43 protein-coding genes (1 of these 43 only partly in view) are annotated in these 56,001 nt (G+C 68.1%); 28 read left to right on the top strand and 15 right to left on the bottom strand.

The genetic code is table 11. The features are described from left to right. Positions 1–226 precede the first annotated feature (226 nt). The 4 genes from ACJMKX_RS04870 (at position 227) to ACJMKX_RS04855 (ending at position 6,983) form a co-directional block, all read left to right on the top strand. Positions 227–910 carry a zinc metallopeptidase gene (locus ACJMKX_RS04870; RefSeq protein WP_405221833.1) on the top strand — a complete coding sequence of 228 codons (684 nt, stop codon included), beginning with the start codon at positions 227–229 and terminating at the stop codon, positions 908–910. 553 nt (positions 911–1,463) lie between these two features. Further along, positions 1,464–4,199 carry a TonB-dependent receptor gene (locus ACJMKX_RS04865; RefSeq protein WP_405221830.1) on the top strand — a complete coding sequence of 912 codons (2,736 nt, stop codon included), beginning with the start codon at positions 1,464–1,466 and terminating at the stop codon, positions 4,197–4,199. Between the two features lie 82 nt (positions 4,200–4,281). Further along, on the top strand, positions 4,282–6,348 hold the full coding sequence (locus tag ACJMKX_RS04860) for a sulfotransferase (protein WP_405221827.1): 2,067 nt from the start codon (positions 4,282–4,284) through the stop codon (positions 6,346–6,348). Further along, positions 6,345–6,983, top strand: a complete 639-nt coding sequence (locus tag ACJMKX_RS04855; protein ID WP_405221825.1) for a sulfotransferase family 2 domain-containing protein — start codon at positions 6,345–6,347, stop codon at positions 6,981–6,983. The genes ACJMKX_RS04860 and ACJMKX_RS04855 overlap by 4 nt, the downstream gene beginning before the upstream one ends. Positions 6,984–7,021: 38 nt before the next feature. Here the strand turns inward: ACJMKX_RS04855 and ACJMKX_RS04850 are convergent, their stop codons facing one another. Continuing rightward, positions 7,022–8,839: an adenosylcobalamin-dependent ribonucleoside-diphosphate reductase gene (locus ACJMKX_RS04850; RefSeq protein WP_405221822.1), complete on the bottom strand. Its 1,818-nt coding sequence runs from the start codon at positions 8,837–8,839 to the stop codon at positions 7,022–7,024. Positions 8,840–9,038: 199 nt separating this feature from the next. On the opposite strand from ACJMKX_RS04850, the gene ACJMKX_RS04845 reads away from it, so the two are divergent. Both ACJMKX_RS04845 and ACJMKX_RS04840 read left to right on the top strand, forming a co-directional pair. Continuing rightward, the gene (locus ACJMKX_RS04845; protein ID WP_405221819.1) at positions 9,039–9,581 is read left to right on the top strand and encodes a flavodoxin domain-containing protein; all 543 of its coding nucleotides are present in this window, start codon (positions 9,039–9,041) and stop codon (positions 9,579–9,581) included. A gap of 11 nt (positions 9,582–9,592) precedes the next feature. Further along, positions 9,593–9,994 (top strand): GFA family protein, encoded by a 402-nt coding sequence (locus tag ACJMKX_RS04840; protein ID WP_405221816.1) that lies wholly within the window; start codon positions 9,593–9,595, stop codon positions 9,992–9,994. Here ACJMKX_RS04840 and ACJMKX_RS04835 read toward each other — a convergent pair. Next, on the bottom strand, positions 9,991–10,695 hold the full coding sequence (locus ACJMKX_RS04835; protein ID WP_405221813.1) for a glutathione S-transferase family protein: 705 nt from the start codon (positions 10,693–10,695) through the stop codon (positions 9,991–9,993). The genes ACJMKX_RS04840 and ACJMKX_RS04835 overlap by 4 nt on opposite strands. A 114-nt stretch (positions 10,696–10,809) precedes the next feature. Between ACJMKX_RS04835 and ACJMKX_RS04830 the strand changes: the two genes are divergently transcribed. Beyond that, positions 10,810–12,582: an ABC transporter transmembrane domain-containing protein gene (locus tag ACJMKX_RS04830; RefSeq protein ID WP_405221810.1), complete on the top strand. Its 1,773-nt coding sequence runs from the start codon at positions 10,810–10,812 to the stop codon at positions 12,580–12,582. A 49-nt stretch (positions 12,583–12,631) separates the two neighbouring features. Here ACJMKX_RS04830 and ACJMKX_RS04825 read toward each other — a convergent pair whose 3' ends face one another. Further along, positions 12,632–13,519, bottom strand: a complete 888-nt coding sequence (locus ACJMKX_RS04825) for an alpha/beta fold hydrolase (protein WP_405221807.1) — start codon at positions 13,517–13,519, stop codon at positions 12,632–12,634. A 128-nt stretch (positions 13,520–13,647) separates the two neighbouring features. Then, entirely contained in the window at positions 13,648–13,998 is a 351-nt protein-coding gene (locus tag ACJMKX_RS04820) for a helix-turn-helix transcriptional regulator (protein ID WP_405221804.1), read from the bottom strand. Between the two features lie 144 nt (positions 13,999–14,142). Between ACJMKX_RS04820 and ACJMKX_RS04815 the strand changes: the two genes are divergently transcribed. Beyond that, a complete protein-coding gene (locus tag ACJMKX_RS04815) occupies positions 14,143–14,808 on the top strand; it encodes a Bax inhibitor-1/YccA family protein (RefSeq protein WP_405221801.1) in 666 nt (221 codons plus the stop codon). Between the two features lie 50 nt (positions 14,809–14,858). On the opposite strand, the gene ACJMKX_RS04810 is transcribed toward ACJMKX_RS04815, so the two are convergent. Beyond that, positions 14,859–15,797, bottom strand: a complete 939-nt coding sequence (locus ACJMKX_RS04810) for a sodium:calcium antiporter (protein WP_405221799.1) — start codon at positions 15,795–15,797, stop codon at positions 14,859–14,861. A gap of 131 nt (positions 15,798–15,928) precedes the next feature. Here ACJMKX_RS04810 and ACJMKX_RS04805 point away from each other — a divergent pair, with 131 nt between their 5' ends. From ACJMKX_RS04805 to ACJMKX_RS04780, 6 genes are all read left to right on the top strand, one after another. After that, a complete protein-coding gene (locus tag ACJMKX_RS04805; RefSeq protein WP_405221796.1) occupies positions 15,929–18,391 on the top strand; it encodes a Lon protease family protein in 2,463 nt (820 codons plus the stop codon). Then, positions 18,369–19,166, top strand: coding sequence for a hypothetical protein (locus tag ACJMKX_RS04800; protein ID WP_405221793.1), 798 nt, complete (start codon positions 18,369–18,371; stop codon positions 19,164–19,166). The genes ACJMKX_RS04805 and ACJMKX_RS04800 overlap by 23 nt, the downstream gene beginning before the upstream one ends. A gap of 95 nt (positions 19,167–19,261) precedes the next feature. Continuing rightward, complete coding sequence (locus tag ACJMKX_RS04795) at positions 19,262–21,268, top strand: protein-L-isoaspartate(D-aspartate) O-methyltransferase (RefSeq protein WP_405221790.1); 2,007 nt, start codon at positions 19,262–19,264, stop codon at positions 21,266–21,268. A gap of 107 nt (positions 21,269–21,375) precedes the next feature. Continuing rightward, complete coding sequence (locus tag ACJMKX_RS04790; RefSeq protein ID WP_405221788.1) at positions 21,376–22,383, top strand: DnaJ C-terminal domain-containing protein; 1,008 nt, start codon at positions 21,376–21,378, stop codon at positions 22,381–22,383. Positions 22,384–22,401: 18 nt separating this feature from the next. Continuing rightward, a complete protein-coding gene (locus tag ACJMKX_RS04785) occupies positions 22,402–22,734 on the top strand; it encodes a chaperone modulator CbpM (RefSeq protein WP_405221785.1) in 333 nt (110 codons plus the stop codon). Between the two features lie 31 nt (positions 22,735–22,765). After that, positions 22,766–23,881 (top strand): c-type cytochrome, encoded by a 1,116-nt coding sequence (locus ACJMKX_RS04780; RefSeq protein WP_405221782.1) that lies wholly within the window; start codon positions 22,766–22,768, stop codon positions 23,879–23,881. A 6-nt stretch (positions 23,882–23,887) separates the two neighbouring features. Here the strand turns inward: ACJMKX_RS04780 and ACJMKX_RS04775 are convergent, their stop codons facing one another. After that, a complete protein-coding gene (locus ACJMKX_RS04775) occupies positions 23,888–24,544 on the bottom strand; it encodes an outer membrane beta-barrel protein (protein ID WP_405221779.1) in 657 nt (218 codons plus the stop codon). 29 nt (positions 24,545–24,573) lie between these two features. Here ACJMKX_RS04775 and ACJMKX_RS04770 point away from each other — a divergent pair, with 29 nt between their 5' ends. Together ACJMKX_RS04770 and ACJMKX_RS04765 are read left to right on the top strand one after the other, a co-directional pair. Further along, positions 24,574–25,524 (top strand): DMT family transporter, encoded by a 951-nt coding sequence (locus tag ACJMKX_RS04770; RefSeq protein ID WP_405221776.1) that lies wholly within the window; start codon positions 24,574–24,576, stop codon positions 25,522–25,524. A gap of 94 nt (positions 25,525–25,618) precedes the next feature. Then, on the top strand, positions 25,619–25,834 hold the full coding sequence (locus ACJMKX_RS04765; protein WP_405221773.1) for a hypothetical protein: 216 nt from the start codon (positions 25,619–25,621) through the stop codon (positions 25,832–25,834). A 55-nt stretch (positions 25,835–25,889) separates the two neighbouring features. Here the strand turns inward: ACJMKX_RS04765 and ACJMKX_RS04760 are convergent, their stop codons facing one another. From ACJMKX_RS04760 to ACJMKX_RS04750, 3 genes are read right to left on the bottom strand one after another with little or no spacing between them, the layout of a single operon-like run. Continuing rightward, a complete protein-coding gene (locus ACJMKX_RS04760) occupies positions 25,890–28,964 on the bottom strand; it encodes an efflux RND transporter permease subunit (RefSeq protein WP_405221770.1) in 3,075 nt (1,024 codons plus the stop codon). Beyond that, positions 28,964–30,082: an efflux RND transporter periplasmic adaptor subunit gene (locus ACJMKX_RS04755; RefSeq protein ID WP_405221767.1), complete on the bottom strand. Its 1,119-nt coding sequence runs from the start codon at positions 30,080–30,082 to the stop codon at positions 28,964–28,966. Before ACJMKX_RS04755 ends, ACJMKX_RS04760 begins: the two co-directional genes overlap by 1 nt. After that, complete coding sequence (locus ACJMKX_RS04750) at positions 30,069–32,453, bottom strand: TolC family protein (RefSeq protein ID WP_405221765.1); 2,385 nt, start codon at positions 32,451–32,453, stop codon at positions 30,069–30,071. The genes ACJMKX_RS04755 and ACJMKX_RS04750 overlap by 14 nt, the downstream gene beginning before the upstream one ends. Before the next feature lie 38 nt (positions 32,454–32,491). Here ACJMKX_RS04750 and ACJMKX_RS04745 point away from each other — a divergent pair, with 38 nt between their 5' ends. Continuing rightward, a complete protein-coding gene (locus tag ACJMKX_RS04745; protein ID WP_405221762.1) occupies positions 32,492–35,947 on the top strand; it encodes a mechanosensitive ion channel domain-containing protein in 3,456 nt (1,151 codons plus the stop codon). 15 nt (positions 35,948–35,962) lie between these two features. Here the strand turns inward: ACJMKX_RS04745 and ACJMKX_RS04740 are convergent, their stop codons facing one another. Further along, positions 35,963–36,532: a thioredoxin family protein gene (locus ACJMKX_RS04740; protein ID WP_405221759.1), complete on the bottom strand. Its 570-nt coding sequence runs from the start codon at positions 36,530–36,532 to the stop codon at positions 35,963–35,965. A 184-nt stretch (positions 36,533–36,716) separates the two neighbouring features. Here ACJMKX_RS04740 and ACJMKX_RS04735 point away from each other — a divergent pair, with 184 nt between their 5' ends. The 11 genes from ACJMKX_RS04735 (at position 36,717) to feoB (ending at position 51,787) form a co-directional block, all read left to right on the top strand. Next, positions 36,717–38,015 carry an NAD(P)/FAD-dependent oxidoreductase gene (locus ACJMKX_RS04735; RefSeq protein WP_405221756.1) on the top strand — a complete coding sequence of 433 codons (1,299 nt, stop codon included), beginning with the start codon at positions 36,717–36,719 and terminating at the stop codon, positions 38,013–38,015. Further along, on the top strand, positions 37,984–38,739 hold the full coding sequence (locus ACJMKX_RS04730; protein ID WP_405221753.1) for a DUF1365 domain-containing protein: 756 nt from the start codon (positions 37,984–37,986) through the stop codon (positions 38,737–38,739). Before ACJMKX_RS04735 ends, ACJMKX_RS04730 begins: the two co-directional genes overlap by 32 nt. A 42-nt stretch (positions 38,740–38,781) precedes the next feature. Continuing rightward, positions 38,782–40,059, top strand: coding sequence for a class I SAM-dependent methyltransferase (locus tag ACJMKX_RS04725; protein WP_405221750.1), 1,278 nt, complete (start codon positions 38,782–38,784; stop codon positions 40,057–40,059). A 31-nt stretch (positions 40,060–40,090) separates the two neighbouring features. Next, positions 40,091–41,341 carry an NAD(P)/FAD-dependent oxidoreductase gene (locus ACJMKX_RS04720; RefSeq protein ID WP_405221747.1) on the top strand — a complete coding sequence of 417 codons (1,251 nt, stop codon included), beginning with the start codon at positions 40,091–40,093 and terminating at the stop codon, positions 41,339–41,341. Between the two features lie 161 nt (positions 41,342–41,502). Next, positions 41,503–43,419 carry a DUF1302 domain-containing protein gene (locus ACJMKX_RS04715; protein WP_405221744.1) on the top strand — a complete coding sequence of 639 codons (1,917 nt, stop codon included), beginning with the start codon at positions 41,503–41,505 and terminating at the stop codon, positions 43,417–43,419. A gap of 33 nt (positions 43,420–43,452) precedes the next feature. Further along, complete coding sequence (locus ACJMKX_RS04710) at positions 43,453–44,808, top strand: DUF1329 domain-containing protein (protein WP_405221742.1); 1,356 nt, start codon at positions 43,453–43,455, stop codon at positions 44,806–44,808. Positions 44,809–44,876: 68 nt separating this feature from the next. Next, entirely contained in the window at positions 44,877–45,995 is a 1,119-nt protein-coding gene (locus tag ACJMKX_RS04705; protein ID WP_405221740.1) for a WD40/YVTN/BNR-like repeat-containing protein, read from the top strand. After that, entirely contained in the window at positions 45,992–48,421 is a 2,430-nt protein-coding gene (locus tag ACJMKX_RS04700; protein ID WP_405221738.1) for an efflux RND transporter permease subunit, read from the top strand. Before ACJMKX_RS04705 ends, ACJMKX_RS04700 begins: the two co-directional genes overlap by 4 nt. A gap of 126 nt (positions 48,422–48,547) precedes the next feature. After that, a complete protein-coding gene (locus ACJMKX_RS04695; protein WP_405221868.1) occupies positions 48,548–49,162 on the top strand; it encodes a hypothetical protein in 615 nt (204 codons plus the stop codon). A gap of 181 nt (positions 49,163–49,343) precedes the next feature. Then, positions 49,344–49,595, top strand: coding sequence for a FeoA family protein (locus tag ACJMKX_RS04690; protein WP_405221735.1), 252 nt, complete (start codon positions 49,344–49,346; stop codon positions 49,593–49,595). Further along, positions 49,592–51,787: a ferrous iron transport protein B gene (gene feoB, locus ACJMKX_RS04685; protein ID WP_405221732.1), complete on the top strand. Its 2,196-nt coding sequence runs from the start codon at positions 49,592–49,594 to the stop codon at positions 51,785–51,787. Before ACJMKX_RS04690 ends, feoB begins: the two co-directional genes overlap by 4 nt. A gap of 25 nt (positions 51,788–51,812) precedes the next feature. On the opposite strand, the gene ACJMKX_RS04680 is transcribed toward feoB, so the two are convergent. The 5 genes in view from ACJMKX_RS04680 to ppsR are tightly spaced (at most 13 nt apart) and all read right to left on the bottom strand, a layout consistent with a single transcriptional unit that may run on beyond the window. Continuing rightward, positions 51,813–52,289 carry a TspO/MBR family protein gene (locus ACJMKX_RS04680; protein WP_405221729.1) on the bottom strand — a complete coding sequence of 159 codons (477 nt, stop codon included), beginning with the start codon at positions 52,287–52,289 and terminating at the stop codon, positions 51,813–51,815. A 10-nt stretch (positions 52,290–52,299) separates the two neighbouring features. Then, positions 52,300–53,490 (bottom strand): geranylgeranyl diphosphate reductase, encoded by a 1,191-nt coding sequence (locus ACJMKX_RS04675; RefSeq protein ID WP_405221726.1) that lies wholly within the window; start codon positions 53,488–53,490, stop codon positions 52,300–52,302. 13 nt (positions 53,491–53,503) lie between these two features. Beyond that, positions 53,504–54,850 (bottom strand): BCD family MFS transporter, encoded by a 1,347-nt coding sequence (locus ACJMKX_RS04670; protein ID WP_405221723.1) that lies wholly within the window; start codon positions 54,848–54,850, stop codon positions 53,504–53,506. After that, entirely contained in the window at positions 54,847–55,761 is a 915-nt protein-coding gene (chlG, locus tag ACJMKX_RS04665; RefSeq protein ID WP_405221720.1) for a chlorophyll synthase ChlG, read from the bottom strand. Before chlG ends, ACJMKX_RS04670 begins: the two co-directional genes overlap by 4 nt. Before the next feature lie 3 nt (positions 55,762–55,764). Continuing rightward, positions 55,765–56,001 carry the 3' portion of a transcriptional regulator PpsR gene (ppsR, locus tag ACJMKX_RS04660; protein WP_405221717.1) on the bottom strand. Its footprint extends 1,230 nt past the window's final position, so only the last 237 of its 1,467 coding nucleotides appear in the window; its start codon lies off the right edge, out of view; the stop codon is at positions 55,765–55,767.

Here is a 56,001-nt window from a genome sequence, read left to right as displayed (position 1 = left end):
AGGCGTTTTTGGTGAGGGGATGGGGACGAGGTCTCCTACAGTCTGTACCGACAGGTCAGAAGGGCCTTGTGTCCCTCCCATCCCGGCGCCTTTCATCTTCCTGATTTCAGGCGCCGACTACCATACAAGGGCCTTCAGGCCCGATTTCTTCCCCGTCCAACCTCGCAAGGAAACCACGCCCCGCCGGCATTGTCTGACCGGGTACACGAAGGCCACTCCCCAACGCATGCACATCCTCCTCCTCATCGCCATTGGTATCGCCGTCCTGCTGGGACCCGGTCTCTGGGTAAAGCGCGTGATGCAACGCTACAGCCGGCCCGCCGACCGCTATCCGATGACCGGCGCCCGGCTGGCGCGGGACCTGCTGGACGGTGCCGGCCTCGAGCGGGTGGGCACCGAGAAGACCGAGCAGGGCGATCATTACGACCCCATCGAGAAGGTGGTGCGGCTCAGCCCGGACAATTACGACGGCCGCTCGCTCACCGCCATCACCGTGGCCGCCCACGAGGTCGGTCACGCGTTGCAGGACGCGGGCGGCTTCGGGCCGCTGCGCTGGCGCACGCAACTGGTACGCTGGATCTCGCCGATCGAGCGCGTCGGCGCCGGCCTCATGATGGCCTCGCCGGTGATGGTCGCCGTGACCCGGGCGCCGGTGGCCGGCCTGATGATGTTCCTGGGCGGCCTGCTCACGCTGGCCTCCGGCATCCTGGTGCATGCAACCACCCTGCCGACGGAGTTCGACGCCAGCTTCCGCCGGGCGCTGCCGCTGCTGGCGGAACGCCGGGTGCTGCGCGACGGCGACGAGCGCCATGCGCGGAAGATCCTGCGGGCCGCCGCCATGACCTACGTCTCCGCGTCGCTGATGAGCCTGCTGAACGTGGCGCGATGGTGGGCGATATTGCGGCGTTGATGCGACGCCGCAGGTAGGAGGGCCTTCAGGCCCGACTTCCCCGCGCATCGGGCCTGAAGGCCCTCCTGCGCTTCTGTGCGAGCGCCGCCGCGGGTGTGCGGGCGCGACCCGTTCGTCCGATCAGCGCAACGTAAAGCCCATTGACTGTCATTGGACCGGCGGGCCGACCGACCGCCGAAGTCATCGCATAATAGACTGATATAAAAAGGAAATAGATCGGCTGCCGACCTATCTTAAGTAGAGCGATTGGCATAAAAGCAACAATTTATTTCGAGCGGCTTTGCAATGCCGCACCAGTCTAGGCACACTAGTTGTTTAACGGACACAGCATTGCTGCTGCCGCGACGTGGCGTTGTCCTGCCGCGCCGAGCGATCCGTGAAGCGTCTGAGGGAGATTCGAGTCGGCATCCGGCAAGGGTGGCGTCATCCGGGCGCTGCGGTCATTCACAGGCTGCCGGCGCAAAGCCGCAGCGGACGAATAAGCAGAACCAAGAGGCCGGCAAGTGCGTCGGCCGCGACAAATTCGAAGCGACAAGACAAACAGGAAGAGGTTATGACACGGAACACGAAGATTCGCGCGGCTGTCGTATCGGCCCTGGCGGCCGGCGCCGGCTCGACGGCAGTCACGGCGGTCCAGGCGCAGGAAGCTCCCGCCACCCCGAACAAGCGTGGTATCGAGGAGATCGTGGTCACGGCGACCAAGCGCCAGGAATCCATGCAGGACGTCCCGGTCGCAGTATCGGCTCTCCAGGGCGACAACCTGGAGGAGCTGCGCATCAGCAGCTTCCAGGATTACGCGCTGTACCTTCCGAACGTGACCAGCCAGGGCACCGGTCCGGGCCAGCAGGAGATCTACATCCGCGGCGCTGCGACTTCGCAGACCATCCTCACGCTGTCTTCGGTCCAGGGACTGCAGCCGTCTGTCGCGCTGTATCTCGACGAGCAGCCCGTGGCTCTGCAGGGCCGCAACCTCGACGTCTATGCCACCGACCTCGCCCGCGTGGAGGTTCTGCCCGGGCCGCAGGGGACGCTGTTCGGTGCGAGTTCCCAGGCCGGCACGGTGCGCCTGATCACCAACAAGCCGGACCACTCGTCCTTCCAGGCCGGGTTCGATACCAGCATCTCGAACACATCCGGCGGCGAGATGAGCAACTCCGTCGAGGCATATTTCAATCTGCCCATCACGGATACGCTGGCGTTCCGTATGGCCGCCTATAACGACAACCAGGGCGGCTGGATCGACCACATCCTTAACGATCCGGACAACGGTGGCTGGAACGGCAGCACCGTCGTCATCGACCGCATCTCGGGCGGCCCGCTGCCGGATCCCGAGAATCAGGAAATCCCGATCCCGCGTAACGATCAGCTGGTCGAAGGTGATTTCAATGACGCCACCTACACCGGCGGACGCTTCGGCCTGTCCTGGCTGATCAACGACCGCTGGGACCTGCTGGTGCAGCACACACAGCAATCGCTGGATACCGAGGGCGTCTGGGCCTACGACCCGAACCTGGATGGCGAGAGTTCGGTCAATCGCTTCGCACCGGACTCGAACGAGGACGACTTCGGCCTCACCACCTGGACCCTGAACGGCCGGCTGGCGATGCTGGATGTCGTCTACACCGGCGGCTATCTGGACCGGCAGGTGAATTCCACCGTCGACTACACGTTCTATACGAACGGCGGCCTGTTCTCGGCCTACTACGTGTGCTCGGACTTCTCGGACACGACCGGCACCTACTACGACGAGTGCTTCAACCCGCAGAAGTTCTACAAGGAAGACACCGAGAACACGCGGATGACCCACGAGTTCCGCGTCAATACGCCGGACGCCAACCGCTGGCGCCTGACCGCGGGCGTGTTCTACGACGATCAGGAGCTGGCCAGCACGGGTTGGTTCAAGATTGCCTCCACGGACAGCCCGTTCTTCGAGAACGTGGGCGCGGCGCGCAGCATCCCGCAGGTCGAGGGCACCCGCTACGGCGGCCAGGACATCCCCGGCGAGGTGAGCTTCGTCAACGACGTGACGCGCACGACGGAGCAGATCGCCGTATTCGGTCAGGCGGAGTTCGACATCACCGACCGGCTGACGGCTGCTTTCGGCGCCCGCTGGTACGAGATTCAGGACGAGTACAAGGGCGCTACGACCACGGTGAACGTCACCGAGCGGCTGGGAGCGCTTGGCACGGGCACCGAGCAGGCTCTGGCCGACGCCGGCTTCACCGATGGTGACGGCAACGGCACCATCGACGTGCTGGAAGCTATCCAGAGCGGTCAGCTCGACGTCAGTGACCTCGACAGCGACGGCGTACTCACTCAGGACGACGTGATCCTGCGCTTCTCGCTCGACTGGCGCGTCACTGATCGCATCCTGCTGTTCGGCAACTACGCCGAGGGCTTCCGTCCGCCGGTCACGAACCGCGTCGGCGCCGGCCTGGCGAATGCCTCCGGCACCAATCCGGCGTTCGACGGGTTCCGCATCCCGGTCTACTCCCAGACGGATGACCTCCAGAACTACGAACTCGGCTTCAAGGGCGACTTCCTGGACGATACGCTGCGGCTGAATGCGACGGCGTTCTACTCGGAGATCACGGATCTGCAGACCTCGCGTTTCGATCCCACGAACATCAACTTCCTGTGGTTCGCGGACAACGTGGGCGATGCCGAGATCACCGGCCTGGACGCCGACTTCATCTGGCAGCCGATCGCGAATCTCACCATCGCCGGTGCGTTCAGCATCCTCGATACGGAGCTCACGCGCCTCAACGAGGAACTGCAGGGTATTTCGGCCCCGGTGGGCAGCGAGTTGCCGTTCTCGCCGGAGTTCTCCGGTAACATCCGGGCCCGCTACGGCTTCGACATGCCGGCCGTCGGCGACGTGGAGAATCTGCGTGGCTACGTGACCGGCGGCGTCGCCTACACTGGCGAAAGCAAGGTGGGCCTGAAGATGGATGCCTACGTGGTCGAGGACACGATGCGCCGTGTCTACCAGGTCTCGGGCTCCGGCCTGGAGATCGAGCGTGAAGCCGACGCATTCCTCGGCGCAGCCCCCGGCACCGAACTGATCGGCGAGACCGGCGTCCCCGGCGGCCGCTACGTGCAGGAGGCCTACACCATCGCCAACCTGGCGTTCGGTGTGGAGAAGGACACGTGGACCGCCGAGTTCTTCATCGACAACGTGTTCGACGAGAATGGGCAGGTGTACATCGACACCCAGCAGTTCACGCCGCACGTAGTGACGAATCGGCCGAGGACCTACGGCATCCGCCTGTCCTACGACTTCCTCTGAAGCATCAGGCAAGTCCGAACGAGGGCAGGCCCGCGTTGCGGGCTTGCCCTCTTTTCGTTCAGGGTTTAGAAGATGAGATCAGATGGTGACTGAAGCAGCGGCACAGGGCGGAAGGACGGCACACGAGCGTGCGCTCGCTGGCGCACGGCAGCTTATCCAGGCCGCGCGCTTCGAGGAGGCCGAGGCCGCCATGCTGGACGTGCTCGGCGAGTCGCCGGCGCCGCGGCTGGAGGCCGAGGCACGTTATACCCTCGCCGTCGCCCGGCGCTACGCAAAGAACTACGAAGGCGCACTGCAGGCGGCGGACGAACTGCTGGCCCTGCGCCCGGAGTATGGCCGGGCCTGGCAGGAGAAGGGCTATGCCTGGCTCGCCATGAACCGTCCGTCCGAGGCGGCCGCCGCCTTCGCGCAGGCCACCGAGCTGAACCCGGGGCTGACCGGCAGCTGGAAGGCGCTGGTCAATCTGTATCGCAACGCCGGCCGGGAGCAGAGAGCCCGGCATGCGCAGAACCAGGTGGAGTACCTGGCGTCGCTGCCGCAGGAGCTCCTCGCGGTGATCGACCTCATCCACGAGGGCAAGCTGTACAAGGGGGAGCAGCTCTGCCGCCGGTTCCTGCAACAGCACAAGCACCACGTCGAGGGGATGCGCCTGCTCGCCGATATCGGTGTGCGCCTGAAGGTACTCGACGACGCCGAGTTCCTGCTCGAGACCGCGGTGGAACTCGAGCCGGAGAACACCCGTGTCCGCATCGACTATCTCCGCGTCCTGAACCGCAAGGGCAAGTTCCGACAGGCGCGGGAACAGGCGCTGATCCTGCTGGAACGGGAGCCGGACAACCCGGTCTTCAAGCTCGCCTCGGCCAGCGCCCTGACCGGGCTGGGCCATTTCGAGGAAGGCCTGGAGCAATACCGGGAGTGCATCGGCAAGACCACCAACAAGGCGGGTATTCACGTCATGATGGGTCACGCCTTCAAGGCCATCGGCCGGCTTGACGACGCCATCGGTGCGTATCGGGAAGCCACCAAGCTGCGCCCGGACTACGGCGATGCCTACTGGAGTCTCGCCAACACGAAGACCTACCGGTTCGCCGAAGGGGAGATCGAGGAGATGCGCCGCCGCGAGGCAGAGGCGGGCGTTGCCGCCGACGACCGCATCCACCTCTGCTTCGCCCTCGGCAAGGCCCTGGAGGACCGGGACGAATACGAGGAGTCCTTCGGCTATTACCGCCGTGGCAATGCGCTGAAGAAGGAACGCTCCGGCTACGATGCGGACAAGACCGAGGCCATGATCCAGGCCCAGATCGACGTGTGCACGGAGCCCTTCTTCGAGCAACGGACAGACGTGGGCTGCGACAGGGCCGACCCGATATTCATCGTCGGTTTGCCACGCGCGGGCTCCACACTGCTGGAGCAGATCCTCGCCTCCCACTCCCGGGTGGACGGGACGATGGAACTCCACGATATCCTGGGCCTGGCTCAGCGGCTGCGCGGGCGCACCGCCGTCGACGAGGACCGCTACCCGCACATACTCACCGAGCTCGACGACGACTATTTCCGCCGCTTCGGCGAGAAGTTCATCGAGGACACCCGGGTCTACCGGGGCGAGGCGCCGTTCTTCACGGACAAGATGCCGAACAACTTCATGCACATCGGCCTCATCCGCCTGATCCTGCCGAACGCGAAGGTCATCGACGCCCGGCGCCACCCGATGGCCTGCTGCTTCAGCGGTTTCAAGCAGCTGTTCGGCGAAGGCCAGGACTTCACCTACGGTCTGGAGGAGATCGGGCGCTACTACCGCGACTACGTGCGGCTGATGGACCACTGGGATGCCGTCCTGCCCGGCTTCGTGCTGCGCGTGCACCACGAGGACGTGGTGGAAGACCTGGAGACCCAGGTGCGCCGCATACTGGATTTCTGTGGACTGCCCTTCGAGGAGGCGTGCCTGGAGTTCCACAAGACCGAGCGCAGCGTACGCACGCCCAGCTCGGAGCAGGTGCGCCAGCCCATCTACCGCAGCGGCCTCGAGCAGTGGCGCCACTACGAGCCCTGGCTCGATCCGCTGAAGCAGGCCCTGGGCCCCGAGGTACGGCGACGCTACGGCATCGGCGAGGACATTGACCCAAACATCGGCAAGGACCGCCCCGATTGATCATCTCCCACCGGCACCGTTTCATCTTCATCGCCGTGCCGAGAGTCGCCACCCGGGCCCTGCGCCAGGCCCTCACTATGCATCTCGATGCCATGGACTGGCAGCAGCAGAACCTTTTTGCCGAGTATCGGCTGCCGGTACCCGATCTCGCGGCGGAGGAGCACGGGCACCTGTCGGTGCGCGACATCCGGCCCCGGCTGCCGGACGACCTGTGGAATTCCTATCTCAAGTGCGCGTTCGTGCGCGACCCTTTCGAGCGGTTCGTCGATACCTTCCTTTCCCTCGACGAGGGGCAAACGCCGTCACCCGCGGAGGCGGCGCCCGGCATGAAGCGTGCGCTCGGGACGGAGCGTTTCCGGCACCGGCGCCTCACGCTGCCCCAGTCCCACTTCCTGGTCGACGAGGAGGGGGCGCTGGCCACGGACTTCATCGGCCGTTTCGAGACGCTGCAGTCGTGCTGGGAGGCGCTCTGCGGCCGCCTGGGCCTGGAGCCGGCGCCGCTGGAGCGCCGCCGCGTGCCGGAACGACGCGACTGGCTGCGCTATTACGACGACGAACTCGCGGGCATGGTGGCGGACTACTACCGGGACGACCTGGCGAATTTCGGCTATCCGGACCGGCCGGCGCCGCCCTGATCATCCGGTGCGGCGGCCCCGGTCGCCGCCGTCGCCTCCTAGTCCGCCTCCCGCTCGATATCGCAGCAGAGCACCCGGTCCGGCGGCCGGCCGGTTTCCGTGCTCAGCACGGCGCCGCGCACCGGGTTCGGACGGAACACCGTGCAGCCCTTCAGGCCCAGCTGCCAGGCGCGGCTGTAGATCTCCTCGAACTCCCCGCGGGAGCAGTCCTCCGGCACGTTGATGGTCTTGGAGATGGCGTTGTCCACCACTCCCTGCAGGGTTGCCTGCATGGCCAGGTGTTCCCGCGGCGCGATATCTCTGGAGCAGCGGAACGAGTCCGGTACGGACTGCGGCCTGCCGTGATGCTCGCGCCAGTGGGCATAGGCGTTGTCGGTCACGTCGAAGTTGCGGTAGTCGCCGGACTCGTCGAGCACCTGGCGGTGGCCCTCGAGCGCGAAGATGGGCTCGATGCCGCTGGAGACGTTGCCGGCCAGCAGGCTGATCGTGCCCGTGGGCGCAATGGCCAGCAGGTGGCTGTTGCGGATGCCGTGCTCTGCGACCGCGTCGCGGATGTCCGCGGGCAGGCGCTGGATATAGGGTCCGTCCAGATACGGCTCCCGCTCGTAGCAAGGGAAGGCGCCCTTCTCCCGCGCCAGTTCGACCGAGGCCCGGTAGGCGCTGTCGCGGATCACCGTGAGCCACTGGCGGGCCTGCTCGCGGCCGGCATCGCTGTCGTAGGCGATGCCGAGCATGGCGAGCGCGTCGCCGAGGCCGGTAACGCCCAGCCCGACGCGGCGGGTGGCGCGCGCCTGCTCTTCCTGGGCGGCCAGCGGGAAGCGGGATGCGTCGATCACATTGTCGAGGAAGCGCACGGCGACGGGCACGGCATCGCGCAGTGCGTCCACGTCCAGGCCGGCGTCGCGGCCGAACGCATCCTGCACGAAGCGTGTGAGGTTCAGCGAACCCAGGTTGCAGGCGCCGTAGGGCGGCAGCGGTATCTCGCCGCAGGGATTGGTGGCCGTGATGCGTTCCCGGTAGTGGAGATTGTTCTCCCGGTTGACCGCGTCGGTGAACAGCACACCGGGCTCGGCGGACTCCCAGGCGGCGTTCATGATGTGGCGCCAGAGCTCCCGGGCGGCGATCCGTCCCTGCACCCGGCAACGGACCGGATCGGTACCACCGCTCCAGACCCGCTGCACCGATTCCTCTCCGCCCTCCTCGGGGAAGCACAGCGGCCAGTCGTCGTCATGCTCCACGGCCAGCATGAACTCGTCCGGCACCTGCACCGAGACGTTGAAGTTGGTCAGCACGCCCGCCTCGCGCTTGGCATCCACGAAGGCGAGGATGTCGGGATGGTCGCAGCGCAGCGTTCCCATCATGGCACCCCGGCGCGCGCCGGTGGACAGCACGGTGGCGCACATGGCGTCCCAGACCCGCATGAACGACACCGGGCCGGACGCGATGCCGCCGACGTGGTCCGTGCGGTGGCCGGCCGGACGCAGCGTGGAGAAGTCGTAGCCGACGCCGCCGCCCCATTGCATGGTGATCGCGCCCTGCTTCACATGCTCGAAGATGCTGTCGAGGGAGTCTTCGATGACGCCCATCACGAAGCAGTTGAACAGTGTGCGGTGCCAGGCCGTACCGGCGCCGGCCAGGATGCGTCCCGCCGGCAGGAAGCGGAAGTCGTCCAGCAGCGCCTCGAACTCGCGGGCGCGAGCCTCGCGGTCCGCCTTCTCCGGTGCCGCCACGGCCGCCGCCACCCGCCGCCAGGTGTCGCCGATGGTCTTCTCGGCATGGCCCCCGGGCGGATGGTAGCGGTACTTCGAGCGCCAGATGTGCTCGGCGAGGCGTGTCTGGAAGTAGTGGCGGGTCATCGCCGGGGCCTCCGTCTCGGTCCTGCGTCCGTGCGCTGCGGCGGCACCGGCGGCACGGTCTCTCGCCGGCGCTCTGTCGTGTCATGCTAGGCCGGCCCCCGGCGAGCCTTGAATCAGAAGATATACCTAAGGCGCCGCGCCGGCCGACCAGTCCGGGACGGCTGGCATTGGCCGCCCACCGGCGCAAGAATAGCGGGTCATGAAACGCTTCCTCGTACTCTACGCCACCCGTGAGGGTCAGACGGCCAAGGTCGCCGAGCGTATCGCCGAGCATCTGCGTGCCGCCGGAGCCGAGGTGACCCTGGTCAACGCAGAGAACACCCTGACCGCGGATGCGCTCGAGCTCGCGCGCTTCGACCGGCTGATATTCGGCGCATCCATGCACGCCGGCGGCCTCGAGAGGGAGCTGGTGGGCTTCGTCAACGACCACGCGGACGGGATACGCGGCCAGGCCCGTTCCCTGTTCGTCGTGCTGCTCAGCGCGGCGGCGAAAGACCCCGTCCTGCGGGAGGAATGGCTCGGTGATGCGCGTGACAAGATCGAATCACAGCTCCGGGTGCCCTTCGAGCACGTCGAGATGATTGCGGGCGCGTTGCGCTATTCGAAGTACCCGCTGCCGCTCAGGTGGCTGATGCGGCGTATCGCCGGCAAGGCGGGCGGCGACACCGATACCAGCCGGGACTACGAGTACACCGACTGGGAGCAGGTGCGCCGCTACGCACAGGCGCTGGTCGAGGACTGAGGAAAGAAGCCTTGGCCGGGCAGCAAGGGGACTGGTTCGAGGGCGGCTGTCACTGCGGCCGCGTGCGGTTCCGCGTTCGCATCCGCGGGCGGCGGGCGATCGCCTGCAACTGCTCGATCTGCACAAAAAAGGGCATGATCAACCTGATCGCGCCGCCGGAGGACTTCGAGTTGCTGCAGGGCGAACAGGCCCTGACGACCTATCGCTTCAATACCGGTACCGCGGAGCACCGCTTCTGCACCGCCTGCGGCATCCATCCGTTCAGCCGGCCGCGCTCGCACCCCGGCAGCTACGACGTGAATGCGCGTTGCCTGGACGCGGGCTTCGACTTCCTGGATGTCACCCCGTTCGACGGCCGCAACTGGGAGGAGAACGTGGCCTCGATCCGGGGCGGGAGCCACGGCGAAAGCTAGCCGTTGAACTTGCCCGCGTTGCGTACCGGCGCCGGGACCTGCGGTTCGAACTCACGGGCGTCCGCGAAGGCCTTCGCGAAGGCGGGGCGTTTCGCCAGGCGGGAGAGATAGGCGCGGAAGATCTCGTCCCGGCACAGGCCGTAGCCCCGGGCCCAGGTGACGTTATGGCCGATCACGCAGTCGGCGGCGGTGAATGCGTCGCCGCAGACGAAGGGCTGTTCCGACAGTCTGGCTGCCAGGCGCGGCTCCACCTCGGCCCCGAACTTGCCGCGGTAGCGCTCGGCCGTCCGTGCATCCTGCTGGTCGTCCGCCAGCACGTGTTCGTGGATGCGGATCTGCCAGAGCATCATGTCCATCGATGAAGCGCCGAAGTGCAGCATCTGCAGATAGTCGGCGCGTTCCCGCGACAGAGCGTCCGCCGGCGGCGCCAGCCCTCGTTCCGGGAAGGCATCGGCCAGCCATGCCACCATCGCGCCGCTCTCCAGCATGTGCATCACCGAATCGTCGGCGAAGGTGACTTCCAGCATCGGCACGTTGTGGTGCGGGTTGCGCGAAAGGTAGTCGCGACGGTACTGGTCTCCCCGGTACAGATCGATGGTCTCGACCTCGAAATCGTCCTCCAGCACTTCGTGCAGCATCCATTTCACCCTGGCGCTGCGGGTGGCGGGGAAGTGGAAGAGCTTGAAGCGGACGGGTTTCATGGGGTCTCCTCGTGCGGGCGGCGCTGCGCTCCGGGCGTATGCGCGATCATAACCCGGCCGGCTTTCTCGGGTCCGGCCATTGACATCCGCCGGCGATGGGGCGGCAATACGCGCATGGATTCCGAGGAACGCCCGAAAGGCGGCTCGCTGCGGCCGCTGGCCACGCTGTGGCCGTTCATCCGCCCCTACTCCGCAACCCTGATCGCAGCTCTGGCGGCGCTGCTGGTGGCCGCCGTTGCGATGCTGGCGCTGCCCGTCGCGCTCCGTTATCTCATCGACCAGGGCTTCGCGCAGGGCGGCGACGTCGGCACCATCAACCGCTACTTCGGCTGGTTCATGGCGGCGGCGGGGATATACGGCGGTTTCGCGGCACTGCGCTTCTACCTGGTGACCTGGCTCGGCGAGCGCGTGGTCGCCGACATCCGCAGCACGGTCTACGACCGGGTCATCCGCATGGACCCCCTGTTCTTCGAGGTGACCCGCACCGGGGAGGTGCTGTCGCGGTTGACCACCGACACGACGCTCGTGCAGAGCATCTCCGGTGTGAGTCTGTCAATCGTGCTGCGCAGCAGCCTGACCCTGCTGGGCGCACTGGTCATGCTGATGCTCACGAGCTTTCAGCTGGCCGGCTACATCCTGCTGCTGATCCCGCTCGTGATCGTGCCGCTGATCGCGGTGGGCCGGCGCATCCGGCGATTGTCACGCACGGCACAGGATCGGGTGGCGGATACCAGCGGCCTCGCCGGCGAGACTCTGAACGCCATCCAGACGGTGCAGGCGTTCTCGCTGGAGGAACTGGCGTCCCGGCGATTCAGCGAGGCGGTCACCGACAGCTTCGATGCGGCCGTGCTTCGCACGCGGGCGCGCGCCGGTATCACCGCCATGGGCGTGATCCTGGTGTTCGGCGCCATCACCTTCGTGCTGTGGCTCGGCTCGCGGGCGGTTGTCGCAGGCGAGATGACGGGCGGCGAGCTGGGACAGTTCCTGCTGTATGCGGCCTTCGTGGCTTCGTCGGCGGCGGCGCTGAGTGAAGTCTGGGGCGAGATCCAGCGGGGCGCCGGTGCCATGGAGCGGCTGTCGGAGCTGCTGGACGCCCGGCCGGCCATCGCGCCGCCCGCCGACCCCCTGCACCTGCCCGGTCGGGCCAGCGGGCGCATCGCGTTCGAGGACGTGACCTTCCACTACCCGTCCCGGCCGGAGACCCCGGCGCTCTCGGAATTCTCGCTGGCCATCGAGCCCGGCGAGACTGTCGCCATCGTGGGACCGTCCGGGGCGGGCAAGAGCACGAGTTTCCAGCTGCTGCTCAGGTTCTACGATCCGCAGACCGGGCGCATCCGCTTCGACGGCGTCGATATCGCCCGGGTCGACCCGAGGGAGTTGCGCGGCCAGATCGGCCTGGTGCCCCAGGAGACGGTGCTGTTCGGCGCAAGCGCGATGGAGAATATCCGCTACGGCCGCTCCGGCGCCGACGACGAGGCCGTGATGGCGGCGGCGCAAGCGGCGGCCGCCGACGAGTTCATCCGCGAGCTGCCGGAGGGCTACGACACCTTTCTCGGCGAACGCGGCCTCAGGCTGTCCGGGGGGCAGCGTCAGCGCATCGCTATTGCCCGCGCCATGCTGAAGGACCCGCCGGTGCTGCTGCTGGACGAGGCCACCAGTTCGCTGGATGCGGCGAGCGAGCGCCTGGTGCAGCAGGCGCTGGATGAGTTGATGCGCAACCGCACCACGCTGGTGATCGCCCATCGACTGGCCACGGTGAAGCGCGTCGACCGCATCGTGGTCGTGGATCGCGGCCGCATCGTCGCGGTGGGCAATCACGAGGAACTGGTGGAAAAAAATCCGCTGTATGCCCGGCTCGCGGAACTGCAGTTCGGCACGGAGATGTAGGAGGGCCTTCAGGCCCGATCCCTGCACCGAATCGCGGCTGAAGCCGCTCCTACGGTGCTTCTTCGAGAAACCCCGTATAGGCGGCGAAGAACTCCGCCGGGCACTCGAAGTGAGGCAGGGCGCCGGTGTCGAAGGGATGTACCGTCCAGTTGTCCCGCCCGGCGGTCCAGTCGGCGCCGCTGAAGTCCCGGAAGTCGCCCTTCGTACCATGGGCCAGCCATACCGGCTGCCGCAGGCGTTCGTAAACGTTGCGGATGTCCTTGCTGAACAGCCGCCCGCTCAGGAAGGCATAGGGGGCGTGTTCGGCGCCCGGCTGATGGGTGGTGAGATCGTCGTAGGCGGCCAGGCCCTCGTCGTAATCGTCCGACCCCCAGGTTCGCTTCAGGAAGTAGCGGATGATCTTCGGTTTTACCAGCAGTTTGTACAGGCCCCGGCGCCAGAGGGGCATGGTGAGGGCGGCGTGCAGCAGGGGTACCTCCCGGCTGCTGCCCTCGGCCTGCCGCAGGCGGTCCGCATCGCCCGTGAAGCCCGTGGGCGTGATCAGAGCCAGGGTGCTGAACCGTTCCGGCGCCTCGGTGGCGCCTCTCGCGAGGAACTCCGAGGCGAGCGACAGCGCGAGCGCGTCCACCGGCGTGTCGCCGCAGTCGGCGGCGATGCGCTCCAGCATGTCGTGCATGGCGTCGGTGTAGAGCCTGGCATCGTAATGGCGCCGGGAGCGCTCCGAGAAGCCGAAGCCGGGCAGGTCAGGGGCGTACACCCGGTGAGTGCCCCGGTAGTTCTCGAAGACCGGCTTCACTTCGTAGACGGATCCTGCCGCATTGATGCTGTGGATCAGCAGCATCGGCGGACCGTCGCCGGCGACGTAATAGCTCAGCCCGCCGGCGCGGCCGCTGAACTCGATGCGTTCGGCGTCGACGGCTTTCGGCAGCTTTGGCACGTGATCGCTCCGGGCAAACTGACCACCGTGAGGGTACACGAGCGCGCCCGGCCATGCCGGTGGTTCCGCGCCTCGCACAGGGAGGGATGGCAGGGCGTCGGGTGCGGCCCGCGGCCGCGGGCGCGGGCTCAGCGCGGGTTTTCCACCAGCAGCTCGGGATTGCGCCGCTGCATGTCGAGTTCGCGGACCTTCTCCGGGCTGAGGATGAAGGCGAGCATGTCGCCGACCGTGCAGTGGGCTTCCAGCGGATGACGCAGGTGCTGGCCCGTGTCGATCACGTACATGTTTCGCCGCCCGTCCTTCACCCGCGTGAGGATGCCGGCGCGGTCCAGTTCGCTCACGAGGCGGGATGCCGAGCGCTCCGTGATGCCGACCCGCTCGGCCACGTCACGCAGCCTGGCATGGGGGTCCTCAGCGAGGCATACCAGTATGTGCGCGAAATTGCTGAAGAAATTCCAGTGGCTCGGCGAGTCGTTCATCGCTGTCGTCCGCGGTGCTGGACAGCGGTATGGTAGGGCCGAAATAACGCGAAAGCAATTTCTGGTCTTTTCGGTCTGGTTTGGGGGCGGGACGGTGTGATACCGTCCGCTGAACCTCCAATCGCAACCGCAAAGGAAGCATCGATGAATACACCTGTCAGCACCATATCGAGGACACGTGAGAGCACGCTCGCGACCAACCGCGTGCTGCGCAACACGTACGCCCTGCTGGCGATGACGCTCGCGTTCAGCGCGCTGACCGCGGGCGTATCCATGGCGCTGAACCTGCCCCATCCTGGACTCATCATCACGCTGGTGGGCTACTTCGGCCTGCTGTTCGCGATCACGAAGTTCCGTGACCGCGATTTCTCCGTGCTGCTGGTATTCGCCCTCACCGGCTTCATGGGTTACACGCTCGGGCCGATCCTGAACGCCTATCTCAGCATCCCGAACGGCGGCCAGGTGGTGGCCATGGCGCTCGGCACGACCGCCGTCGCTTTCCTCGGGCTGTCGGGCTATGCCCTGAAGTCCCAGCGGGATTTCAGCTTCATGGGCAGCTTCCTGATGGTGGGCATCCTGGCCGGTTTCTGTGCCGGACTCGGCGCCATCTTCTTCAACATGCCCGCGCTCTCGCTGGCCGTGTCCGGCCTGTTCGTCCTGCTGATGGGCGGCCTGATCCTGTGGGAGACCAGCAACATCATCCGCGGCGGCGAGACCAATTACGTGATGGCGACCGTTACCCTGTACGTGGCTATCTTCAATCTCTTCACCAGCCTGCTGCACATCTTCGGCGTCATGAGCGACGAGTGACCCGTGTCGGGGGCAGTTGACTCGACGACTGCGAGGCAACTGCCCCCACGTCAGGCGGTCAACTTCAGGGTCACGTAACCCGCGTACAGTCCCAACAGCAGGGCGCCCTCCAGGCGCTGCAATCCGCGTCGGCGGACCAGAAACAGCACCAGCACCAGAGCGGTCAGCCCGAACAGCCACGGCAGGTCGAACGTCAGGATCCCGCGGTCGAAGGCCAGCGGTGCGATGAGCCCGGCGGTGCCGATAGGCACCAGCGTGTCGAAGATGTTGCTGCCGACGATGTTGCCCACCGACAGCGAGACGCGCTTGCGCAGCACCGCGTTCACCGAGATGGCGAGTTCCGGCAGACTGGTGCCGAGCCCGATCACCAGCGCCGCGATCAGCGTCTCCTGCAGGCCGAATGTCTCCGCGATGCCCACCACCGATCGCACCGTCAGCTCGGAGGCGAGAGCCACGGCAACGAGTCCGGCCACCAGCCGTATCCATGCCGCCACGCCGTTCCCGTCGGCGCCCAATTCCTCCAGGCTGTCGCCGATCTCCTCGCGCGCCAGCAGCGCGACGACGTACATGGCGTAGACGACCACCAGCGCCGCGCCCTCCACCCGCGATACGAGCCCGTCCAGCGCGAACAGGCCCAGCAGCACCGTCGCGCCCAGCAGCATGCCGCCGTGGCGGTAGACGTAGCGCCGCGGCAGGGTGAGATACGTGAGCACGCCCGCCGTACCCAGCACGAAGCTGATCTGGGCCACGGAGCTGCCGACGGCACTCCCCACCACCACTCCTGCTGCCTCGCCGGTGAGGAGATTGCGGATGCCGGCGTCGATGGCCACGGCCAGTTCGGGCAGGTCGCTGCCGACGGAGAGCACCAGCAGACCCACGATGAACTCCGGCAGGCCGTAACGACGTGCGATCGCAAGGGCACCGCCGACCGTAAGCTCGGTGCCCAGCACCAGCCCCGCCAGACCGAGTATCAGCAGCAGGAAATCCATACGCGCTCTGCAGCCGCTTCCGCCGCACCCTAACTTAGCGGATGGGCGCGCCGGCCGCCCCCGTAATTTCCGCTATGGCCCCGCCGCAGACGCTGGGCGAGACTGGGCCGGCAGGCAGGAGCCCGACATTTATGGCCGGTCACGGCGCCACAGGGACAGAGCGATTCCGCATCTCCGCGGATGCCCTCCATGTGCGCTCCGACCTGCGTGACCTCGCTTTCGACAGCACCGACGATCTGCCCGTCCGCGAGCAGGTGGTGGGCCAGAGCCGCGCCCTCGGCGCCGCCCGCCTCGCCGTCGCCGTGGACCGCGACGGCTACAACCTCTATGCCCTGGGCGAGCCGGGCAGCGACCGCCACGGCGCCATGCGTCAGCTCCTGGAAGAGGCGGCCGCGCAGCGCGAAGTGCCGAGTGACTGGTGCTACGTGCATGCCTTCGACGATCCGCAGAAGCCGCGGGCCCTGGAACTCCCGGCCGGCGAGGGACGCCGGCTGCGCGAGCGCTTGAAACAGCTGATCGACGACGTCTGGTCGTCGGTGCCGGCTGCCTTCGAGAGCGACGAGTACCGGCATCTGCGCTCGGAGATCGACGAGGAGTTCGAGGAGCGCCACCGCCACGCCCTGGAGGAGATGGCGGAGGATGCCGAACGCAACGGCCTGCGGCTGCTGCAGACGCCTGGCGGTTTCGCCTTCGCGCCGGTGCGCGACGGCAAGGTCATCGACGAGGATTCCTTCGGCGAGCTGCCCGAGGACGAGCAGGAGGAGATCCGGCGCAAGATCGCCGAGTTCGGCGAGCGGCTGGCCGCGCACCTGCGCCAGCTGCCGACGTGGCAGCGGGAGCACAACGAGCGCGTGCGCCAGCTGGACCGCCAGGTGGGCGTTTCCGCCGTCGGACCGTTCCTCGAGGAGCTGAAGGAGCGCTACCGGGCGCTGGAGAACGCGAGCGCCTACCTGGAGGGCGTGGAGCAGGACCTGCTCGCCCACCTGCCTGCCCTGATCAACCCGGAGCCGTCGCAGCCGTTCATGCCGCAATCCGGCCGGCGCCAGCGGCCGAAGTTCCTGCAGCGCTACGAGGTCAACGTGGTCGTGGACAACGCCGGGCTGGATGCCGCGCCGGTGATCTACGAACAGCACCCCGTGTACCACAACCTGGTGGGACGCATCGACCATTACGCCGAGTTCGGCTCGCTGGTCACCGACCATCGGATGATCCGCGGCGGCGCGCTGCAGCGTGCCGGCGGCGGCTTCCTGGTGATGGACGCCGACCGGCTGCTGCGCGAGCCCTTCGCCTGGCAGGCGCTGAAGCGCGCGCTGTCCGGGCGCGAGGTCACCATCCAGAGCCTGCAGCAGATGCTGAGCCTGATGACGACCGTGACGATCGAGCCCGAGCCGATACCGATGACGGCGAAGATCGTCCTGGTCGGCGAGCGCTGGCTCTACTATCTGCTGAGCGAGTACGACCCGGAGTTCTCGGAGCTGTTCCGCGTGGCCGCCGACTTCTCCGACGTGATCGACCGCGACGGCGGGCACAGCGAGGAGCTGGCCGCGCTGATCGCCGGGATGGTGCGCCGCGACGGGCTGGCGCCGTTCAGCCGCGACGCCGTCGCCCGGGTCGTGGAGCACAGTGCCCGGCTGGCAGGCGACGCGGACAAGCTGTCGGCCCGCATCCGGCCGCTCGGCGACCTGCTGGCCGAGGCGGGTCACTGGGCCCGGGAAGCCGGGCGGCGGCGGGTGGACGAGGAAGACGTCGAGCGGGCCCTGACGGAGTACGAGCACCGTCACGACCGCATCCGCCAGCGCTACCGCGAGGCCATCGCCCGCCGATCGATACTGGTGGACGTCACCGGCGAGGCGGTGGCGCAGGTCAACGGACTGTCGGTGCTGCAGCTGGGCAGATACGCGTTCGGCCATCCCACCCGCATCACGGCCACCGTGCGCGTGGGCGACGGCAGCCTGCTCGACATCCAGCGCGAGGTGGAGCTCGGCGGCCCCATCCACAGCAAGGGCGTGCTCATCCTCGGCTCCCTGCTGGGCGCGCGCTATTCACGGCAGGTGCCCCTGTCCCTGTCCGCCAGCCTGGTGTTCGAGCAGACCTACGGCGGGGTGGAGGGCGACAGTGCCTCGGTGGCGGAGTTCTGCAGCCTGGTATCGGCGCTAGCCGAGGTGCCGGTGCGCCAGGCCATCGCGGTCACCGGTTCCGTGAATCAGCACGGCCGGGTGCAGGTGGTCGGCGGCATCAACGAGAAGGTCGAGGGCTTCTTCGACATCTGCAGCGACGCCGGCCTGACCGGCGAGCAGGGCGTCATCATCCCGGCCGACAACCGCAAGCACCTGATGCTGAGCCGCGACGTGCGCGAGGCCGTGGCGGCCGGGCGGTTCCACGTCTACGCGGTGGATACGGTGGACCAGGCCATCGAACTGCTGACCGGCGAGAGCGCGGGCGTCGCCGACCGGGACGGCAAGTACCCGCCCGGGACGGTCAACGGCCGCGTCCAGACGGCGCTGTCGGATTTCTCCGAAGGCCGGGCCCGGTTCCTACAGCGCCAGCTCGACACTGTCGGGGAGGCCGGCAATGGCAATGGCGAGCGGGAGTGACCGCAGGCTCAGCGTCGCCGTCGCGCTGGATCCGGCCGCGCCGCTGGAGAGCGCGCTCCGGTCTGTGCTGTCCCTGGCCGGGCCGTCCGCCAGCCTGATCGGCGTCTTCGTCGAGGACACGGAGACCGCGGAACTGGAACGCTCCGCACTCGCGCGCGAGGTGACGACGCTGGGCGAGACCCGGTCGATCGGCGGCGGGCGCCTGACCCGGCAGCTGGCCGTGCGCTCGCGCGCGGTGCGGCTGTCTTTCGAGCGCGGCGCGGCCAGCCTCGGGGTGCAGCACTCCTTCGAGGTGGTGCGCGGGCCTGGCATCGAGGGTCTGCGCCGCCGGCTGGAGCAGCTCGACGCGCTGGTGATCTCGCGGGCGTACCGGCGCGCCGGCGTGCGCAGCTGGTACGGGCTGCCCGTGCACCGGCTGGTCGGCGGCGCCGGACGGATGGTGCTGTTCGTGCAGGAGGAATGGTCCAGCGGCCGACGCGTGGTCCTGCTGCCTGCCGAGGGCGAGCGTGCCGCCGAGCTCCGGGCGCTGGCCGGCCGGATCGCCGCCGCGGAGAGCCTGGAGGCCGTCGTCCTGAACGGGCCGGACACGGACGCACCGGCGCCGGCCGGTTTCCGCTCCCGGCCGCTCGCCCGGGCCACGCCCGCGGAGGTGGCGACGGCCCTCGGCGCCGAAGACGCGCGGGTGTTGATCGTCCCCCGGGAGCACCCGCTGGCCGCGCCGGGCGCCTTCGCCGAGCTGCTCCGGCGCACGGATGCCTCGGTACTGCTCGCCTGAGTTCGGTAAACCCCGGTGTCGCAAGCGCCGCCGGCGGGCGTAGATTCGGAGGGAGACGGACGGACACCGGCCGTCGGCGGCCGGGAGGAGAGCGAATGGATACCGCCGCTCACGCCCGCGCGGACGAGCTGCGCGAGGAAAGGGACCGGATGGTCGAGCGCCAGATCGAGGGTCGGGGCGTGCGCTCCGCTGCGGTGCTGGAGGCGATGCGACGGGTACCCCGGGAGGCGTTTCTGCCCGAGCATCTGAGGGAGTTCGCCTACGACGACAACCCGCTGCCGATCGGCGAGGGCCAGACCATCTCCCAGCCCTACATCGTGGCGATGATGATCGAGGCGCTCGCACTGGAGGGCGGCGAGAAGGTGCTGGAGATCGGCGCCGGCTCGGGCTACGCCGCGGCGATCCTCGGCGAGATCGCCGGCGAGGTGTACACCATCGAACGCGTGGGGGCGCTGGCCGATCGCGCTGGCGAGGCCCTCGCTTCCCTCGGTTACGACAACGTCCATGTGCTCCATGCCGACGGCACCCTGGGCTGGGCCGATGCCGCGCCGTTCGACGCGATCGTGGTGGCCGCCGCCGGCCCGGCGGTGCCGGACTCGCTGAAGAGCCAGCTGAAAGTGGGCGGCCGCCTGGTGATCCCAATCGGGCCGCGGCCCTATGCCCAGGAGCTGGTCCGGGTCACCCGGGTCTCGGAGTCCGACTTCGCCACCGAGGACCTGGCCGACGTGCGCTTCGTGCCGCTGGTGGGCGAGCAGGGCTGGGAAAACGGCGGTGGTGAGTCCGCGGCGCAGAGCCGCCGCCGGCCGGCCACGCTGGAGGCCAGCATCGCGCAGCGGGCGGAGCCCTTCGACGACATCGCCGGTGCCGACCTCGACGGCCTCATGGCGCGCATCGGCGATGCGCGCATCGTCCTGCTCGGCGAGGCGAGCCACGGCACGTCCGAGTTCTACCGCATGCGCGCGCGTATCACCCGCGAGCTGATCGAGCGCAAGGGCTTCAGCTTCATGGCCATCGAGGGCGACTGGCCGGATGCGGGCCGGGTCGATCATTACATCCGCCACCTGGAGTATCCGCCGTCGGAGTGGACCGCCTTCGCCCGCTTCCCCACGTGGATGTGGCGCAACGCCGAGGTACGCGAACTGGTGGAGTGGCTGCGCCGGCACAACGGCAACCTGCCCGAGCCGGAGCGCTTCGCCTTCTACGGACTGGACCTCTACAGCCTCTACACTTCCATCCGGGCCGTGCTGCGCTATCTCGACGACGTCGACCCGGAGACCGCCGCGCTGGCCCGCCGGCGCTACGGCTGCCTGACGCCGTGGCAGACCGACCCGGCTACGTACGGCCATGCCGCCCTCACCGGCTCCTACCGCAGCTGCGAGGAGGACGTGGTGCGCATGCTCACCGATCTGCTGGAGCGGCGCGAGGAGTACGTGGCCGCCGACGGCGAGCGCTTCCTGGACGCCATGCAGAACGCCCGGCTGGTGGCCAACGCCGAGCGCTATTACCGCAGCATGTACTACGGCTCGCGGACCTCGTGGAACCTGCGCGACACCCACATGTTCGACACGCTGTCGCTGCTGCTCGACCACCACGGCCCGGCAGCGAAGGCCGTGGTCTGGGCACACAATTCCCACATCGGCGACGCCGATGCCACCGAGATGTCCGCCCGCGGCGAGACCAACATCGGCCGCCTCTGCCGTGAGGCCTTCGGCGAGGACGTCTACAGCATCGGCTTCGGCACCCACGGCGGTACCGTGGCCGCCGCCTCCGACTGGGACGGGCCGATGGAGGTGAAGATCGTGCGGCCGTCGCTGGCCGACAGTTATGAGCGACTGATGCACGACACCGGCGTCGGCCGCTTCCTGCTGGATCTCTCCGACGACGGCGAGACCGAGCTGCGCGAGGCGCTGTCGCGGCCGCGCCTGGAGCGGGCGATCGGCGTGATCTACCGTCCGGAAGCCGAACGCATGAGCCATTACTTCGAAGCGGTGCTGCCGCGGCAGTTCGACGAATACGTCTGGTTCGACCGCAGCCGCGCGGTCACACCGCTCGCCACCGACGAGCTGGAGGACATGCCGGATACCTATCCGTTCGGCCTCTAGGGTCTGAAGGGCCGCCGCCGGGAGCAGGGCAGGACGCTTGAAAAACGGCCTCCCGGCCACGATCTATAGGCTGTCGGACAGCGAGTCTCGCGGATGAAGCAGCGCGTATGAAGTACAAGGACTATTACAAGATCATGGGCGTGGACCGGGATGCCACCCAGGACGAGATCAAGCGCGCCTATCGCAAACTCGCCCGCAAGTATCACCCGGACGTCAGCAAGGAGGCCGACGCCGAGGCCCGCTTCAAGGAAGTCGGCGAAGCCTACGAGGTGCTGAAGGATCCGGAGAAGCGCGCCGCCTACGATCAGCTCGGCGCCGACTGGAAGGCGGGGCAGGACTTCCGGCCGCCGCCCGACTGGGACGCCGGCTTCGAGTTCTCCGGCGGCGGCTTCACGGGCGGCGACGCTTCGGCGTTCAGCGACTTCTTCGAGTCTCTGTTCGGCGGCCGCGGCATGGGCGGTGGCGGGCGCGGCGGCATGGGCGCTGGCATGGGCAATTTCCGCCAGGCCCGGGACGGCGGCTTCAGCGCCCGCGGCGAAGACCACCACGCGAAGATCCTGATCGATCTGGAGGACGCCTTCGAGGGCGTCACCCGATCGATCAGCCTGACGGCGCCGTCCGTGGACCGTGAAGGACACGTGCGCACCCGGCAGCGCACGCTCAACGTGCGCATACCGAAGGGTGTAAGGCCGGGACAGCACATCCGCCTGGCCGGCCAGGGCACACCGGGAATGGGCGGCGGCAGCGCGGGCGACCTTTACCTGGAAGTGGAGTTCCGGCCCCACCCTCTGTACCGGGTGGACGGTGCCGACCTGCACCTCGACCTGCCGCTCGCGCCGTGGGAAGCCGCCCTCGGCGCGAAGGTGGAAGTGCCGACACCGATGGGCGCGGTGGATCTCACCATCCCGCCCAATACGTCGGCAGGACGCAAGCTGCGCCTGAAAGGTCGCGGGCTGCCTGGCAAGAACCCGGGCGACCTCTACGCCACGGTGCGTATCGAGACGCCGCCGGCCGAAACGGAGGACGAGAAGGCCGCCTACCGCCGCTTCGCGGACCAGTTCGAATTCGATCCGCGCGGCCGTATGACCAGGCGCAGCACGGAGGCGGGCCACTGATCCGCCCGGGACGGAGTCATGAGCGAACGTCACAGCAGGGACACGGGCACGGAGATTACCGGCTTCATCCTCGAGGAGACCACGACGCTGGGGCTGCGGGAACTCAGCAGCGCCTGTGCGGTGCAGGCCGAGTACATCATCGCGCTCGTGGAGGAGGGTGTTATCGAGCCGGTCAGCTATCGCCGCCGGAGATGGCAGTTCACGGGCGCCAGCCTGACCCGCGCCCGCCGGGCCGTCGCGCTGCAGCGTGATCTCGGTCTGAATATCCAGGGCGCCGCACTGGCGCTCGACCTCATCGACGAACTCGAGCACCTGCGCTCGCGACTGCGTGCCGTCGATCCCGGCTCCTGAGTCAACCCCCGGACGTTAGGTAATTGCCGGCATGGGGCGGGCCGGTGTCCTGCGTTACGGTCATCCCATGGTCCTTTGCAAGGAGAGTGTCATGAGGCGCGTGTGCGTACTGCTGCTCTGTTGTCTGGCCGTGGTCTCTGTCCGGGCAGCGGATATCGAAGAAGGGAAGCGAATTTTCGAATCGGTCTGCGCATCCTGCCATGGACCGAAGGGCATGCCGGATCCGGACAGCCCGGTGGTACAGGCCCTCGACCCGGAGCCGGCGGACCTGTCGGACCCACTGTTCAACAGCCGGGAGCCCCGCGGAGACTGGGCGATGGTGGTCGAGCACGGCGGTCACGCAATGGGCCTGTCCGCCCAGATGCCCGCCCAGGGCGGGAACCTCTCGGATGAGGAGATCGAGGCCGTGGTCGCCTACGTGAAGACGCTGGCGGACACCAGCGAATATCCGCCGGGCGAGATGAACCTGTTCCTGCCGGTGCGCACCAAGAAGGCCTTCCCGGAGGACGAATGGGTGTGGAAGTCCCGCCTGGAGAACCGTGACGGCGAGGACGTTTTCCGCAACGTGATCGAGTTCGAGAAGCGGGTCGGCAAGGCGGGCCAGACGATACTGGAGATCATCCATGCCGATGACGGTGTCGACTCCGAGTTCGAGGAGGTCGAGGTCGGCTACAAGCATGCCTTCGCCTGGAGTCTGGAGGACCGCTCGCTGTGGTCGGCAGCCTTCGTCGTGGCCGTGCCGCTGCAGAGCGAAGGCGAGGTGGAACTCGCGCCCTACCTGGCCTACGCGAAGCAGTTGAACGACGCGGCCATCTTCCAGGGCAGCGCCCGGGTGAAGCTGCCGGTGGATGACTTCGATCAGGGCGAGCTCGAGCTGGCCGGCATCGTGCACTACACCTGGAGCCCGTGGCCCCGCCGCGTATTCCCGGCGCTGGAGGTTACGGCCACCGCGCCGTTCGACCGCAACGGCGAAGACGCCGTGCAGTTCACCGCGCTGCCGCAGGTGCGCATCGGCCTCACGCGGGGCGGCCACGTGGCCCTGAATCTGGGCGTGGAGTTACCCCTGAGCGATCAGGCGTACGACACCCGCTATCACCTGACCCTGCTGTGGGACTTCGCGGACGGCGGGTTCTTCAAGGGCTGGTAGCGCCGCTCAGAACTTCAGCGTCAGGCCGGCCGTCGCCTGCCACTGGGTGACGGTGCTGCCGTCGGCCTCCAGCAGGCAGACATTGTCGCTGCCGCCGGCGACGCAGAACAGGTTCGAGTCGCTGTCGACGAAGCTGGTGAAGGCGCGGGCTTCCAGCCGGAAGGCCATGCGCTCGCCGGCGGCGATGCGCACGCCTGCGCCGAGGGAGCCCGAGAAGAAGGTCTCGTCGTTCAGGTCGGCGTCTTCGGCGTCGGCCGGTGCGAAGCGCGAGATGCCCAGCGTCATGACGACGTAGGGCCTGACATTGCCGCCCTGCACGATGTAGGTGCCGCCGCCGTGGAAATAGTCGACGTCTACGTCGACCACCGGCGTGCCCGCGAACAGGTCGCCTGTCGTGAACTCGCTGCTCTGGCGCGAGTAGTAGACCTCCCACTGGGTGTTGGCCTCGGCGCGGAAGTTCGCGGTGAGCGCGAAGCCGCCGCCGTCCTCGATGTCCAGATCCCCGCCGTCGGCGCGGTCGAAGCTGCCGCCGTAACGCCAGGCGGCCGAGGCGGTGAGTTCGATGTCGCCGGGTTGCTCGTCGGCGACTGCCCGCGCAGCGACCAGCGGCGGCAAGATCAGCAGGGCGAGCAGGGCTGCCGTGGCTGCTCGGTGAGGCGTCATGATCGGTCTCCTGTCCATGGCTCCCTTCCATGGGTCTCGTCCATGGGCCTTGTCCATGGAATGGGTCCGCGTATGGTAGCGTACGACGCCACCGCCGGAAGGACTCGCCCATCCACAAAGGCTTCAGACTCATCGGCGACGTCGCGCTGGCCGCAGGCTGCCTCGGCCTGGCGCCGCTGGCCAAGAAAGCCGCGCTGACGGCCGGTGCGGCGCCGTTGCCGCTGTCCGTTGCCACGACGGCCGTGGCGGCGGTGGTCGCGCTCTCGCCACTGCTCGCCGCCGGGCCGGGGCGTACGCTGGCCGGCCATGGCCGCGGGACCTGGCGGCATGTATTCCTGGTGGGGGCGATGGGCTCCGGCGCCGTCGTGCTGCTCAGCGTGCTCGCCATGACGGAGACCACGGCCACCAACCGCAGCCTGTTCCAGTCCATGTATCCGGTGGCCACCGCCGTCGCGGCCCGTTTCCTGCTGGCCGAACGCCTGAGCGGGGTCGCCTGGCTCATTATCGCCGTGATGAGCGCCGGGCTCTTCCTCATGAATACCGGGCCCGGCGGTATCGTGATCGGCTGGCCCTTCTGGGCACTGGCGGCGACGCTGCCGCTGATCGGCCTGGCAGACGTCTATGCGAAGCGCACGCTGCGGGACGCGGATCCCCGCTTCGTGGCCGCCGGAAGGCTCTTGTTCGGCACGGCGGTACTGCTCGCAGTGCTGCCCTGGACGGCACCGGCGCAATGGTCCGCGCTGACCGCGGTGTGGTGGTGGCTGCTCGGCGCGGGCGTCGCGATGGCCGGCGGCGTGCTCGGGCTCTACCGGGCGATGCAGACCGCCGGCGCCAGCATGGCTGCCGCGTTCGTCGGCCTGGCTCCGGTGCTCACCGCCACTGCGGAATGGCTGCTGCTGGGCACCGCCTTCGCGCCCCTGCAGCTCGCCGGGCTCGCCCTCGTCGTGGGCGGGGCCGCGGCGCTGGCATTCCGCGTGTAGCCGGTCCGGTGGCGCCAATCGTCGTGCCCGCCATAACCGACAGGGCGGAACAAGAACCCAAAGCTTCTGTGGTGCTTTTGATATACTCCATAACATGAATCTCGAACACGCACTCGCAGACCCGTCCAGCGAATTCGAAACACCGGAAGCCGTCCTGACGCAGCAGGACCTGACGCCGGAGCAGAAGAAGGCCATCCTGGAGCGCTGGCGCCAGGACGCCGAGCTGCTGCAGCAGGCCGAAGGCGAGAACATGGCCGGCGGCGAGCCGAACATGCTCGCCCGTGTGCAGCAGGCGCTGGCGCGACTCTGATCACACGCCGACCGGCAGTTTACGCCGGTCGCCATAGGCCGCCCCGCCTGCTCGACTAGGGCGGCGCCGGGTCCCCCGTGCGGTACAGCACCCGGTAGAGCACCGGTACCACGCCGAGCGTCAGCACCGTGGCGAAGGCCAGGCCGAAGATGATGGCGATGGCCATCGGCTCCCACATGGGCCCGCCACCGATCCACAGGGGGATCAGTCCGCCGATGGTCGTGGCTGCGGTCAGCAGTATGGGCCGCGCACGCTGGCGCGCCGCTGCCACGACGGCCTCGGCCGCTCCGAGACCGTTCTCCTCCTGCTCGATCCGGATCCGGTCGAGCAGCACGATGGCGTTGTTGATGACGATGCCGGCCAGCGATATCACGCCGAGCAGTGTCATGAAGCCGAAGTAGGAGCGCGCGATCAGGAGCCCCGCGATCACGCCGATGAAGGCCAGCGGGATGGTCGTGAGGATGATGGCGGGCTTGCGCACCGAGTCGAACTGCAGCACCAGCAGCAACACGATGAGCATGACCGCGAACGGCAGCTTCTCCATGATGGAGGCGTTCGCGTCGGCGGAAGTCTCGGCCTCGCCGCCCAGGCTCCAGCTCACGCCGTACGGCCAGTCGGCGGATGCCTCCCGCAGCCACGGCTCGATGTTCTCGATGACCTCGCTGGAGGTGTAGCCGGGCTCCAGCAGCGCCTCCGCGGTCATGGTGCGCTGACGGTCGCGGCGCTTGATCACCCCCGGCTGCCAGACGATCTCCGGCACGGCCACCTGGCTCAGCGGCACGGTGCGCGAGCCGCCGTGGGCATAGACGGCTATGTTGCCGAGGCGGTCCGGATCCAGGCGCTCCTGGCCCGCGGAGCGCAGCACGATCGGGATCAGATCGTCTTCTTCGCGGAACTCCGTCGTCTCCAGGCCCGAGAGATAGGTCTGCATGGCGATGGCCACGTCCTGGTTGGTGACACCGGCCTGCTGGGCGCGGGTCTCGTCGATGCGCACCTCCACCTTCTTGGTGCGCGCGCCCCAGTCGTCGGTGACCTGGGCGGCGCCCGGCGTCTCGCGCAGCCTCGCCTTGACCTCGTCCAGCAGCGCGAACAGCGTCTCCGTATCGCGTCCCTTGAGACGGACCGCAATCGGCGGCCAGGCGGGTTCGCCCATCGGCAGGGGCCGCACCGTGACCTTGGCGGACGGGAAGCGCTCCAGTAAGAAGGACTCGATCTCGGGCACCACCAGCCGATCGATGGTGGCGCGCTCGCCGGTGTGGCCGAGGATCAGTGCATAGCTCGGATTCGGCGGCTCGGGGCTGTACGACAGGATGAAGCGTGGCGCGCCTTCGCCGACGAAAGCCGCCCATTCCTCGATGCCGTCCCGCTCTTCGCTGGCGGCGAGTTCCGTCGCGATGAACGACTCGAGCTCCGCCGTCAGGGCGTCCGTGGCCTCGATCGGCGAGCCCACCGGCAGCTCCAGCTCCGCGGTGAACGTGGTCCGGTCGTTCGGCGGGAAGAAGATGTCCGGCACCCAGCGCAGCGCATACAGCGACAGGGCGAACACCGCGACGACGGCGGTGAGAGTCATCCCCGGACGGGCGAGGACGGCGCGCAGCACGGCATCGTAGCGGCGCATCGCGGGCCCGTCCGCCGCGTCCGGATCCCGCTGTCCGACCCGCAGGAAGGTGATGCACAGCAGCGGTATCAGCGTCAGCGCCATCACCCAGGAGGAGAGCAGGGTGATCGTCACCACTTTGAACAGCGGCGCCGTGTACTCGCCGGTGGACGACTCGGCCAGGTAGATCGGCAGAAAGGCGGCCGAGGTGGTGAGCGACGAGATCAGCAGCGGCAGACGCAGTTCCCGCGCGGACGCGAGCGCCGCCGTCTTGCCGTCCTCGCCGTCGCGCATGCGCACCATGATCGACTCCGACATGACGATGGCGTTGTCCACCAGCATTCCGAGCGCGATGATCAGCGCGGCCAGCGACACCTGGTCGAGACCGATATCGAACAGTCCCATGAGCGCGAAGCTGGCGAGTATGGCGGCCGGCACCAGGCTGGCCACCACCAGACCGGTGCGCACGCCGAGGAAGGCCAGCATCACCAGACCGACGACGAGGACGGCCTGCACGAGGTTGGAGACGAAGTCGTCGATCTTGTCCTCGACCACCTGCGGCTGGAACTGGAGCACATCCAGCTCGAGGCCGATCGGATAGTTGCCGCGCACCCGCGCGAGGACCTGCCGGACCGACCGGCCGAGGTCGATGATGTTGCCGCCCTCGCGCATCGAGACCGCGAGTATCAGGCTGGGCTGGCCGTTGTAGCGCACCCGCTGGTCGGGCGGGTCGATGTAGCCGCGGCGGATCTCGAGCACATCGGAGAGGCGCACGATCTCGCCGCTGGTGGGGATGCGGATGAGCGTATTGCGGATGTCGTCCACCGAGGCGAAGCTACCGCTCGGCTCGAGCACGATCTTCTCGTACTCGGTGGTGATGTCGCCGCCGGGCAGCACGATGTTGCGCGCCTGCAGGGCCTCGCGCAGCTGCAGCGGCGAGAGCCCGTATTCCGACAGCACGGTGTTGTCGAACTCGCCGAAGATGCGCTCGTCCTGCGCGCCCGCCACCTCCACCTTGGCGGCGTCGGCGATCAGCAGCAGCTCGTCGCGTACCTCGTCGGCCACCTCCTCGAGTTCCCGGTAGCTGTAGCCGCCGCCGGTGACCGCGATCTGGATGCCGTAGACGTCGCCGAATTCGTCGTTGACGAACGGCCCGCGCACGCCGTCGGGCAGGTCCGGCGCCACCCGCTCCACCTTGCGGCGCAGGTCGTCCCAGATTGGCTGCATCTCCGTGTATTCCTCGCGGATGTCCACGTAGATGACGGAGACGCCCACCTTTGAGCTGCTGCGCACCGTGTCCAGCTCGGGCATCTCCTGGATCACCCGCTCGAGCTTGTCGGTGACCAGCATCTCCACCCGCTCGGGGCTCGCGCCGGGGAAGACGGTCTGCACCATCGCCGTACGCACGATGAAGCCCGGATCCTCCGCCCGCGGCATCTCGCGGTAGGCGAGGCCGCCGGCGACGAACAGGATCAGCAGCGAGACGATCGTGATGCGTCGTCTCTCGAGCGCGATGCGGGTGATATCGAGCATCAGTCGCGGTCCAGCAGGCGCACCTTCTGGCCGTCGACGATGCGTCGCACGCCGGCGGTGACCACGATCTCATCCGCCGACAGGCCGCGGGTGATGACCATGCCGTCCGGGTCGGGGCGGCCGGTCTCGACCGCGCGGCGGCGCGTCGTGTAATGGCCGGATCCGTCTCCGGCCGGCTCCAGCACGAAGACGAATCGTCCCTGCCGGTCCTCGCCGACCGCCACCGTGGGCACCATCAACTCGCCCCGGTCGCCGGTGGCGGGTAGCAGCAGTTTCGCTTCGGCGGCCATCCCTGAGCGCACGACCCCGCAGCCGCCGCCGAGGGCGATGGTGACCGGATAGGTCGCGCCGCGGGGGCCGGTGGCGACGCCCACCTCCGAGACCGTGCCGGCTATCTCCGGCAGGTCGACGGCGTTGATGGACACTGTCGCCTCCATGCCGCTGCGGATGCGCTCGATGTAGGTCTCGGGCACGTTGACGACCACCTCGGCGCAGTCGCCGCAGTTCACCCGGGCGATCGGCTGGCCGGCCTGGACATTCTGATTGACCTCGGCAATGAGCCTCGCCGCCGTGCAGTCGGCGGGTGAGTACAGACGGGTATAGGAGAGCTGCAGCCGTGCCGCCTCGAGCTTCTGCCGGGCCGCGTTCACGGAGGCGCGGGCGGATTCGAATGCGGCGCGGGCGCTGTCCAGGTCGCTGCGCGAGGCGTTGCGGTTCTCGTACAGGCCGCGCACACGCTCGTAGCTGGCCGCCGCGTTGCGCTCCTGGGCGCGGGCCTGGGCCAGACCCGCCTCCGCTTCCTCCAGCCGTACCCGGTAGTCGGTCGGGTCCAGCCGTCCGATCAGCGTCCCGGCGTCCAGCCGGTCGCCGAGCGACACCGGCAGTTCGATGAGGTTTCCGCTCACCTTGAAGGAGAGGTCGGTCTCCATCTCCGCCTGCGCGACGCCGGAAAAGGTCTCGGCCTCCTGCGAGTCCGCCGCCACGACACGGCTGTAGCGTACCGGCCGCACCTCCGGCTCCGTAGGCGGGGGCGTCGCCTCGCAGGCGGCGAGCACTGCGAGGGACAAGGCGAGGGCAGTGGTGGCCACTGCCGTCCGCGGCGATTCAGTTCTCTTCATGGGCGTTCCCTCTGTCGCTGCCGCCGTCTTCCACGAACGCCAGCGCGCGGCGCAGGAATTCCTCCCGATAGGCCGGCTCCAGCACGAGGCGGAAATCCGCCGTCGCTCGCAGTACGTCCATCAGGTCGATGAGATAGCGGAAACGGGCGTTCTCCGTGCCCAGCTCCGCGTCGAGCAGCGCGTCCTGGGCCTCCAGCAGGTCGGTGATGGAAGCGGCGCCGCGGCCGTAGGCGTCCGCGACGATGTCCAGGTTCTCCCGGGCCGCCCGCGCGGCTCCCTCGGTGAGGCCGATGGACTGGAACGAGGCGCCGGTCGCGTGCAGCGCGATGCGCATCCGGGCCTCGATGTCCTCTTCGGTGGCGAGCCGCTCGGCCTGCAGCCGGCCGAGTTCCAGTTCGGCTGCGGACAGCCGCGCCCGCAGGGCGCCGCCGCTGAATATCGGCCAGGAAGCCGTCAGGGCGACGTTCCAGGAGCGGTCGTCCTGCTGGATGAGGCCCTGGAACAGCGACGAACCGGATCCTGCGCCGCTGGCCTGGATGCGCTCGCCGGCTCCGGCCTGCAGTGCGATCTCCGGTATGTAGAACTTGCGGCGGGCCGCAAGGCGCTGGCGCTCGCCGGCGGCGATGCGCTCGTCCAGGCCGGCCAGCTCGGGTGAACGCTCCAGTGCTTCTCGGACCAGGAACGCCCGGAACCGGTCCCAGGCGCTGCGGGAGTCGATGAGACGGCCGAAGCGCGCGGAGCGGAAGTATCCCAGCGTGGTATCCACGCTGTCGTCTGCAGGCTGCGGCGGGTCTTCCTGAGAGGCGCCGAGCACCTGCCCCAGGCGCACGCCGGCCTGGTCCAGCGAGCGTTCCGCGTCGATCAGGTCCACCCGGTCCGTGGCCAGCCGAGTCTCCCAGCGCAGCACGTCGGCGCGGCCCGAGTAGCCGATGGACTCCCGCACCCGGGCCAGCTGCAGGTTCTCCCGGGTGATCTCCAGGTTGGCCTGGCGCACCTCGTAGATGGCGCGGGCGCGCAGTACCTGCAGATAGGCCTCGCCCGCAGAGCGCATGACCTCGAGTTCCCGCGCGCGGTAGTCGAGGATGCTGGCGTCGACCTGCCGGCCCGCGGCGCGCCAATCGGCGACCGCGTCGTCCGAGTAGACGACCTGCCGGGCGCTCACTTGAAGGTCGGTGCTGCGCTCCGGCTGCAGCAGCGCCCGGTCGGCGTCGATGTGGGTGCGGCCGGCCTCCAGGCCCAGCTGCGGCAGCAGCCGGGAGCGCGCCGAATCGAGTTCGGTGGCGGCGAGCTCCGGGCCGTAGGCCGCGGCCTGCAGCCGGCGATTGCGCCGCACGGCCATGGCCAGCGCCTCGGTGAAGGAGACCGGCTCCCCCCACTGGCCGGGCTGCGGGTTGAGGAGGCGAGCTTCGGCCAAGACGGAGAAGTCCGGTTCGTAACCGAGCCGCTCCGCCACGGCCATGTTGATGGTCAGCCGCTGTACGTGGTTCAGTGCCACCGGTATGACGGCGGGGTCGTCGCCGAGCAGAATGCGCTGGACATTGAGCGCGATGCGCCGCGCGGCGACGATATCGGCCTGCTCGCCACCGCCCAGGTTCATCAGCAGACCGTGGTCCAGTTCCTCGCCGCCCAGCATCGAGAAAGAGGGTAGTTCCATGGCGATCAGCCGGTCGGCGAGCCGACGCACGTCGTCTGCGCTGAAGCGCAGCAACGGCGTCACGTAGACGGCGTCGGCGCCTGTCAGCCGGTCGAATAGGGACTCCGGCGAGGGTCCCGTCGGCACGATCTCCACCCGGATGCCGAAACGCTGTTCGATCTCGGCTTCCTTCTCGCGGCGCAGCCGCGGCAGCGCCGCCAGGATGTCGGCATCGACGAGGATGGCGAGATCGTCGAACTCGACGGCGCGGCGGAAGCTGCGCACCTGCTCGCCCATGCTGCGGAAGTCGGTCAGGTAGGTGAAGTTGCGCTTCCCGCTGACGCCGTCCGTCAGCGGGAAGCCCTGCAGCTCCGGATCCGCCACGATGGCGGCCACGACGGGTTTGGGCAGGGTATCGATGTCGGCGGCGGCCTGGCTGGCGAGCACACCGAGGGTGACTACCACGTCGATGCGCTCGTCGGCGAGCTGGGCCTCCAGTGCGGCGCGGGCGCCGGCGAGCGTCCAGTCGCCGAGCCGGGTGGTCTCCTGCCCCATCTCGAGCCGCCATTCGCCCTCCAGCAGCGCGGCGATCTCGCCACGGACCCGTTCGCGGCTGAATATCGGCCGGCTGAGCGGACCGTCCAGCACGACACCGACCCGGGCGGCCGGCAGCTCCCCGGCGAGGCCGGATGCCGCCAGCGCGAGCAGTAGTGCGAGAGCGAGGCCGCGTGCGATCATACGCGCCATACTATGGGCGGCAGCGAGCGGAGGCCATTGTGCGTGTTACGCATGTGCGGGCGGTAGTGGCACAGCGGGCGGCAATCCGCGGCTCGGTCGCGGCAGTCGGTGCGGCCTTGCTGACCGCGATCGGCCTGTTCTCCGCCACGGCGCCGCACGCTCAGGAGGCTGCGGCTGCGCCGGCCACAGAGGTCACCGCCGCACTGGTCCAGTCGCGGCTGGAGCAGGTGCAGGCCTCGGCAGCCTACGACGCCGAGACGAAGACGGCGGCGACGGAGCAGTACCGCCGCGCACTCGCGAACCTGCAGGCCGCAGAAGCGCAACGGCAGGCGGCGGCGCGTTTCGAGCAGGCGCAGGTGAGTGCGCCCCGGCAGACCGAGGAGATACGCTTATCGCTCGCCGCCGCCGCCGGCCGCGATCCGCTGGCCGGACTGGATTTCGGCGCGGATACGCCGGCGCGCGAGATCGAGCAGCGCCTGCAGCAGGAGCGCGCCGCGGTGGCCGCGGCCCAGGCGACGCTCGCCGAGCTGGAGCAGAACCTTGCCGCCGCGCAGACCCGACCCCAGGCGGTGCGCCAGAGGCAGGCGGGTGTGGCGCAGGAGACGAGGGAGATTGCGGCCGGTATGAACCAGGCCGCACCCACCGGCGAGAGCGACATCGTCACCCAGGCCCGGGCGTGGGCGCGGCAGACCGCGGTCCGTGCGCTGGCCGAGGAGGGCCGCAAGCTCGACCTCGAGCTTCTCAGTCTGCCCATGAGAGTGGAGTTGCTGGAGGCGCAGCGCGACGAGACCCGCCGCACGCTGGAGGCCGCCCAGGCACGTGTGCGCGAGTTGCAGTCGGCGCTGGGCGAGCGGCGGCGGAGCGAGACCGCGCGGGTGATAGCCGAGATCGCCCCCGCCGAGTTGGGCGAGGCCGCGGACCACCCGGTGGCCCGGGAGCTGCTGGAGGGCAACCTCGCGTTGGCGGAGGAGCTCAGGGAGCTGAGCGGGCGACTGGAGCAGCTGACGGCCGACGACGAGCGTGCCGGGGCGCGGCTGCAGTCGCTGCAGCGCCGTTTCCAGAACGCGCGCCAGAAGCTGGACGTGGCGGGTGTCAGCCCGGCAATGGGGCGCTATCTGGGCGAGGAACGGCGCGATCTGCCGGCACTGGCCGACTATCGCCGCGATTCCCGCGAGCGGGAGGAACAGATCGCTGAGGCCGGCCTGCGCGACATCCGGCTGGAGGAAGCGCTGCAGCAGTACCGCGACGTGGACGCGCGCGTGGAGGACATCCTGCAGGAGCTCCCGCCGGCGGAAGCCGGGACGTTACGCGGACCGCTCGGCCGGCTGGCCGGCGTGCGTCAGGACCTCCTCCGGCAGCTGGCCGAGGTGAACGACGACTACATCCGTCTGCTGTCCGAGTACGAGTACACCGAGTCCCAGCTCTATCGCGTGGTACAGGAGTACCGGGACTTCCTCTCCGAGCGCCTGATGTGGGTGCGCAACCGGCCGACGCTGGGACCGGCCGGGCTGCTGGGTCTGCCTGGTGAAGTCGCCGCCTTCCTGGCACCCGGGCAATGGGCGGAGGCCGCCGAGGTCTTCCTCCTTCGCCTCACGCGCTCGCCCCTGCAGTTGCTCGCCGTGCTCGTGCTGCTGATCTTCTGGTGGCGCCTCGGCGCGCTGCGTGCCGCGCTCCGGGCGAGCGCCGCGAAGGTCGGCAAGCCGTCCGAGGATACGTTCGCGAGCACGCTGCGGGCGGTCGGCATCACGCTGGTCATGACGGTGCCCTGGCCCCTGTTCACGGGGGTCACCGGTTACGAGCTCAGTGCGTCGTGGCAGGCGACGCAGGCTTCCCGGGCGGTGGGTGGTGCCTTGCTGCAGATCACTCCACTGCTGTTCTTCCTGCGCGCATTCCGGATCCTGTGCACGCCGGGCGGTGTGGCGGAGGGCCATTTCCGCTGGGCGCCGGAGGGGCTCGCGCAGCTGCGCCGGCAGATGGACCAGCTGATGGTCACGCTGCTGGTGCCGGGTTTTCTGCTGGTGGCCGCGACCGGGTTCCGCGAACCCACGGCCGTCGGCGCCCTCATCCAGGTGGTGTTCCTGCTCCTGATCGGCGGGCTGATGGTGTTCCTCTATCGTCTGCTGGTGCCCCGCCGCGGCATCCTGAGGGCACTGCAGCGCCACGGCAGCGACGAGCCGGTGCTCCCGTGGCCCTGGTTCTGGCTGCTGCTGTCTCTGGCCCTGCCCGCCGCCCTGGGTCTGATGGCACTGGCGGGCTACCTGTATTCCGCCGGCACCCTGCTCGGCCAGCTGATCAATACCCTGTGGCTGGTCTTCGGCCTGGTGTTGCTGCGCGAGCTGGTCGTACGCTGGCTGCTGGTCGTGCGACGCCGCCTGCTCCTGCGCGAGGCGCTGCAGCGGCGCGAAGCTGCCCGCGCCGCGCGGGAGGCGGAGGGAACCGTGGCCGCGGCCTCCGACGAGTCGGCGGCCGTGGCCGGCGATACCCCGGTGGACATCGGCTCGCTCGACGCCGATACCCGCAAGCTCCTCAACGTGGCCCTGGCGGTGACGGCGTTCCTCGGATTCGGCGGCATCTGGTCCGGCATGATGCCCGCGCTGGGCGCCTTCAGCGACATCACCCTGTGGCAGTCCGTGCAACAGGTCGGCGGCGAGCAAAGCATCCGTGCGGTCACGCTCATGGATATTTTCGCGGCAGCGCTCGCCGTCCTGCTGACCGTCGTCGGCGCCCGCACCGTTCCTTCCCTGCTGGAGATCGTGCTGCGCCAGCGTCCCTCGGTGACACCGGGCAGCCGGCTCGCCTTCGCCACGCTGGCCCGCTACAGCATCGCCGGCATCGGCCTCACCTTCGTGCTGGCCACCATCGGCGTGGACTGGTCGAAGCTGCAGTGGCTGGTGGCCGCGCTGGGTGTGGGCATCGGCTTCGGTCTGCAGGAGATCGTGGCCAACTTCATCAGCGGACTGATCATCCTGATGGAGCGACCGGTGCGGGTCGGGGATATCGTCACGGTCGGTGATACCAGCGGCGCGGTCACCCGGGTGCAGATCCGGGCGACGACGATCCGCACCTGGGACCGCCAGGAACTGCTGGTGCCGAACAAGGAGTTCATCACCGGTCGTGTGCTGAACTGGTCGCTCTCGGACGAGATCATCCGCATCTACTTCATGGTGGGCGTGGCTTATGGCAGCGACGTGGAGAAGGCGCTGCTGCTGATCGAGGAGGCCGCCCGCGAGCATCCCAATGTCCTGGAGGACCCGGCGCCGCTGGTGACGTTCGAGTCCTTCGGCGACAACTCGCTGAATCTGGGTCTGCGTTGCTTCGTGCCGGCACTGGGCGTGCGCCTGGAGACGAGCACGGACCTGCACAGGGCCATCAACCGCAAGTTCAATGAGGCCGGCATCGTGATCGCCTTCCCGCAGCGCGACGTGCACCTGGACACGACGAGCCCGCTGGAGATCAAACTGATGCGCGGCGCGGACGTGCCGGCAGCGGACTGAGTCCCGGCCGGCGGATCAGTCCGGCTCGTTGCCCGGCTTCCACTTGATGTTGCAGCCGATGCTCGGCTTCTGCGGCTCGGGCACCGGCCTGCCCTCCAGCACGGCGTCCAGGGCGGCGCGCAGGTCGGCGCCGGTCACCGGCGCGTCGTTGCCGGGCCGGCTGTCGTCCAGCTGGCCCCGGTAGGCCAGGCGACCTTCGGCGTCGAAGACGAAGAAGTCCGGCGTGCACGCGGCGCCGTAGGCCTTCGCGACCGACTGATCCTCGTCCACCAGGTAGGGGAAGCTGTAGTCCCACTCCGCTGCCTCCGCGCGCATCCTGGCCGGGCTGTCGTCCGGGTGTGTGGAGGCGTCGTTGCTGTTGATGCCGAACACCGCGACGTCGCGCAGCGTGTAGTCCCGCGCCAGCCGGGCGAGCTCTCCGCGCACGTGCTTGACGTAGGGGCAGTGGTTGCAGATGAACATGACCAGCACGGCGGGCGCGTCCGCGGCATCCGCCAGCGAGTGTTCGGCCCCCTCGCAATCCGGCAGGGTGAAGGCCGGGGCCTCGGTGCCCAGCGGGAGCATGCGGGATTCTGTCAGCGCCATCGCTCGTGTCTCCTGTCAGGGTGTCATTACGGCATACCCGGTCATGGTAGCAGTGCCGCCACCTGCATCCGAAGCCCGCAGCGCCACGAAACACTCCCCTGCACGCCGGAAGGGCGTGGAGGAGGTCGGTCGGCTCGATCGTCGTATCGAATTTGTCGTATCTGTTGAGAGGGCGGCGCAGGACATGAGGATAGCGGTCATCGGTGCGGGCGTGTCCGGGCTGGTCGCGGCACGCGGACTCGCCGCCGAGCACGAGGTGGTGGTGTTCGAGGCATCGGACCGGCCCGGCGGGCATACCCACACGGTCGACGTGGAGGCGCCCGAGGGCACGCTCGCGATCGACACCGGGTTCATCGTCTACAACGAGCGCAATTATCCGGAGTTCGTGAAACTGCTGGCCGAACTGGGCGTGGACAGCCAGCCCACCGCCATGAGCTTCAGCGTGCAGTGCGAGCGCAGCGGTCTCGAATACTGCGGCAGCTCCATGAACGGGATCTTCGCCCAGCGCCGCAACCTGCTGCGCCCGGGCTTCTATCGGATGCTGCGTGACATCCTGCGCTTCAACGAGGAGGGCACGGCGCTCGCCCGCTCGTCCGCGCCCCAGGGTGAGGAGCTGACCGTCGGCGAGTACCTGGAGTACAACGGCTACTCGGCCGCGTTCCGTGAACAGTACCTGCTGCCGATGGCAGCGGCCATCTGGTCCGCCTCGCCGGACCGGGTGGGCGACTTCCCCCTCACCTATCTGGCCCGGTTCTTCGATCACCACGGCCTCATGCAGCTGTCGGACCGCCCGAGCTGGCGGGTCATACGGGGCGGCTCGCGGCAGTACCTGGAACCCCTGATGCGGTCGTACGCCGGCAGCGTCCGGCTCGCCACGCCGGTGCAGAGCGTTGCCCGGGACCGCGACGGCGTCACGGTGACGCCGCAGGGGGCAGCACCCGAGCGATTCGATTACGCCGTGCTCGCCTGCCACAGTGATCAGGCGCTGGCCATGCTTGCTGACCCCAGCGACGCGGAGCGGGAGGTGCTGGGCGCCATCGGCTACCAGCCGAACGAGGCCGTGCTGCACACCGACGACCGTCTGCTGCCGCGCCGGCGCCGGGCGTGGGCGGCGTGGAACTACCACCGGCCCCGTCAGCCGCAGCGCCGCGTCGCGGTAACCTACAGTATGAACATCCTCCAGTCCCTGCCGACGGAGACCCAGTATCTGGTGACGCTGAACCGCAGCGGCGACATCGATCCGGCGAAGATAATCCGCCGCATCGATTACGATCATCCGGTCTACGACGTCCCCTCCGTCGAGGCACGGGGACGTCGGCGGGCTATCAGCGGCGTCAACCGCACCGCCTACTGCGGCGCCTATTGGGGTTTCGGGTTCCACGAGGACGGCGTGCAGAGCGCGCTGGCGGCGGTCGAGGACGTTCGCGGCAGCCGCCGGGAGCAGATGAGCGATGCAGAGCTGTATCTATCGCGGGTGGGTTAGGCACCGGCGCTTCGGCGTGCCGGAGCACGACTTCCGCTACCGCCTGTTCATGGTGTTCCTGGATCTGCAGGAGCTGGACCGGCTGCGCGGCCGTCTGCTGCTCTGGTCGGCACGCCGCTATGCACCCGTGCGATTCCGCCGGGCCGATCATCTCGGCGATCCGTCGCGTCCCCTGGACGACTGCGTGCGCGAGCTCGTCGCCTCGCGCACGGGCCGCCGGCCCGCGGGGCGTATCTTCCTGCTGTCCCATCTCGCCTACTTCGGCCATTCCTTCAATCCGGTCAGCATCTATTACTGCATGGGCGAGGGGGGCGACGAGATGGAGGCGGTCGTCCTCGAGGTAAACAACACGCCCTGGGGCGAGCAGCACTGCTACGTGCTGGCCGGCGATTCCCTGCGCCCCGTCGCCGGCGGCCGCCGCGCCGGGTTCGACAAGGACTTCCACGTCTCCCCGTTTCTGCCGATGGACATGCGCTACCAGTGCTATTTCTCGCGGCCGGGCGAGATGCTGTCCGTGGCCATGAACGATTTCCAGAACGGCGAGTTGCGCCTGCAGGCCTCGATGGTGCTGCGCCGCCGGCCGCTCACCGGCCGCGAGCTGGCACTGGCCCTGTTGCGCTATCCTTTCATAACGCTGAAGGTCGTGGCGGGCATCCACTGGCAGGCGCTGCGCCTGTGGCTGAAGCGGGCCCGCTACATCCCGCACCCGGAAAAACCCCTGTAGGAGGGCCTTCAGGCCCGATATTCGAAAAACCGTCATACACCCATGAGACATCACGACATCGCCATCGCCGCCAAAGACCGCCGGGAACGTAAGTTGCCGTGGAGCGATTCGCTGGCCCGCCGCGGCCTGCTCGGCCGCCTGAACAGCGTCCGGCGCGGCCGGATGGTCCTGCGTGAAGGCGGGCGGGAGCACCGTTTCGGTGCGCCGACCGACGATTGCCCCCTGGACGTCACCGTGGACATCGTGGATCCGCGCGCCTGGGCGGAGATCGCGCTGGGCGGCGCGCTCGGTGCCGGCGAGGCCTACATGCGCGGCTGGTGGAAGGCCGACGATCTGACCGGCGTGGTCAGGCTGTTCCTCGTGAACCGGGACGTGCTGGAGAGCATGGACAGCGGGGCTGCCCGACTGCTGCACCCGGTGTTCCGGCTGGCGCACCGGCTGAACCGGAACACCCGCAGCGGCAGCCGCCGCAACATCCAGGCCCACTACGACCTGGGCGACGACCTGTTCCGCCTGTTCCTGGACGACACCATGATGTACTCGGCGGCGGTCTTCGACGAGGAGCACACCACGCTGGAGCAGGCCTCGCGGAACAAGATCCGCCTGCTGTGCGAGAAACTGGATCTCGCGCCCGAACACCGGTTGCTGGAGATCGGCAGTGGCTGGGGCGCGCTGGCCGTGCATGCGGCCAAGGAGTACGGCTGCCGGGTCACCACGGTCACGCTCTCGGACAACCAGCTGGCCGCGGTGAGGCGCCGCGCGGAAGCAGAGGGTGTCGCCGACCGGGTCGACGTGCGGCTCTGCGACTACCGGGACCTCGACGGCACCTGGGACCGGATCGTCTCCGTCGAGATGCTGGAGGCGGTCGGCCACGAGTACTTCACCACCTATTTCCGCAAGGTGGACGACTTGCTCGCCGACGACGGGCTGATGGTGCTGCAGACGATTACCATTGCCGACCAGAACTACGAGCACGCGCGCCGTTCGGTCGATTTCATCAAGCGCTACATCTTCCCCGGCGGCGGTCTGCCCTCCGTCACGGCCATGCTCGACATCATGACCCGGGCGACGTCGCTCCGGCTCTGCGACCTGCAGGAGATCGGCTTCGACTACGCCCGCACGCTGGCCGAATGGCGCCGGCGCTTCATGGCGAACCTGCCCGCCGTGCGCGAACTCGGCTATTCCGACGTGTTCATCCGCATGTGGGAGTACTACCTCTGCTATTGTGAAGGCGGCTTCCGTGAGCGCGCCATCGGCGACGTCCAGATGGTGCTCGGCAAGCCCGGCAATCGCAGCCCGCTCGGCGGTTACCGCCCGTGACGCGGCGCCGGAATCCCGAGCAGAGGAATCGATGGCGATGAGGAAACAGCGCATCGTTATCGTCGGCGCGGGGTTCGCGGGACTGGCCGCCGCCACCGCGATTTCCCGGCGCTACGCCGTGACCGTGGTGGACCCGAGCGCTGCGTTCGAGTGGACACCGAACATCCACGAGATCCTCTCCGGCACGAAGAGCCGCCGCGACGTCCTGCTGGACAGCCGCGCGCTGGTGGAGAACGCCGGCCACCGCTTCCTGGAGGACGCGGTGGAGCGGCTGGACGTCGGCGCCCGGCGGGTGCATACCGCGACGGGCGCGGCACTGGAATACGACGCCTGCCTTCTCGCCCCGGGCGGGGCAAGGGCGCACGGCGGCATAGCCGGCGCCGCGCAGCATGCCGTCGACTTCCGTCACGCCGGCGATGCCGCACTCATCGAGGCGCGGCTGACGGCGATCGCCGGGCGTGGCGGCGCCTCGTCGGCGTCGGTGGTGATCATCGGCGGCGGTGTCTCGGGCATCGAGGCCCTCGGCGAGATACTGCGCAGCCACCGGCAGCAGGAGGGGCTGACCGTCCATGTGGTCGAGTGCGAGCCGGAGCTACTGCCCGGACTGCCGGCGGCGCTGGCCGCAGACATCCGCGCGCGCTGTGCCGGCTTGCCGGTGCGCTGGCACACCGGCGAGGCCGTCTCCCGCCTGACCGCGAAAACCGTCGTCCTGGCCTCCGGCGAGCGCCTGCCGGCGGATCTCGCCATCTGGTCGGCAGGCCTGACGCCGCCGCCCTTCCTGGCGGAGTCGGGACTGATCCCCGGCGGGCGCGCCGGGGTGAACTGGGTGCCGGTGCGTGACACGCTGCAGAGCGAGGCGTCACCGGCGCTGTTCGTGGCGGGCGACTGTGCCGGTCTGCCCGAGCCGCTGCGCAAGCAGGCCTACCACGCCCTGGACATGGGGGCGTACGCCGCGTGGAACCTGCAGCATTTCCTGCGCAGCCGGCCGCTCAAGGCCTTCCGGCCGTCGCACAAACCGCTGCTGATTTCGCTCGGTGATCTGGATACCTATCTGGTGGCCGGCGGGACGGTGCTGGCGAGCCCGCTGCTGGCGGCCGCCAAGGAAGGGGTCTACCAGTTCTACATGACCAGTCTCTCCCTCGGCCTCCCCGCGCCCCGCCTCGCGGCCGGGCTGGTCTCCCGCGCGAGCAACGCCCTGCGCAAACAGGTGTTGCCAGAAGCGTTCTCGTGTGCAAGTCTAGCTCGGGTCCGGGGGAGCCGCATCGTCAGCGCCGCCGACTAGCACCTGGCGCTCCGGCGTCATATAGGTGAAATCCGTCAGTGACCTGCGCCGCATACGGACGGGCGGTCGCTGGGGGGGGTGCTACGCTCAGTCGGACACGCTGCGCGGGGATAGCTCGCAGCGGCAGCACAACAAGCTGATAAGATTCGATGAGGGGTCCTATGAACAGAATAACTGTGCCGGCGCTGCTGGCGCTGGTCTGGTTCGCGCTCGCGCTACCGGCACCTGCCTCGGCAGCCGAGTTCACGATCGGGGACATCGAGGGGAGCTTCAATTCCGAAATCTCCATCGGTGCGAGCTGGCGGATCGACGAGATCGATCCGAGTCTGGTGACGCCGGGCAACTTCCCGGGCGGAACTGCCTCGAGTAACACCGCGGACGACGGTAACCTGAACTTCGAGGACGGCGATATCTACTCGCTGATCCTGAAGGGCGTGCACGACCTCGAGTTCCGCTACCAGAACATGGGCGTGTTCCTGCGCGGCAAGTACTGGTACGACCACGAGCTGGAGAACGGCTCGCGCCCGCACGGCAACCTGCTGAACCAGTACGTGCCCGGCCAGGAGCTGAACGACTCGGACTTCAATGACTTCGCGAAGTCTTCGGGCATCGAGCTGCTGGACGCCTTCTTCTATGCCGATCTGACCATCTTCGACACCATGCCGCTGGACTTCCGCATCGGCCGCCAGGTGCTGTCGTGGGGCGAGAGCACGTTCATCCAGAACGGCATCAACGCGATCAACCCCGTCGACGTCTCGGCGTTCCGCCGCCCCGGGGCGGAGATCAAGGAAGGCCTGCTGCCCGTCAGCATGGTGTCGTTCAACGTGGGCGTCAGCCAGGCGCTGAGCGTCGAGGCCTTCTACCAGCTCGAGTGGGAGCGCACGGTCATCGACGGCTGCGGCACCTACTTCTCGCAGACCGATCCGGCCGCGCAGGGGTGCAACGGCGTTACGCTCCGCGCCGATTTCCCGGACCGGGTGAATTATCAGCAGGGCCTGTTCATCACCCGCACCGAAGACGACATCCCGGATGACGCCGGTCAGTGGGGCGTCGGCTTCCGCTACTTCGCCGAGAACCTGAACTTCAGCGAGTTCGGCCTGTACTACATCAACATCCACAGCCGCACGCCTTATTTCAGCGGCGTCGTATCCGCCAACCCGACCCTGCCCGACGGCAGCCTCGGCCCGCCGGACGGCAGCCCGGACTTCGAGCCGTTCATCCCGGGCGACCCCTTCGGCGGCAATCCGCAGTACACGATCGACTATCCGGAGGATATCCAGATCTTCGGCGCGACATTCGCGACCAACGTCGCCGGCTTTGCGCTCTCCGGCGAGGTGAGCTACCGGCCGGACTTCCCGGTGCAGCTCAACACGGTGGATCTGCTGCAGGCCGCCGTGGGTCTCGCGCCCTGGAGTCCCGTGACGCCGCGCGTGCTCGCGACGCCGCCGGGCGAGACGGCGCAGGGCTATGACGACTTCGATGTGATGCAGTGGCAGTTCACGGTGGTCAAGTTCTTCGAGCAGGTGCTGGGCGCCAACCGCATGTCCGTCGTGGCCGAGGTCGGCGGCAACCGGGTCAGCTCGCTGCCGGACCCCGTTTCCTCCACACGCTACGGCCGCTCGCCCATCTATGGCACCGGTGAATTCGAGCCCATTCCGCTCGCGAGTCTCGGCCTGCCGCTGCCCGGCGTACTGGCCTGCGACCAGCCGTTCTTCCCGCCGCCGCCGCTGCAGGGGGTCGTGGACCCGATCGTCCCGAATATCACGCCGTCAAACTGCAAGAGCGACGGCTACGTGACAGATACCAGCTGGGGCTACCGTGTCCGCGGCTCGCTCACCTACAACGATGCGATCGCCGGCATCAACCTGACGCCGAACATCGCCTGGGCCCACGACGTGGACGGCTACTCGCCGACACCGAACTTCAATGAAGGCTCCAAGGCGCTGAGCGTGGGCGTCAACGCCGAGTATCTGAACAAGTACACGGCGTCGTTATCCTACACGGACTTCAGCGGTGGTGATTACAACACGCAGAAGGACCGGGATTTCGTCTCCGTGAGCTTCGGCATCATTTTCTGATATCTTGAATTAACGAATGCAATGGTGAAACGAATGCGCAGATCAGCAATCTCCATGGTGTCGGCCGCGGCTTGCCTGCTCGCCGGAACTGCCGTGGCGGGCGTCTCGCCCGAGGAGGCCGCGCGGCTGGGTGGCCCTGAACTGACCCCGATGGGCGCCGAGCGCGCCGGCAACGAGGCCGGCACGATCCCGGAGTGGACCGGTGGTCTCACCGAGCCGCCGGCGAACTACGTCGACGGAGGTCCGTTGGTGGATCCCTTCCCCGAGGACGAACCCCTGTTCGTGATTACGGCAGAGAACTACCAGGAGTACGAGGAGAACCTGTCTCCGGGCCAGATCGCCGTCCTGAAACGCTACCCGGATACCTACCGGATGCCGGTCTACAAGAGCCGCCGGACCGCGGGTTATCCCCAGGAGGTCTATGACCAGGTCAAGGCCGGCGCCGTGGACGTCCAGCTCGTCGCCGGCGGCAACGGTCTCGAGAACCTCGCTTCCGACTTCCCGTTCCCGCTGCCTGAGAGTGGCATCGAGATCGTCTGGAATCACGTGATGCGCTACCGGGGCGGCAGCTTCAAGCGCACCTACGCCCAGATCCCGGTGCAGGCCAACGGCGCCTTCAGCCCGGTGATCTTCGAAGACCAGCTCACCTACGCGCGCTACCTGGAAGACGCACCGGCCAACCGGCTGTTCTACTACAAGCAGCGCATCGTCGCGCCGGCCCGCCTGGAGGGCGACGTGCTGCTGGTGCACGAGAACATCAACCAGGTGAAAGAGCCACGGGCGGCCTGGGTGTACAACGCCGGTCAGCGCCGGGTACGCCGGGCGCCGGACGTCGCCTACGACGGTCCCGGTACCGCCTCCGACGGTCTGCGTACCGCGGACGATCTGGACATGTATAACGGGGCGCCGGACAAGTACGACTGGAAGCTCATCGGCAAGAAGGAGCTCTACATCCCGTACAACGCCTACCGGCTGGCCGACAAGAGCCTGTCCTACGAGGACATCGTCATGCCGGGACACCTGAATCCGGAGTACCTCCGTTACGAGCTGCATCGGGTCTGGATCGTCGAAGCCACGCTGAAGGAAGGCGAGCGTCACGTCTACGCCAAGCGCGTCTTCTTCGTAGACGAGGATATGTGGCAGATCGCGGTTGCCGACCAGTACGACGGTCGCGGCGAGCTGTGGCGGGTCAAGGAGGCCCACCAGATCGTCCATTACCAGGCGCAGGTGCCCTGGGCCATCGCCACGTCGTCCTACGACCTGATCTCCGGCCGCCATCTGCCGATCGGCCTCGATAACGAGGTGGACGGTTACAGCTACGTGTGGGGCTACGAGGCGACCGAACGCGAGTACACCCCGGCGGCTCTCAGGAGGTCCGGCATCCGGTAGTCAATCGACAGCGCGGCCGTCCGCCCGGGTGAGTGCGGACGGCCGCGATTTCTGCAGAGGGGGAGTCTTTGAAGAAAGCGATTGCAGTGCTGCTGTGCCTGTGGAGCGTAGCGGGCATGGCGCAGGAGCCGTTCGCCTATCGTCCGGCGATCCCCTCGCCGGACGCCGAGCATGCCCTGCTGGTCGACCTCGACCGGGCGGGAGACCGGCTCGTCGCAGTCGGTGAGCAGGGCCACATCATTTATTCCGATGATGGCGGCAACGTGTGGCAGCATGCAGATGTACCAGTCTCCCTCATGCTGACGGCCGCCGATTTTCCGCGTGCGGACGCCGGATGGGCGGTAGGCCACGAAGGTATAGCGCTGACCAGCGCCGATCGCGGCCAGACCTGGTCTGTCGCGCTAACCGGAGAGAAGATCGCTGAGTTGCAGATCGATGCGGCGAAGGCACTCATCGACGAGGCCCGCGCGAGGCTGGAGAACGCAGCGGACGACGAGCGTGAAGACGCCCAGTGGGCCCTGGAGGAGGCCGAGTTCGCTCTCGAGGACGCCGAGCGCGCCCGGGAGGAGGGCATCACGCATCCGGCGCTGAACGTCTGGTTTCAGAACGAGCGCCGCGGCTATATCACCGGCGCCTACGGGCTGCTGCTTCGTACCGACGATGGCGGCGAGACCTGGAAGCTGCACTCTCACCGGCTGGACAATCCCAGCGGCTACCACCTCTATGACATCGGGCTCAGCGAATCCGGCGCACTGCTTATCGCCGGTGAAGCCGGCCAGCTGCACCGCTCCACAGACGACGGCGATACGTGGGAGGCGCTGGACTCGCCCTACGAGGGTTCGTTCTTCGGCGTCCTGACGACGGAGGCGGGCAGCGCGCTGATCTACGGGCTGCGCGGAAGAATCTTCCGCTCAGAGGACGACGGCGATACCTGGGCGGCTATCGACGCGCCCGGCGAGAGTACGCTGTTCGGCGGTCAGGTGTTCTCCGACGGGCGCATCGTGCTCGTCGGCGCCGCGGGCACTATTCTCGAGAGCCGTGACGACGGCAGGACCTTTTCCACCCTGCCGCTCGACAGCCGTGCCTCGCTGGCCGCCGTCGAGCGGGTGGGGAACGGCCGCATGCTCATCGCCGGTTTCGGCGGCATCCGCACGGATCTCGACACGGCTGAGGGCGTCGCACCATGACGGAAGACACAAATCAGGAGTCGCCCGGCGGCGAGGACGAAGAAGCCCGCAGTCGCCGTTTGCAGGAGCAGCTCGCACGCGAGGCGCACGTCGCACCCCTGCTGTTTTCCAATCGCCCCATCATCCTGCTGATCTTCGCGGCCGTGACGGCGTTCCTCACCTTCCAGGCGAGTCAGCTGCGTCCGGATGCGAGCTTCGAGAAGATGATTCCGGTCTCGCATCCCTATATCGAGAACTATCTCGAGAACAAGCAGGATCTGGCATCGCTCGGCAATTTCGTGCGCATCATCGTGCAGACGACGGAAGGGGATATCTTCGATGCGGAGTTCCAGGAGACGCTGCAGGAGATCACCGACGAGGTCTTCTACATTACCGGCGTCGACCGCTCGAAGCTCGAATCGCTGTGGACTCCCAACGTACGCTGGAGCGAGGTCACCGAGGAAGGCTTCCGCGGCGGCGCGGTCATCCCGGACGACTACGACGGCTCGCCCAGAGCGCTGCAGCAACTGCGGGAAAACATAGACCGATCCGGCCAGATCGGACGGCTCGTGGCGAACAACTTCCGTTCGGCGGCGATCATCGCGCCGCTGGTGGACGTGAATCCGGAGACCGGCGAGAAGCTCGATTATTACGAGTTCTCCCAGGATCTCGAGCGCCTCGTGCGGGACAAGTACGAGTCCGACACGATCAAGATCCGCATCACCGGTTTCGCGAAGGTCGTCGGCGACCTGATCGAGGGCGCCACACTGGTGGCCTCGTTCTTCGGCATCGCCTTCCTGATTACGCTGGTTCTGCTTTACTACTACTCTCGTTGCCACTGGGCCACGATGATGCCGCTGGTCTGCTCGACCATGGCGGTGATCTGGCAACTCGGTCTGCTGAAGACCCTGGGTTACGGTCTCGACCCCTACTCCATGCTGGTTCCGTTCCTGGTCTTCGCCATCGGCATCAGCCACTCGGTCCAGATCATCAACAACGTCGCCAACCGGTTCAGCGTCGGTGCCACCGCCGAGCAGGCCGCACGCGGCACGTTCCGGGTGCTGTTCGTGCCCGGCATGGTGGCACTCGTCAGCGACGGTATCGGATTCCTCACGCTGATGGTGATCGACATTCCGGTCATCCAGGAGCTGGCGCTGACCGCTGGTATCGGTGTCGCCGTCATCATCTTCACCAACCTGTTCCTGCTGCCGGTGCTGCTGTCCTACACCGGCATCTCGAAGCACGGCGTGCGCCACCTGCAGAAGCGCCGGGAGAAGCCGCATCCCACCTGGCAGTTCTTCGGCAACTTCGTCCTGCGCGGTCGGGCTACGCTGGCGATCGGCGTCGCGATCCTGCTTGGCGGACTGGGTCTCTATTTCAGTCAGGATCTGCGCATCGGCGATCTCGATCCGGGTGCTCCCGAGTTGCGGCCGGATTCGCGTTACAATCTCGACAACGCGTTTCTCACAGAGAATTTCTCGACCGGCACCGACGTGTTCGTGGTCATGGTCGAGACTCCGACACAGCAGTGTGGGGAGTACGAGACCCTGGCGGCGATCGATCGCTTCCAGGAGGTCATGAGCGATACCCGGGGAGTGCAGTCCGTCGTCTCGCTGGTCGACGTCTCCAAGCTGGTCATCCAGGCGATGAACGAGGGCAATCCGCTCTGGCACACGCTGAGCCGCAACCAGTACATCCTGAACAACTCGCTCTCCCGGGTGCCCTCGAACCTGATGAACGTGGACTGCAGCATGGTGCCGGTGCTGCTGTTCCTGGAGGACCACAAAGCCGAGACGCTGCAGCGCGTGGTCGCCGATGCCGAGGCCTTCGCCGAGGCGAACAACAGCGACGACGTGCGTTTCGTGCTGGCCGCCGGCAACGCGGGCATCGAGGCGGCCACCAACGAGGTGATCGCCACGGCGCAATACCAGATGCTGGCACTGGTGTACGGGGTGGTCAGCTTCCTCGTGCTGCTCGCCTTCCGCTCCTGGCGCGCCGTGATATGCATCATCCTGCCGCTGGCGCTCACTTCCGTGCTGGCGCAGGCGCTGATGGCCTTCCTCGGTATCGGCGTCAAGGTAGCGACTCTGCCCGTGATCGCGCTGGGCGTCGGTATCGGCGTGGATTACGGCATCTACATCTTCAGCCGGCTCGACTCCCATCTGCGCGACGGCCTCAACCTCAAGGCTGCTTACGACCGGACGCTGCAGACGACCGGTCAGGCCGTGGCCTTCACCGGCATCACCCTCGCCGTGGGCGTCGCCACCTGGATCTTCTCTCCGATCAAGTTCCAGGCGGACATGGGTCTCATGCTGACCTTCATGTTCCTGTGGAACATGCTGGGCGCGCTCGTGCTGCTGCCGGCTCTGGCACGCTTCCTGATTGGCGCCGGGCCGGACCACGATGCCGAGCCACGGCTGTCCGGTGCCACCGGCGCGGCGAACTGAGTACCCGGGGGCCGCGGTGTGCGGCCCCTGGTTTTTGCGGATGACGTTACCTGGGCACTCGGGTAGCATTCCTGCGGAGGGCTGAACGGAATCGGTCTCCGTAAGAGCGTTTGATGGAGTACGACCATGATCGAAGAAGTCAGGAAGCAGCAGCGCGCATTGCAGGACGCCAAGAAAGAATTCCGCAAGGCGGCGGAGTCGGCGACGAAACGGCTCAGCCGGGAACGCGATCGCTTGATGCGCGAGATCAAGAAGGCCAACAAGCGCGTCGAGAAGGCCCGCAAGGACATGCAGAAAAAGGCGGAGAAGCTCGCCAAGGCCACCAGCGACAGGACGCGGAAGGAACTGAAAGAGCAGATCGATAACCTGAAAAAGACGGTCGGCGAGGCGCGGGAAGAGGCCGCCGACATGCGCAAGGATCTCAGTCTCGTGCGCGACGATCTCAATTCGGCGCGGAAACACCTCACCCATGCGCTGCGCATCGACAAGGCGATAGACCAGGTCGAAAAGCAGATCGAGAGGATGACCGGAAGGAAGAAGAAAAAGAAGAAGCCCGCAGCTAAGAAGGCGGCAAAGAAGAAGCCCGCAAAGAAGAAAGCGGCCAAGAAGACGGCCGCGAAGAAAAAGGCCTCGAAAAAGAAGACCACCCGGAAGACGGCGCGCAAGAAGACGCCCGCCAGAAAGGCATCGGCCAGAAAGACGAGCTCGAAGAAAGCGTCCGCGAAGAAGACCGCCAGCTGACCGTCATCGGCGCGGCAGCCTTCCCGTAGCCGGTGAGCCGGCGGACGGATGCCGCCGCCGCGGGTCCGTGGGCGCCCGTGAGTCGCTGATCAGGTGGTAAATCCCGGGAGAGTACGCGCTTGCCGCAATGGCTAGCAAAGACGCAAACGATTATCATTCGGCTCCGAGACAGAGAGCTGAAATGACCCTTAAAGACCTCAAGAACGGCGATCGCGTCCGGATCGCGTCGGTCGACCCCTCCGATCCGGGCGTCCAGCGCCTGATGACGCTCGGCCTCGTGGAGGGTGCGGAGCTCACCTTTATGCACCGCTCCCTCGGCGGCGACCCGCTGGAATTCCGCCTCCACGGGACGTCCATCTCGCTGCGCCAGGACCAGGCCAGGCGGTTCCGGGTGGAGCACCTGGAAGGGAACAACGTCCCAGAACAGGAATGAGCGACAACCGGGAAATCGCCGTCCCACTCTCGGCAGTGGCGATGACCCGCCGGGCGGCGGGCACCATCGCGCTGGTGGGTAATCCGAACGCGGGGAAGAGTACGGTCTTCAACCGGCTCACCGGCATGCGCCAGCACACCGGGAACTATCCCGGCGTCACCGTCGAGAAAAAATCCGGCCGTGCGTCCCTGCCCGAGGGGGAGTTCGATCTGATCGACCTGCCCGGCACCTACGGCATGAGCCCGTATTCCGCGGACGAGCGCATCGCCGTGGACGTGCTCCTCGGCCGCATGCCGGGCACACCGCCGCCGGACGCGATCCTGGCCGTAGTCGACGCGACCCAGCTCTACCAGAGCCTGTATTTCCTGCAGCAGCTGGTCGAGCTGGAACGGCCGCTGCTGGTCGCACTCACCATGACCGATATCGCGCGCCGCAACGGCACGCACATCGACGTGGAGGCGCTGTCCGCGAAGCTCGGCGGCATCCCCATCGTCCCGGTGGTAGCAACCACCGGCCGGGGTTTCGGCGAATTGAAGAGCCGCCTCGCGCAGCTGCCGGAGACGGCTCCGCCGCGGCGGATCGGCTTCTGGCCGGCGCTGCGGGAGACGGCGGAGCGCCTGAGAGAGGAGCTGGCGGACCTGCCCCCTCATGTTGGCATCATCGATATCGAGCGGGCACTGGTGGACGACGACCCGGCCACCGTGGCCTGGCGGCAGCAGAACCTGGACGAGCGCGGCCGGCAGGCGCTCGCGGGAGCCAGGCGCGAGCTGTTCGGCGAGGAGCCGCCCCGGGCCGTCGAGGCGCGGGAGCGTTACCGCTGGATCCGTGAGGCCCTGGCGGACGTCCAGCAGCAAGGCTCGGCCATCGAGCGCCAGGGCGCGCGGGTCACCGCGTGGTTCAGTCGGCCCTGGCCCGCCACCGGGCTGTTCATCCTGTCCATGGCCGTGGTCTTCCAGGCCGTGTTCGCCTGGGCGACGCCCATGATGGATCTGATCGACGCGGCCGTCAGCGGCGCCGGGAGGTTCCTGCAAGTCCGGCTGCCGGATGGCTTCCTCGCCAGCTTCCTGGTGGACGGCGTGATCGCCGGCGTAGGCAGCGTCGTGATCTTCCTGCCCCAGATCATGATTCTGTTCCTGTTCCTGATCCTCATGGAGGATACGGGCTATCTCGCGCGTGCGGCCTTCCTGGTGGATCGCGCCATGCGCAGCGTCGGGCTCTCCGGCCATTCCGTGATCCCGCTGCTCTCGGGCTTCGCGTGCGCCGTGCCTGCCATCATGGCGACTCGCGTGATACCGAATCGCCGCGACCGCATCGCCACCATCCTCGCCGCGCCGTTCATGACCTGCTCGGCCCGCCTGCCCGTCTACGCACTGCTGATCGCGGCCTTCGTTCCGGACCGCGGCGTGGGTCCCCTCAATCTGCAGGGCCTCGTGCTGTTCGGCCTGTACCTGCTCAGCATCTTCGGCGGGGTCGGCACCGCGCTGCTGCTGAAGCGATCGGCGCTGCGCGGCGAGCGTCCCACCTTCATGCTGACGCTGCCCGAGTTCCGCTATCCCAACCTGCGTACGGTGGCCATCAAGCTGCTCGACCGGGCGCGTATCTTCCTGCGCCGCGCTGGCACGGTCATATTCTCGGTGGCGGTGATCATCTGGGCGCTGGCGTATTTCCCCCGCTCGGAGACGGTGGAGCAGGCGGCCGGCGAGGCCGCCGCCCGGGCCGTCGCGGCCTACGAGGGCGAGGCGCTCGAGGAGCGGCTCAGCCAGATCGAGAACGAGGCGGCCGCCGCCCAGCTCGCCCAGAGCTGGCTCGGGCGGGCCGGCGAGACCATCGCCCCGGTCTTCCATCCGCTCGGCTGGGACTGGCGGGTCTCCGCCGCGGTGCTCGCCGGGTTCCCGGCCCGCGAGGTGGTCGTGGCGGTGCTCGGAACCATCTACGCGGTAGGCGCCGAGGCCGACGACGAACGCCTGTCGGAACGCCTGAGCGCCGCGACCTGGCCGGACGGCACCCCCGTGTTCACGCTGCCGATGGTGCTCGGTCTGCTGGTGTTCTATGCCTGGTGCCTGCAGTGTGCAGCCACGCTCGCCGTCATCCGGCGCGAGACCAATACCTGGCGCTGGCCCATCTTCGCCTGGTCCTACATGACCGCGCTGGGCTACCTCGGCGCTTTCACCGTCTACCGGGTCTTTAGCTGAAACGGCACCCGGCGGGCCGTCGGTCCTAGTTCAGTCGTACGATGACGAAATTCAGGAAGCCGGCGAAAGTCACCCAGGCGAGATAGGGGACCATCAGCAGGGAGGCTGCCAGCGAGATCCGTCTCAGGCCGACGATCAGTGCCACGATCGATAGCCACAGCAGGACGAGCTCGGCCAGCGCCCACTCCGGGCGCTTCACCTGGAAGAACATCACGCTCCAGCCCAGGTTCAGGATGGCATTCGCGCCGAACAGCGTGAGGATGCGGCGTCGGTCGGCGGCGCCGTCGGCGGCCGACCAGGCCAGCACGCCGCCGATCCCGGCCAGCACGAAGATGCTCGTCCAGACCGGTCCGAACGCGACGTCCGGCGGCTTCCAGTCCGGCTGCGCCAGGTTCTGGTACCAGGGCCCGAGGTCGGTCAGCAGCCCGCCGCCGGCGCCCATCGCCAGGACGGCGAGGGCGGCCACGACAATCGGCAGCGGGCGTACGGCTCTTGCGCTCAAGGAGAGGCGCTCACGGCGAGACGATCCCCAGCAGGTGGGCGAGGTCCTTGAAGAAGATGCGCACGTGGGCGATCGGCTTCGCGCGCACGAGACGCTTGTTCATGTACGCCTCCCAGGTGAGGCGCTGGACGTCCGGATCCTCGCAGATGCTGACGAAGCGCTCGCGCCGCTTGTCCGACGAGTACCAGAAGCGCTGCAGCAGGCCCAGCACCCAGAACACCCGCCCGTGCTCTTTCAGGAAGCGCTTGCGCGCCTTCTTCAGTGCCTTCGCCTTGCCGGTGGCGCAGAATTCCTCCACCGCCTCCGCGGCGTACTGGCCGCCGACCATCGCGTAATAGATCCCCTCGCCGGAGGCCGGTGCCACGATACCGGCGGCATCACCTGCCAGCAGAACGTCGCGGCCGTTGTCCCAGCGTTTCAGCGGCTTCAGCGGTATCGGCGCACCCTCACGCCGCACGGTCTCGCACTCGCTCATGCCGGTGGCGGCGCGCAGTTCGGCCACTGCGCCGCGCAGGGAGAAGCCCTTGTTGGCGCTGCCGACGCCCACGCTGGTGTGCTCGCCGTGGGGGAAGATCCAGGCGTAGAAGTCCGGCGACAGGTGCCCCTGGTAGTACACGTCGCAGCGCTTGCCGTCGAAGTCTCCCTGGCCCTGGGCCGGGGAACGGATGATCTCGTGATAGGCGGCCACGTAGGGGATGGCGTCGCCGCCGGGCACCATCTGGTTCGCCACCCGTGAGTTGGCGCCATCGGCGCCGATGACGGCGCGGGCACGGACCGCCCGCGGCGGCGCGTCGCGGCCGTCCTCGCGGGCACGGTAGTGCACGATCGCCGTGCCGTCGGCGTCGCGGGTGATCTCGCGGAAGGTGCCCTGGCGCCGGTCGGCGCCGGCGGCGGCCGCCCGCACGCGCAGCCATTCATCGAACTCCTCCCGATCCACCATGCCGACATAGCCGCCCTCGATGGGCATGTCGACGCCGCGGCCGGACGGGGCGACCATGCGCGCGGAGTCCACCTTGGCCACCAGCAGCGCGTCCGGTATCTCGAAGTCGCGGATCAGGCGGGGCGGGATGGCGCCGCCGCAGGGCTTGATGCGCCCCTCCCGGTCCAGCAGCAGCACCGAGCGGCCCTGGCGGGCGAGAGTGGCAGCTGCAGTGGCACCGGCGGGTCCGCCGCCGACCACGACTATTTCGAATTCTTCCATGTCGTTTCCTCTGTCATTGTCGGCCCGTCTCTGTCGCCAGCCGTACGGGACCCGTCTGTGGTGTGTCGCTGCCACGTTCGCCGGTGTGGCCGACCCGCGCCGCCAGCACGGTTGCCACGAGGAACATCACCGCCTGGCTGGCGAACACCGCGCCGTAGGCGGTAGCCGGCAGGTCCACCAGGCTGCGCATCACGTCGACGCCCATGGTGCCCAGGAAGCCGCCCGCGCCGAAGGCCACGGCCTGGGCGGCGCCCCAGAGGCCCATGCGGACCCCTTCCCGGCGCTCCCTGCCCGCTGCGACCAGCGCCATCATCGAGCCGATGGCGGCCACCGCGAAGGCGCCGTTGGCCATGCCGAGTGCGAATATGCTGCCTTTCAGCGGCCACTCGTCGGCGAAGAAGCCGCCTGCCGCCAGGGCCACCAGGGCGATGGCGGAGGCGATGCAGCCGCCGATGGTCCAGCCGCTCAGCGTGCCGAAGCGCCGGGCGCCGACGGCCACCAGGATCATGCCGACCAGCATGCCCGTGTTCTGCACGCCGGCCAGCTGGGTGGACTGGCCGGGCGTCAGGCCGAATACGGTGCCGGCGAAGGGCTCGACGATCAGCTCCTGGCCGCTGTAGGCGAGCATGGAGACGAAAACGAAGATCGAGAACCGCCGGGCCCGCGACTCGGACCAGACCTCCGCCAGCGCATGGCGAAACGGCGGTCCGGGTTCCTCGCCCGCGGCTGCGGTGCCGGTGTCCGCCGCCGCGGAAGCCGCACTGGCGTGACCCTCCACGTTGCGGATGGCGACCAGCGTCAACAGGAAAGCCGCGCCGCAGACGATACTGGTGACGGTGATCAGCCGCGGCATGGAGAAGGGGTCCAGGAAATGACCCGCCACCCCGGCCGTGACGGCGAAGCCGGCGATCATCATCAGCCAGACCGTGGTGGCCGCCGGCGCGCGTCGCTCCGGCGTGACCCGCTTCGCGAGCAGCACCAGCAGCGACGTGCCGGCTGCGCCGACGCCGACGCCGATCAGCAGGAACGCCAGCGCGGCCAGCGCCGCGCCGGCGACCGGATCCGTGGCCATCCAGGACGTGGCGCAGGATGCGGTGATGCCGCCGATGCCGAGCACGGCCATGCCGCCGATGATCCACGGCGTGCGCCGGCCACCCAGGTCCGAGCCGTAGCCGAGCCGCGGTCGGGAGACCTGCACGGCATAGTGCAGTGCCACCAACGCGCCGGGCAGCATGGCGGCGAGGCCAAGCTCGACCACCATCACCCGGTTCAGTGTCGAGGTCGTCAGCACGACGATGGCGCCGAGCGCGGTCTGCACCAGGCCGACGCGGAAGATGCCGAACCAGCCGAGCGGCTTCACGGCGCGAGCTCCAGGGCGCGCAGGCCGAAGGCGCTGATCATCATGCCCGAGACGTACAGCGTGATGCCGGTGCCGTTGTACCAGGCGGCTTTGCCGCGCGGGTCTTTCAGCAGCCGCGGCATGAGTGCGAGCTGGCTGGCCAGTACGGCGGCGACGCCGAGCGTCCAGGGTGCGAGGCCCCACCACCAGAGGAAACCGATGACCACCACCTGGGGCAGTGCCATGGTGACGCAGGCCAGGATGGCCGCGCGTTCGGGCCCGATGCGGGCCGGGATGGAGCCCACGCCCATGCGCAGGTCGCCCTCGATGGACTTGAAGTCGTTCAGCGTCATGATGCCGTGGGCGCCCGCGCTGTAGAGCGCCGCCAGCACGAACACGCGCCAGTCCGGCATGGCACCACCGATCATGACGGCCGCGCCGGTGATCCATGGCAGGCCCTCGTAGCAGGCGGCGACGGCCGTATTGCCCCACCAGCCGTTCTGCTTCAGGCGCAGCGGCGGCGCGCTGTACACCCAGGCGAGGATCAGCCCGACTACGGCGGCGGCGAGCACCCAGGTGCCGAGCGCGGCGGCCAGCGCCAGCGACAGGATCGTCCAGGCGATCGCAATGTAGAGTCCCCAGCGGCCGGGGATCCGGCCGGAAGGGATCGGCCGGTTCGGTTCGTTGATGGCGTCGACGTGGCGGTCGAACCAGTCGTTCGCCGCCTGGCTGGTCGCGCACACGAGCGGGCCGGCGAGCACGATGCCCGCGGCGATCACCAGCCAGTTGCCCGCCAGCGGCACGCCGGACGAGACGACACCGCACATGAAGGCCCACATCGGCGGGAACCAGGTGATGGGTTTCAGCAGTTCGAGTACGGCCCCCGGCGCCGGGGCCGGCGCGTGGACGCTGCCGGTAGCCTGTCCGCCCATGGCTCAGGCCTCGGTGTCGGGTCCCAGGTCGCCGAGGCCGTAGCGTCTGAGTTTGACGTACAGGCTCTGGCGGCTCAGCCCGAGGAGTTCGGCCGCCGATGCGCGGTTGTCGTCGGTCAGCTCGAGGGCGGCTTCGATGCAGAGCTTCTCGATGAGGTCGGTGGCTTCGCGGACGAGCTCTTTCAGCGGTACCCGGCCTACCAGGTCCTTCAGCTGCTCCACCGAACGGGGCAGGGCCTG

This window comes from Lentisalinibacter sediminis (assembly GCF_040706615.1).
Lineage (GTDB): Bacteria > Pseudomonadota > Gammaproteobacteria > Steroidobacterales > Woeseiaceae > Lentisalinibacter > Lentisalinibacter sediminis.
The sequence above is the reverse complement of the archived record's forward strand: the minus strand, read 5'-3'. Positions and strand labels throughout refer to the sequence as shown.

Coding starts and splice junctions, on each gene's coding strand:
- ACJMKX_RS04775 (WP_405221779.1), bottom strand. CDS start 24,544: ATGACGCCTCACCGAGCAGCCACGGCAGCCCTGCTCGCCCTGCTGATC.
- ACJMKX_RS04800 (WP_405221793.1), top strand. CDS start 18,369: ATGGCAATGGCGAGCGGGAGTGACCGCAGGCTCAGCGTCGCCGTCGCG.
- ACJMKX_RS04755 (WP_405221767.1), bottom strand. CDS start 30,082: ATGAAGAGAACTGAATCGCCGCGGACGGCAGTGGCCACCACTGCCCTC.
- ACJMKX_RS04810 (WP_405221799.1), bottom strand. CDS start 15,797: ATGGATTTCCTGCTGCTGATACTCGGTCTGGCGGGGCTGGTGCTGGGC.
- ACJMKX_RS04820 (WP_405221804.1), bottom strand. CDS start 13,998: ATGAACGACTCGCCGAGCCACTGGAATTTCTTCAGCAATTTCGCGCAC.
- ACJMKX_RS04850 (WP_405221822.1), bottom strand. CDS start 8,839: ATGACCCGCCACTACTTCCAGACACGCCTCGCCGAGCACATCTGGCGC.
- ACJMKX_RS04785 (WP_405221785.1), top strand. CDS start 22,402: ATGAGCGAACGTCACAGCAGGGACACGGGCACGGAGATTACCGGCTTC.
- ACJMKX_RS04795 (WP_405221790.1), top strand. CDS start 19,262: ATGGATACCGCCGCTCACGCCCGCGCGGACGAGCTGCGCGAGGAAAGG.
- ACJMKX_RS04770 (WP_405221776.1), top strand. CDS start 24,574: ATGGGTCTCGTCCATGGGCCTTGTCCATGGAATGGGTCCGCGTATGGT.
- ACJMKX_RS04865 (WP_405221830.1), top strand. CDS start 1,464: ATGACACGGAACACGAAGATTCGCGCGGCTGTCGTATCGGCCCTGGCG.
- ACJMKX_RS04750 (WP_405221765.1), bottom strand. CDS start 32,453: ATGATCGCACGCGGCCTCGCTCTCGCACTACTGCTCGCGCTGGCGGCA.
- ACJMKX_RS04780 (WP_405221782.1), top strand. CDS start 22,766: ATGGGGCGGGCCGGTGTCCTGCGTTACGGTCATCCCATGGTCCTTTGC.
- ACJMKX_RS04790 (WP_405221788.1), top strand. CDS start 21,376: ATGAAGTACAAGGACTATTACAAGATCATGGGCGTGGACCGGGATGCC.
- ACJMKX_RS04760 (WP_405221770.1), bottom strand. CDS start 28,964: ATGCTCGATATCACCCGCATCGCGCTCGAGAGACGACGCATCACGATC.
- ACJMKX_RS04860 (WP_405221827.1), top strand. CDS start 4,282: ATGGTGACTGAAGCAGCGGCACAGGGCGGAAGGACGGCACACGAGCGT.
- ACJMKX_RS04690 (WP_405221735.1), top strand. CDS start 49,344: ATGACCCTTAAAGACCTCAAGAACGGCGATCGCGTCCGGATCGCGTCG.
- ACJMKX_RS04695 (WP_405221868.1), top strand. CDS start 48,548: ATGATCGAAGAAGTCAGGAAGCAGCAGCGCGCATTGCAGGACGCCAAG.
- chlG (WP_405221720.1), bottom strand. CDS start 55,761: ATGGGCGGACAGGCTACCGGCAGCGTCCACGCGCCGGCCCCGGCGCCG.
- ACJMKX_RS04835 (WP_405221813.1), bottom strand. CDS start 10,695: ATGAAACCCGTCCGCTTCAAGCTCTTCCACTTCCCCGCCACCCGCAGC.
- ACJMKX_RS04765 (WP_405221773.1), top strand. CDS start 25,619: ATGAATCTCGAACACGCACTCGCAGACCCGTCCAGCGAATTCGAAACA.
- ACJMKX_RS04815 (WP_405221801.1), top strand. CDS start 14,143: ATGAATACACCTGTCAGCACCATATCGAGGACACGTGAGAGCACGCTC.
- ACJMKX_RS04740 (WP_405221759.1), bottom strand. CDS start 36,532: ATGGCGCTGACAGAATCCCGCATGCTCCCGCTGGGCACCGAGGCCCCG.
- ACJMKX_RS04735 (WP_405221756.1), top strand. CDS start 36,717: ATGAGGATAGCGGTCATCGGTGCGGGCGTGTCCGGGCTGGTCGCGGCA.
- ACJMKX_RS04725 (WP_405221750.1), top strand. CDS start 38,782: ATGAGACATCACGACATCGCCATCGCCGCCAAAGACCGCCGGGAACGT.
- ACJMKX_RS04700 (WP_405221738.1), top strand. CDS start 45,992: ATGACGGAAGACACAAATCAGGAGTCGCCCGGCGGCGAGGACGAAGAA.
- ACJMKX_RS04715 (WP_405221744.1), top strand. CDS start 41,503: ATGAACAGAATAACTGTGCCGGCGCTGCTGGCGCTGGTCTGGTTCGCG.
- ACJMKX_RS04845 (WP_405221819.1), top strand. CDS start 9,039: ATGAAACGCTTCCTCGTACTCTACGCCACCCGTGAGGGTCAGACGGCC.
- ACJMKX_RS04710 (WP_405221742.1), top strand. CDS start 43,453: ATGCGCAGATCAGCAATCTCCATGGTGTCGGCCGCGGCTTGCCTGCTC.
- ACJMKX_RS04730 (WP_405221753.1), top strand. CDS start 37,984: ATGCAGAGCTGTATCTATCGCGGGTGGGTTAGGCACCGGCGCTTCGGC.
- ACJMKX_RS04675 (WP_405221726.1), bottom strand. CDS start 53,490: ATGGAAGAATTCGAAATAGTCGTGGTCGGCGGCGGACCCGCCGGTGCC.
- ACJMKX_RS04720 (WP_405221747.1), top strand. CDS start 40,091: ATGGCGATGAGGAAACAGCGCATCGTTATCGTCGGCGCGGGGTTCGCG.
- feoB (WP_405221732.1), top strand. CDS start 49,592: ATGAGCGACAACCGGGAAATCGCCGTCCCACTCTCGGCAGTGGCGATG.
- ACJMKX_RS04830 (WP_405221810.1), top strand. CDS start 10,810: ATGGATTCCGAGGAACGCCCGAAAGGCGGCTCGCTGCGGCCGCTGGCC.
- ACJMKX_RS04870 (WP_405221833.1), top strand. CDS start 227: ATGCACATCCTCCTCCTCATCGCCATTGGTATCGCCGTCCTGCTGGGA.
- ACJMKX_RS04805 (WP_405221796.1), top strand. CDS start 15,929: ATGGCCGGTCACGGCGCCACAGGGACAGAGCGATTCCGCATCTCCGCG.